Source organism: Rhizobacter sp. (assembly GCF_046595475.1).
In the GTDB taxonomy this organism is placed as follows: Bacteria; Pseudomonadota; Gammaproteobacteria; order Burkholderiales; family Burkholderiaceae_C; genus Rhizobacter.
This window is the reverse complement of record NZ_JBKJOQ010000093.1, coordinates 1-57,073: the sequence shown is the minus strand read 5'-3', so window position 1 is coordinate 57,073 and position 57,073 is coordinate 1. Positions and strand designations below refer to the sequence as shown.

Here is a 57,073-nt window from a genome sequence, read left to right as displayed (position 1 = left end):
GCCACGCAGGTCGCGCTCGTACGAGGTGGGCTTGTGCTCGGTCAACACGTAGTCGACATAGGGCTGGATGACGTCGGCCGCGTCTTTGCCGATGATCTCGGCAAAGGTGCGGCCCAGCACCGAGTGCTCGTCGAAGCCAAAGGTCTGGGCGTAGCGCTTGTTGGCAAACAGACAACGAAAGCCGCTCGCCTCGAACGAGGAGATCAGCACCGGCACGTTGTCGGCGAGCAGCTGGAACTGGTCGGCACGGGCACGGGCCGAAAGCTCGGCGAGTCGCGAGGCCGTTACGTCATGCACAGCGCACAGGTAGCACGCCGACACGGCCAGCCAGCGTGCGCTGCAATCGAGCCAGGCATCGGCCCACGACGCATTGCGCGAGCGCGGCAGGCGCAGGTTGAGCGTGAAATCACTGCGGGTCGCCAGCGCTTCTGTGAGCGCCGAGGCCGAGTCGGCACTCAGCAAGGCAGGCAGGGCGAGCGTTACGCCGGGCGCGGGCGCGACGCCGCTGAACTCGGTGAAGGCGCGGTTGGCGCGCAGCACTTCGCCCTCGGCAGACAACCAGACCAGCATGCATGGCAGCGTGTCTGCATCCGGCAGATCACTGGCGCGCAAGAGGGGGTTCTGGGTCATGAACGGCGGTGCGTGCTTGTGAAAGCGGCGTGGGGGGAGGTGCGCAGCCATGATAGCTGGCGCCTTGCGCCACCTCAGGGGGCGGGGGCCTGCAGCACCTCGCGCGCCAGGCAGAGGTCGTCCCAGGAGCGGGCTTTGTCTTCCGGGTTGCGCAGCAGGTAGGCGGGGTGATAAGTGACGACCAGTGGAACGCCCTGGTACTGGTGCACGCGGCCGCGCAAACGCCCGATGGGCTCGGTACTGCGCAGCAGGCTTTGCACAGCGAAGCGCCCCATCGCCAGGATGATGCGCGGCTGCACCAGCGCGATCTGGCGGACGAGAAAGGGCTCGCATTGCGCGAGCTCGGCCGGCTCGGGGTTGCGGTTGCCGGGCGGGCGGCACTTCACGGTGTTCGCGATGTAGACCTGCTGTTCGGCCGGCGCATCGCTGCGCGTGAGGCCCAAGGCGCGCAGCATGTTGTCGAGCAACTGGCCGGACTTGCCGACGAAGGGCTCGCCTTGCTGGTCTTCTTGCTCGCCGGGCGCCTCGCCCACGATCATCCAGTGCGCGCGCTCGTGGCCCACACCAAACACGGTCTGCGTGCGGCCGGTGCACAGCTTGCAGGCGGTGCAGCCAGCCACAATCTCGCGCAAGGCAGGCCAAGCCATGGTCTCGACACCGACGAGGCGTGAACCGGTCTCGGCTTGCAGGAGCGCAACGGGAGTCTCGCGGGCTGCAGGCTGCGCCGGCGCGGCACGGGCTTGCGTGACAGGCTCTGCAGTCGGCGCAGCGGAACCCGCGGCGGGCTCGGGCGTGCGCCAGACGCGTATCCCCATCTCGTCGAGCATGGCCACCTGGCGATCACTCCAGCCCATCGCGCGCTCCCTTCAGCACGAAGCTCATCACGACGGCATCTTCGCGGCCGCTGGCATGCGTGCTGCGAGCGGCCGGGTAGTAGCCGCGGCGCAAGCCGACATGGGTGAAACCATAGCGCTCGTAGATGGCGCGAGCGCGCAGGTTGCTCTCGCGCACTTCGAGCCAGATCTGCTGCGCGCGCCTGGTGCGGCTGAGGGTGCACAGCTCGTCGAGCATGAAACGCGCGTGGCCCTGGCCTTGCACAGCAGGCGCCACGGTGATGTTGAGCAGGTGCAGCTCGTCCACACCTTCCATGCCGATGAAATAACCGAGCAGCTCGCCTTGCGCGCCGTAGAGCACCTGCGCGGGGTAGCCCGCGGCGAGCGAGTCGATGAAGTTGCCGCGCGTCCAGGGGAAGGGGTAGGCCGCGAGCTCGATCGCGAGCACGGCATCAATCTGCTTGACCGTCAGTGGCAGAAGCAGACGCTCGTCGCGCAGCACGGCACTCACAAGGCACCCTCTTTCGCAAGCCGAATGACTTCGCGCTCGGCGGTGGTCTGGGCCACCTTGTCGCGCAGGTAGACGGGCAAGGCCTGTGCAGCATCCACCGCAGCACCGTCGGCCCACAGCTGCTGGGCCAACTGGGCCAGGGCTTGCGCGCGCGACCGAGGCTGGGGCAAGCGCGTGGCAGAGTGGGTGTTCAGGCGGTCGCCGAATGCATCGAGTGCCGAGCCGGCCACCGCTTCTGGCGGTGCAGCTCGCCAACGCTCGTTGAGCGCATCCACCGCATACAGCGCGGGTGCAATCTGCACCAACCAGCGATCACCCTGAAGGCGGTAAGCGCCGGCGTAGATCTCGTCCATGCGCGCATCCATGGCGACCCAGACTTCGCGGGTCTCGCTGTCTGCCTGCTGGCTGCGGGCGTCTTCGGCCACCAGCATCAGGCTGTCTACGGGCAGCACGGGCTTGCCGGCCCCGAAGGCCAGGCCTTGCGCCACCGAGCATGCCGTGCGCAGGCCTGTGAAAGCGCCCGGGCCTCGGCCGAACGCAATGGCATCGAGCTGGGCCAGCGTGCAGCCAGCCTCTGCAAGCAAGGCCAGGAGGTCGGGAATCAATCGCGCCGAAGCCTGAGCGCCGCCCACCGACTCGCGCACGCGCACGCCCTGCGGCGAGCACAGCGCGATGCTCATCGATTCGGTGGAGGTGTCGAATGCCAGCAGGTGGGCCATGGGCGAAGTCTACCGGGCAGGTTTGCGCGCCCGACGTGCATGCGATCATTCCCGCATGCTCATTCGCCCTCTTTTGCGCGGCCTCGCGGCCGCCTTGTTCGTGCTCGCCGCGCAAGCGGGTGCAGGCCCCCTGCCACCGGAAGTCGAAGCCGCTCTGCAACGCGCGAATGTGCCGCGCGAATCGCTGGTGGTGGTGGCGCAAGAAGTGGGGGCCGCCAGGCCACGCCTGAGCTGGCAAGCGCAGACGCCGGTCAACCCCGCGTCGCTGATGAAGCTGCTCACCACCACCGCGGCACTCGACTTGCTCGGCCCGGCCTGGAGCTGGACCACCTCGGTGTGGATTCAAGGCCCCGCACTCAATGGCGTGCTCGACGGCAACCTGGTCATCAAGGGCAACGGCGACCCCAAGCTCGTGCAAGAGCGGCTGTGGCAGCTGCTGCGCCGCGTGCAGCAGCTGGGCGTGCGTGAGATCCGCGGCGACATCGTGCTCGACCGCAGCGCCTTCACCCTGCCGCCGCACAACCCGGCCGAGTTCGACAACGAGCCCTACCGCCCGTCGAACGTGGGCCCCGATGCCTTGCTGATCAACTACAAATCGGTGCTGCTGACCTTCACGCCCGATGCGGCGCGGGGCATCGCCATCGTGTCCAGCGAGCCACCGCTGGCGGGCGTGCGCATCGACGTGAGCGTGCCGCTCTCCAATGGTGTGTGTGACGACTGGCGCGGCGCCCTCAAGCCCGACTTCAACGACCCGCTGCGCATGCGCTTTCTGGGCAGCTACAGCGCCAGTTGTGGCGAGAAGCAATGGCCCGCCGCCTACGCCGACCCCAAGAGCTTCAACGCGCGTGCGCTGGCTGGCCTGTGGCGTGAGATGGGCGGCAAGCTGATGGGCCGTGTGCGCGATGGCGCAGCGCCTGGCGAGCCGCCGAGCTTCGAGCTGAGCTCGCCGCCGCTGGCCGAGGTGATCCGCGACATCAACAAGTACAGCAACAACGTGATGGCGCAGCAGCTGTTCCTGACACTGGCCTACACGCAGCGCGGCGTGGGCACGCCCGAGCAGGCGCGCGACGTGCTGCGCGCTTGGGTGGCAGAGCGCTACGGCGACCCCGGCCGCGGGCTGGTGGTCGACAACGGCTCGGGGCTGTCGCGCGACGCACGCGTCACGGCCCAGCTGCTGGTGCGGGTGCTGCAAGCCACCTACGCGGGCCCGTCCATGCCCGAGATGATGAGCTCACTGCCGGTGACCGGCATCGACGGCACCCTGCGCCGCTCACGCAACAGCGCCACCGGACGCGCCCATCTGAAAACCGGCTCTCTGCGCGACGTGGTGGGCGTGGCAGGCTATGTGCTGAGTACCGGTGGGCGGCGTTACGTGCTGGTGGCAATCGTCAACCACCCGAACGCCAACGCGGCACGGCCGGCCCTGGAAGCGCTGGTGCAGTGGACGGCGGGTGATTTCAGCCCATTGCCGGAGCCTTTGCCTTTGCCCTTGCCTTTGCCAATACTGCCGGTGCCGCCATCCACGCTGGCGCCAGTGTCAGCGCCCGCACCGACACCCGTGCCGCCACCCGTTTCAAGCCCCACCGCGGGGCAAGACTGATTTCATGATCACCAACACCGAATGGCTGGGCTACGCAGCCGCCTCACTCACCACCGGGTCGTTCGCGCTGCAGGCCTGGCACACCTTCCGCACGCGCGACGTGAGCGGCATTTCGCTCGGCATGTACAGCGCCTTCACGCTGGGCGTGGCGCTGTGGCTGGTCTACGGGATGGTGCTGCGCTCATGGCCGATCACGCTGGCCAACATCATCACCTTGATGCTCGCGTTGAGCATCCTCGCCATGAAGCTGGTGATCGACACCCGGCGGCGCAAGCGCGCCGCCTGAGGGCGGTCAAAACGGGTTGCTGCGCGCCCGGCTCACGGCCAACCCGCCAAGACGGCTCTGAGCACTGGCTCCCAGATGCAGCGCGTCAGCCCACAGCCAGTCGGCCCCGTAAGAAGTGGCCACGGCTGTACTGTCAAGGGTGATCACAGTGCAGTCGGTGATGGCAGCCGTGGCGCAGACCGGCTTGTCAATGACATTGAACCCAAACGCGATTGGGTTGCGCACCATCGACAGCACCATTTCGTCGGCCAGTACCAAGCCCACGGCACGACCGCCGTCGCGCACATCCTGGAGCTTCAGCCGCAGTGCCGTATTGAAGAGCCTAGAAAGGTTCGACAGCTGCGCCACAGTTCCAGGTGCCCCCGCTTCTCTGCTGATCGCATAGGGCGTGAAACCCACGTCAGGGATGGTCGACACGATGACCTTCGCGCCCAGGTTGGTGATGCGCACCACCGCATCGCCGACCTGCCGACCTGCCAGTTCTGCTGCGGCACCCGGGTCAGCCGCGCCCTGAGCGGCATCGAGAATGTCTTTGGTACCGACCAGCACCGTTACGAGATCGGTGCTGGCAAAGGGACCGGCCGCCCCGAGAAAATTGTCTATCTGTCCATTGAGCGACGCAGCTTTGGCATCAACCACTGCCTGCATCGTCTGGTTGAGGGTTGCGAAGCCAGCCACAGGGCACTCCGCGAACGCAAACCTATACGAGTTTGCCAGCTGCTGTACCCAAATCAGGTTGCTATTGCATTCGAAAACGGGAGGCTGTCGCGGCGCGCTCACAGGCGGTGTCACGGTGCTGTCAGTGTCGAACACCAGACCATTGACTGTGTACTTTTTGCTGGACTGGATAAGACTGGACTCATCGCCAAACGCAATCACCCGCCGCGGCGCAAAAGATTCGATTTGCGTGCCGCCACCGCAAGACGCCAACAACACCGCCGCCAAACCGGCCATCACGGTGCTACGCACCACTTCCATCTTGAACTTCATGAACACTCCAAAAACCGGTTGAGTTGGGGTCAGGCCGCTGCGGCGCGCTGCAGCCGGTCGCGCACGCCGTCCCACTCGGGGGTGGCGGGCGGCTCTTCCACCCAGATGAGATGCGTACCCTGGTCATCCAGTTCACGCAAGGCTGAAAACAATTCGTGGGCCGCGGGCGCGGGCTCGGCGGGCATGGCGCGATAGAGGGCACCGCTCGCCGCGCTTCGTGGCACGGTGCGGCAATATACCGCCAGCTTCAAGGGCGAGGGTTGGGCGGAGCTCTGCAACACCTGCAAAGCGGTGCGCAGCGTGGCCGCCGGCATCAGGCGCAGCTTGGCGCGCGGGGCGTAATGCGCCTCCAGGGTGCCGGACGCACGCGGAGCGGCATCGTCGCGGGCTAGCAGTGGCTCGCCCGCCACCGCCTCCAGCCGGGTGCGGCTGAGCACGCCGGGGCGCAACAACACCGGGTGACCTCGGGTGCAGTCAACGATGCTCGACTCGATGCCGCCCTGACAGGCGCCACCGTCTAGCACCAGCAGCGCGTCGCCCAGCTCGTCGACCACATGGCGCGCCTGGGTGGGGCTGAGGCGGCCAAACCGGTTGGCACTCGGTGCTGCCACCCCTTTCACACCCAACGCACTGGCGGCCTTCAGCAAGGCATTGGCGACAGGGTGGCTGGGGCAGCGCAAGCCTATGCTGCCCTGCCCCCCCGCCGCGGCGCCCGCCAAGGTGGCCCGCCGAGGCACGATCACTGTCAAAGGCCCAGGCCACAAGGCTTCGGTGAGTCGGCGCGCCACGGTTGGCCAGCCAGCGGCAAACGCCTGCGCGTCTTCCAAAGAAGCCACGTGGACGATCAAGGGATGGTCGGCTGGCCGGCCCTTGGCGGCAAAGATCTTGGCCACGGCAGCATCGTCATCGGCCCGCGCGCCGAGCCCGTAGACAGTCTCAGTGGGAAAGCCCACCAGCTCGCCTGCCGCGAGGGCCTGGGCGGCGCGCGCAATGGCAGAGGCATCTAGTCCGTCCAGCAGCATGGGCGTCGGGGCGATCAACTCACCAAGCGGCCAGGCCCAACACCTCGGCCGCCCGCAAGGCAGCGGCGCGCGCCTCAGGCGGCGTGGCGGCGGTGAAGGTCAGGTGGCCCATCTTGCGGCCCCTGCGCGCACTGGCCTTGCCGTAAAGATGCAAATGAGCCCCTGGTAAGGCGAGGATTTGATCCCACGGAGGTGTGGCCTCGGTTTCGCCCTGGGCAAACCACAGGTCGCCGAGCAGGTTGAGCATCACGGCGCTGGAGTGCAGGCGCGGCGCAAGCAAAGGCGCGCCGGTGAGCGTGCGCACCTGCAGGTCGAACTGCGACAGGTCACAGGCATCGATCGTGTAATGACCCGAGTTGTGCGGGCGCGGTGCCATTTCGTTGGCGACCAAGCTGCCGTCTTGCAACACGAAGAACTCGACGCACAGCACGCCTACATAGCCCAGGGTGGCGGCGATCTTCTCGGCTGCCGCAATCGCCTGCTGCTGCACAGCGGGCGTTACATCGGGCGCTGGCACTTGCGTGACGGCGAGCACGCCGTCACGGTGCAGGTTTTGTTGCAGCGGGTAGTGCACCACCTCGCCATCGGCACCGCGGGCGACGATCACGCTCACTTCGTAGGCCAACGGCAGCATCTTCTCCAGCACGCAGGGCACCCGCTTCAGCTCGGCCCAGGCCGCGGCCAGCTCGCCCCGGTCGGCCACCCGCACCTGGCCCTTGCCGTCATAGCCCAAGCGAGCCGTCTTCAGCACGCCAGGCAGCAAGCTCTCGTGGACGGCCACCAGCTGCGCAGCCGTCTCAATCAACGCATGCGGGGCACAAGGCACGCCGCAGGTCACGAAATGGGCCTTTTCCAGCGCACGGTCCTGGCAGGTGGCGACTGCGTCACCGGAGGGCGCAACGGGGCGCTTTTTTCCCAACTGGCGCAGCGCCGCAGCAGGCACGTTCTCGAACTCGGTGGTGATGGCCGCGGCCACTTGCGACAGCTGCGACAGGCCCGCCTCGCTCAGGTAGTCGGCTTGCACGTGGTGGTGCGACACCAGGCCCGCCGGGCTGGTCGCGTCGGGGTCTAGCACCGCCGTGGCATAGCCCATTTGCTGCGCGGCGTGCACAAACATGCGGCCCAACTGGCCACCGCCCATCACGCCGAGGGTGGCGCCGGGAGCGATAAACCCGATGGTCATTTCAATTCAGCAGTCATCGCCCGCGCAGCTTCGGTCTGCTTGGCCCGGTAAGCCTCAAGCTGAGCACGCAAGGCCGGCTGATCGTGCGCCAGCATGGCCACGGCAAACAAGGCCGCGTTGGCCGCGCCGGCGTTGCCGATGGCAAAGGTGGCAACCGGGATGCCCTTGGGCATCTGCACGATGGAATGCAGTGAATCGACCCCTTGCAGATGGCGGCTCGCCACTGGCACACCCAGCACCGGCACAGTGGTTTTCGCGGCGAGCATGCCGGGCAGGTGGGCCGCACCACTAGCGCCGGCGATGATGGCGCGCAGGCCACGCGCTGCGGCGCTCTCGGCGTAAGCGAACATGTCGTCGGGCATGCGATGTGCCGAGACGACCCGGGCCTCGAAGGGGACACCGAACTCGGCGAGAATCTCGGTCGCGAGGCGCAAGGTTTCCCAGTCGCTGCTGGACCCCATCACCACGCCAACCACGGGGGCGCTGCTCAAGGCTCGCTCCAAGTGCTGAAGAACCTTGAATTGTAGGCGGGGCGGCGTCAACGCCCCGCTTTCACGCCCCAACCCACACCGCCGGAACACGATGGACATCACGATTCAAAACTTCGAGGCCGACCTGATCAAAGGGTCGATGCAGCAACCGGTGTTGCTCGACATCTGGGCGCCCTGGTGCGGCCCCTGCAAGGCGCTCACCCCGGTGCTCGAAAAGCTGGAAGCCGCCTACGCAGGCCGCTTCAAGCTGGCCAAGCTCAACGCTGACGAGCAGCCCGAGATTTCGAGCCAGCTGTCGCAGATGTTCGGTGTGCGCAGCATTCCGTTTTGCGTGATCTTCAAAGAAGGCCAGCCGGTCGACGGCTTCGTGGGTGCCTTGCCCGAAGCGCAGCTGCGTGAGTTCCTAGACCGCCATGTGCCCAGCGCCGATGAAGCGGCGGCCGAAGAAGACGTAGCGCTGGCCGAAGAGCTGCTGGCCGAGGGCGACCCCGAAAGCGCACTTGAAAAGCTGCAGGAAGCCGTGGCCATAGACCCCGCCAACGACACCGCGCGCTACGACTACCTGCGCTCCTTGCTGATGGCAGGCCGGGTGGCAGATGCACGCCGCGCCTTCGAGCCTGTGGCCAGCAAGGTGATGCTCGACAGCCGCTTGTCTGCCGCCGGCCACTGGATCGCCGCCTGCGAAAAGGCCGAGTCCGCGCGCGATACGCAAGCCCTGGGCGCCGCCATCACCGCAAACCGCCGCGACTTCGACGCACGCTTCGAGCTCGCGCAAACCCATTTCGCCGCCCAGCGCTACACACAGGCCATGGACGAGCTGTTAGAGATCGTGATGCGCGACAAGGCCTGGAACGGCGAGTTGGCCCGCAAAACCTATGTCGCCATCCTGGAGCTGATGGGCAAGCCCGCACCCGCCAAGTCCGAGGCCGCTGCGCCCAAGGGCACGCTGGAAGTGGCCGGCAAGATGGCCACCACGCCCACCGACCCGGTGGTCGATCAGTACCGGCGCAAGCTGAGCATGGCGCTGTTCTGAGCAGGGCTCAGGTGCGCAACTTGGCGGTCAGCTTGTCCATCAAGGACACCGCCAGCGCCTGATCTCGCTCATGGGCGCGCCAGTCGATCGCGGCCTGGTCGCGGTGGCGGGCGGCTGTGTCGGCCTGCCCCACCTGCGCAAACACCTGCGCCAGGCGGCTGTGCGCCGCGGCGCGGTCGTCGGCATCGCGGTCATGCCCAGCGGCCATCTGGGCCGCGATCGCATCTTTGAGCGCTTGCTCTGTCTGTCCGAGTTGCAAACGGCACCACGCCAGGTCTGCCCCCAGAAATGCGCGCATGCGGTCCAGGCCCTGCAACAGGCCATCGCTGAAATGCGCTTCATACAAGGCCACCGCCTCGGCCCAGCGGCCTTGCAGGGATCTGACTTGCGCACGCAGCAGAGGCACCAGCGCGTTGAGCGAGATGGCGCCCAGCAAGGCATCGTAGTTGCCGGTGGAATCGATGCCCAGCATCGCGCGGCGCGTGACCTCGGGATCTTGTGCACCACACAGCAGCGCCTGGCGTGACTGGTTGGCCAGCAGGCCGGCCATGTTGTGCATCACCGCGCTCAGCATGGCCCCGTCCCCTTCGGCATTGGCATGCTGGCGCGTCTTGGCGTACCACGGCTGCGCGCTGTCGAAACGACCCCCGAAGTGATAAGCCTGCGCCACCACCAAGCAAGCGCGCGCACGAGCACCGTGGTGTTCGGGCTCGGCGCACAGCAGCGCCTCGCCCACATGGCGCGCCATGGCATCGAGGTCGTGGTTCACATAGTCCAGCTGCGCCAGCCAGGCCGCTGACAGCGCATGCAGCCGCTTCTCGCGCGCCGCAGCGCTCAGCGCATAGGCACGGCTCATTTTGTCCCGCGCCCCGCGGTTGAGATCGCTGAAATAGCTCACCAGACCCTCGGCCAGGCTGAGCCACGCGTTCACGGCTGGGTGAGGCCGCACGGCGTATTGCGCTTGCAACGCCGACACGATGGTCTTCGCCTCTGCGAGTTGGCCCTCGCGCGCCAGCACGCCAGCCCGCTCGGCGCGCAGACAGTCGGCCTGCACCACCGAATCTGCTGCGGAAATGGCCGCATCCAGCTGGCTCAACAGACGCGATTTCATGGCAGCTTCAGGCCGTGAGCCGTTGCAGGGCTTCGCGGTACTTGGCCGCCGTATTGGCCACCACCTCGGCCGGCAGGGCGGGCGCGGGCGCCTGCTTGTTCCAGGGCTGGTCGTTCACACGCGCTTGCTCCAGCCAGTCGCGCACGAACTGCTTGTCGTAGCTGGGGGGGTTGCGGCCTTGTTGGTACGCCGCCTCATAGCCTTCCACCGGCCAGAAGCGTGACGAATCAGGCGTCAGCACCTCGTCCATCAGCGTGAGCGTGCCGTCAGCGTCGAGGCCGAACTCGAACTTGGTGTGGGCAATGATGATGCCCTTGGCCAGCGCGATTTCAGCCGCCGTGGTGTAGAGCTTGATCGCCGTGCTGCGCACCCGCTCGGCGAGGTCGGCGCCTATGGCCTGCTGCATGCGCTCGAATGAAATGTTTTCGTCGTGATCACCCATCTCGGCCTTGGTGGCCGGGGTAAAGATGGGCTCGGGCAGCTTGCTCGCGTTCTTCAAGCCGGCGGGCAGCTTCACGCCGCAAACCGATTGGCTCACCTGGTACTCGGCCCAACCGCTGCCAGCGAGATAGCCGCGCACCACAGCCTCGATGGGCAAAGGCTTGAGGCGCTTCACGAGCATGGAGCGACCACGCACCTGCTCGCGCTCGGTGGCGCTGACCACAGAGGTGGGGTCGTCGCCGGTCAAGTGGTTGGGCACGATGCCTTGCAGATGCGCAAACCAGAACAAGGCCATCTCGGTCAGCAAGGCGCCCTTGCCCGGGATGGGCTCGCCCATGATCACGTCGAAGGCGCTGAGCCGGTCGCTCGCCACCATCAGGATGCGGTCATCGCCCACCGCGTAGTTGTCGCGCACCTTGCCGCGCGCGAGCAGCGGCAGGGAGGTCAAAGAGGAGTTGAGTAGTTCGTTCATGGTGGTCAATCAGCCCGGTGCCCAGCCGCCCGAAGCCGGGCTGCGCCCCCTCGGGGGCAGGAGCGAAGCGACGTGGGGCTTGTCATCCTTAGACGACAGTCTGCGCGAGCTCACCCTTTGCGTAACGCTGCGCCACCTGCACCAGGCTTTGTGCCTTGATCTTGCTGGCCTGGCCTTCGCAGTTGAACTCGATGTAGCGCTGCTTGCAGACGGCCTTGGCGGCTTCGCGGGCGGGCTTGAGCCACTCGCGCGCGTCGAACTTGTCGGGGTTCTCGGCCAGGAACTTGCGCACCGCGCCGGTCATCGCGAGGCGAATATCGGTGTCGATGTTGATCTTGCGCACACCGAACTTGATGGCTTCCTGTATCTCTTCGATCGGCACGCCGTAAGTCTCTTTGATCTTGCCGCCGTACTGGTTGATGATGGCCAGCAGCTCAGCAGGCACCGATGACGAGCCGTGCATCACCAGATGTGTGTTGGGAATGCGCTTGTGGATTTCTTTCACACGCGAGATCGCCAAAATGTCGCCCGTGGGCTTGCGCGAAAACTTGTAGGCGCCGTGGCTGGTGCCGATGGCGATGGCCAGCGCGTCGAGCTGGGTCTCGCGCACGAACACCGCAGCTTCTTCGGGGTCGGTCAGCATCTGGCTGTGGTCCAGCTTGCCTTCAGCGCCGATGCCGTCTTCTTCACCAGCTTCGCCGGTTTCCAGGTTGCCCAGGCAGCCGAGCTCGCCTTCCACGGTCACGCCGACCTTGTGTGCCAGCTGCACCACCTTGCGGGTGACCTCAACGTTGTAGGCGAAGTCGGCGGGCGTCTTACCGTCTTCCCTCAGCGAGCCGTCCATCATCACCGAGCCAAAGCCCAGGTCGATGGCGCCCTGGCAGATGGCGGGCGTCTGGCCGTGGTCTTGGTGCATGACCAGCGGAATGTGCGGGTAGGCCTCGACGGCGGCCTGGATCAGGTGCTTGATGAACGCCTCGCCCGCGTATTTGCGTGCGCCGGCGCTGGCCTGCAGGATCACCGGGGCGCCGGCTTCATCGGCGGCCTGCATCACGGCTTGCACCTGCTCCAGGTTGTTGACGTTGAAGGCGGGGATGCCGTAGCCATTTTCAGCGGCGTGGTCGAGCAGCTGGCGCATTGAGACGAGAGGCATGGTCGAGTCCGGGAAGTGATGAAACGGGTGCGCCGGGCGGTGCGCTTGCACGCCGGCCAGGGCGGCATGAAACCGCGCTGAAACTGTTGCGATTGTAGCGACGACGCCCCGTGAAAACCCTCCTACAGCCAGCGTCTCCCGCGTCTGGGGGGCAGGTTCGTCCCTCTGGGGGTCAGCTCAATTGGGCGGTGAAAGCATCGCTTATCGGCCTCCAGTCAAGCACCCTCCGGCCGACACTGAATGCCTACCTGACGACCGGGCAACCGCCATGGCACGACTCGACTTCAACGCGCTGACCCTGCACATCACCACTGCCGCCGTGCAGCACCCGCTAACCCTGGCCCAGCATCTGGCGGAATCGGCTGGCGTGAGCCGCGGCACGGCCCAGAAAGCCTTGCATCGCCTGGTGCAACTGGGCTGGCTGCAGCGCGACGGCTCGGTGCGCCGCCCGCAGTACCGCCCCGGCCTTTTGCGCCAGGTGGTCAAGCGCTACACCCTGGCAGGCCTGCAAGAAGACCTGCCCTGGTTGCGTGATTTCGCCCCTTACTTTGCCCTGCCCAACGAAGTGCAGCGCATGACGCAGCACGCCTTCGGCGAGCTGCTCAACAACGCCATCGACCACAGCGGCGGCACCAGTGTCACCGTGTCGCTGCGCCAGACGCCCAGCCATGTGCAGTTGCTGGTCTCGGACGACGGCTGCGGCATGTTTGACCAGCTCTCGCGCTCCTTCGCGCTAGCCGACCCGACGCTTGCCATGCTGGAGCTGAGCAAAGGCAAGCTCACCAGCCAGCCCACACGCCACGCCGGGCGCGGCCTTTTCTTCACCTCGCGCCTGGCCGATGTATTCGACCTGCACGCCAATGACACAGCCTTTCAGCACCGCCACTGGGAAGGCAATGGCTGGCGGCCCGGCCGCGCGTTGAAGCACCAGGGCACCTCGGTCTACGCCGCCATCTCGCTGGACACCCCTCGCACGCTGGAGTCGGTGCTGCACGCCCACAGCCTGAGCGGTGAGGGCTACGGTTTCGAGCGCACCGTGGTGCCGCTGCGCTTGATGGCTTCGCCGTTGGCGGGCCTCGATTCACGGGCCCAGGCGCGGCGTGCAGCCGCTCGCCTGAATGCCTTCCGCCGCGCGGAGATGGATTTCGACGGCATAGACGCCATCGGCCACAGCTTTGCCGACGAGCTGTTCCGCGTGATGTCACCGGAGCTGGGTGATCTTGACCTGGTGCCGATGAACATGTCGCCGGCTGTCGCGGCCATGGTCAAGAGCGTGCGCAACGAGGTCTGAGCAAGCGCGCGGGGTTCACCACCAGCGCCGGGCCGCTCTCAAGCCGGCTCGCATCCAATTGGGGATCGGTTGGCGTACCCGCCAACCGACGGGTTGTCATCAGCCTATGCGTTCGGCGTGATACCCGGCCGCGCGCATGGAGACAAGAATCTCCTCGATGTGCTCCACGCCCCGCGTGTGCACCACCACTTCAATTTGAACCCGCTCCACCGACACCGAACTGAAAGCGCGCTGGTGCTGCACCTCGTCGATGTTGGCGCCCAGCTTGCCCAGCCGCGTGGCCACATCGGCCAGCGCGCCGGGCACGTCACGCACGTCCAGCCGCAGCCGGGCCAGGCGGCCTGACTTGACCATGCCACGCTCGATGATCTCGGCCAGCACCAGCGGGTCGATGTTGCCGCCGCACAAGATGAGCCCCACCTTGCGGCCCTTGAAGCGATCGCGGTGCTTCACCAGCGCCGCCAAGCCCACCGCGCCCGCGCCCTCGACCACCGTCTTCTCGATCTCCAACAACATGACGATGGCCTGCTCGATGTCGTCTTCGCCAACCAGCACCACGTCGTCCACACGCTGGTGGATCAAGGGCAACGTGAACGCGCCAGGCGCCTTCACCCCAATGCCGTCAGCGATGGTCGCCTGCTGCACCTCCAGGCTCCCGCCATGCTTGGCATTCCAGGCGGCGGGAAAGCGCTCGGTCTGCACGCCAATCACCTGTATGCCTGGCTTGAGCGCACGCGCCGCGGTGGCCACGCCACCGATCAGGCCCCCGCCGCCAATCGCCACCACCAGCGTGTCGAGCGAGGGCTGCTGCGCCAGCATCTCCAGGCCGATGGTGCCCTGCCCCGCCACCACGGCAGGGTCGTCGAAGGGGTGGATCATCGTGAGGTTGCGCTCGCGGGCGAGCAGCAAACCCTGTGCCCGCGCGTCGTCGAAGGTGTCGCCGTGCAACACCACCTCGGCACCGAAGCCGCGCGTGTTGGCCACCTTGACCGACGACGCAAAACGCGGCATCACGATGGTCGCCGGAATGCCCAGCCGCTGCGCGTGGTAGGCCACGCCTTGCGCATGGTTGCCGGCCGAGACGGCGAGCACGCCGCGCTTGCGCTCTTCGTCGGTCAGCTGCGCGATCTTGTTGAGCGCGCCCCGCTCTTTGAACGAAGCAGTGAACTGCAGGTTCTCGAACTTGAGAAAGACCTCGCAGCCGACCAACGCACTCAGGGTGCGCGAAGGCAGGCATGGGGTTTCGAGCACATGGCCGTGCAGCCGTTGTGCGGCCGCGCGTATGTCGTCAAGGGTGAAGGAGGTGTCCATGCGCAGATTGTGGCCTCGCCCACGAAACCTTTGGCGCTCGTGGTGCCGGCCGATGTGGCCGGCGAGATGCGCATGCGCTACGGGCGCACAGAAGGGGTGGTGAGCGAAAGCTCCAACCACAAGCTCACGCCCAACACCACGCTGCGCCAGAAGCTCTCTTTCTCGGCGACCTCTGCGTTCTTGGCGCCTCCGGGGTAAAACCTGTTCGCGTCGAACCGATCTGGTTCACCCCACCAAACAGACTTTGAGCATGTTGGTGCCGCCTGGGTATCCCATGGGCTCGCCGCAGGTGATGGCGTAGGTGTCGCCGGGCTTCAAGATGCCGTTGCTCACCAGCAGCGCTTCGGCATGCTTGAGCGCTTCGTCGCGGTCGCTGAAGTTGGGCATCAAGAGCGGGCGCACATTGCGGTACAGCGCCATGCGCCGTTGGCTGGCAACCTGCGAAGTCAAGCCGAAGATCGGCACGTGGATCCTGTGCCGGCTCATCCACAGTGCGGTCGAGCCCGATTCGGTGAGCGCGAGGATGGCCTTGCAGCCCAGGTGATAGGCGGTGAACAGCGCACCCATCGCGATCGACTGGTCGATGCGGCCGAACTTCTTGTTGGTGAAGGTCGCATCCAGTGCGATCTCTTCGGCCGCCTCGGCTTCAACGCAGATGCTGGCCATCATCTCCACCGTCTCGATCGGGTACTTGCCAGCGGCAGTTTCAGCGCTGAGCATCACGGCATCGGTGCCATCGAGCACTGCATTGGCCACGTCGCTCACCTCGGCGCGCGTGGGCACCGGGTTGACGATCATCGACTCCATCATCTGAGTGGCCGTAATGACCACGCGGTCCATCTCGCGTGCCATCTTGATCATGCGTTTTTGCAACGCCGGCACGGCCGCGTTGCCCACTTCTACCGCCAGGTCACCGCGCGCCACCATGATGCCGTCGCTGGCGCGGATGATGGATTCGAGCGCAGGAATCGCCTCGCTGCGCTCGATCTTGGCGATCAGCGCCGGCTTGTGCCGCCAGGGCTCGCCGGCCACGTTGGCCAGCTGGCGCGCCATTTCCATGTCGGTCGAGTTTTTGGGGAAGCTCACCGCCAGGTACTCGCACTGAAAGCTCATGGCGGTCTTGATGTCCTCCATGTCTTTGGCGGTGAGTGCCGGTGCAGTGAGCCCGCCACCGGCCTTGTTGATGCCCTTGTTGTTGGACAGCTCGCCGCCGATCACGACGGTGGTGTGCACCTCTGCACCCTTGACCGCGTCGACGGTGAGCTTGAGCAGGCCATCGTTCAACAGCAGTGTGTCGCCGGGTCGCACGTCGCGCGGCAGCTCTTTGTAGTCGAGGCCCACGCGCTCGTTGGTGCCCAGCTCTTTGGTGGCGCCATCGAGGATGAATTTTTGCCCGGCTTCGATGATGGTCTTGCCGCCTTCAAACTTGCCGACGCGAATTTTCGGGCCTTGCAGGTCGGCCATGATGGCCACCTCATGACCCACCGATTTGGCCACTTCACGCACCAGCAGTGCACGGTCGATGTGGTCTTGCGCTGTGCCATGAGAGAAGTTGAGCCGCACCACATCAACCCCCGCGCGGATCATCTTCGCGAGCACCTCCGGTGAGCTGGAGGCGGGGCCGAGGGTGGCAACGATCTTGGTGGCGCGGGGCATGGTGAATCTCCGTTCTGGTCTTGTTGTGAGGCGAGGGTATCAGCCGTTGGCGCGCTTTTGCAGGATCTCGAAGGCCGGCAGGGTCTTGCCTTCCAGCACCTCAAGAAACGCCCCGCCGCCGGTGGAGATGTAGCCCACCTTTTTCTCGATTCCGTACTTGGCAATCGCCGCGAGCGTGTCACCGCCGCCGGCGATGCTGAAGGCGCTCGACTCGGCGATGGCGCGCGCCAGGGTTTCGGTGCCGTGGGCGAACGCATCGAACTCAAACACACCGACCGGGCCGTTCCAGACGATGGTGCCGGCCTTCTTCAGCTGCTCGGCCAGCATGGCGGCGGTCTTGGGGCCGATGTCGAGAATGAGGTCGTCTTCGGTCACATCGGCCGAGGCCTTGACGGTGGCAGGCGCATCGGCCGCAAACTTCTTGGCCGTGACCACGTCAACCGGAATCGGCACCGCGGCGCCGCGCGCCTTCATGGCCTCGATCACGGCCTTGGCCTGGTCCACCAGGTCGGCTTCGGCCAGCGACTTGCCAATAGGCAGGCCCGCGGCCAGCAAGAAGGTGTTGGCAATGCCGCCACCGACGATGAGCTGGTCGACGTTCTTCGCCAGCGATTGCAAGATGGTCAGCTTGGTGCTGACCTTGCTGCCCGCCACGATGGCGACCAGCGGGCGCTTGGGGTTGGCCAGCGCCTTGGTGATCGCGTCGATCTCGGCGGCCAGCAGCGGGCCGGCACAGGCGATCTTGGCGAACTGGGCGATGCCGTAAGTAGAGGCTTCGGCGCGGTGCGCGGTGCCGAAGGCGTCGTGCACGAAGATGTCGCACAGCGCGGCCATCTTCTTGGCCAGTTCTTCGTTGTTCTTCTTCTCGCCCTTGTTGACGCGGCAGTTTTCCAGCATCACGAGCGAGCCCGGTGCGACCGTCACGCCATCGACCCAGTTGGCAATGACCGGGATCTCTCGCCCCATCAGCTCGCCCATGCGCTTGGCCACAGGGGCCAGCGAATCTTCAGGCTTGAACTCGCCCTCGGTCGGGCGGCCCAGGTGCGAGGTGACCATCACGGCGGCGCCGGCGTTCAAAGCCAACTCGATGCAGGGAATGGAGGCGCGAATGCGCGTGTCTTCGGTGATCTGGCCGGCGTCGGTGAGCGGCACGTTGAGGTCGGCGCGTATGAACACGCGTTGGCCCTTTGCCTTGCCTTGCGCGGCGATGTCTTCAAAACGGATGACGTTCATGGTGAGCAACAAGTGAAGAGAAATCTGAGCCTGCTATTGGACACCAGCCGGACACCCGCCGACCGCTACCAGCCCAGGCCGAGCTTGAGCGGAATGAGCACAACCATGCCGCTGACGATGGTGCCCAGAATGCCGCCGCGCCAGAAATAGTAGGCCGTGGCCACCGCTACCGCGTAGAGCCGCGCGTCTTGCCAGGTGGCGATGAGCTGGCCTTGCGCCATCACGACTTCGGGCACCACCACCGCAGCCAGCGCGGCCAACGGCGCGTAGCGCAGGCCACGCTTGAGCCAATCGGGCAAGGCCACCTCGCGCTCGGGGATCAGGAAGAAGGCGCGCGTCATTACCGTGATGACCGCCAGGCCCGAGATGACGATGAAGGCGTAAAGGTTGCTCATGCGACACCTCGCAAGCGCCGGCCTGCGCCGCCAGTGCCATCCATCAACAAGCCGATGCAAACCGCCGCCGCGATCGCCACCACGATGTGCAGACGCAGCGGCAGCGCAAAGGCGGCCACCGCCGCGGCACCGGCCACGATGGCCGCGGTCGCCGTGGCGCGGTCGGAAACCAGCGAGTAGGTGAGGCCGAGCAGCGCCAACACGCCGGCAAAGCCCAGGCCCCAGTGGGTGGGGATCACGTCGGCCAGCACGATGCCCAGCACCGCCGGCAGCTGCCAGCTCAACCAATTGGCACTCGACGCACCGACGAAGTATTCGACCTGGCCGTCGTCATCGCGCGGCTCGGGAAAGCGCCGCATGAAGAGCACGTAGGTGAGGTCGCCGCTGACGTAGCCCAGCAGCATGCGCTGGCGCCGCGGGTAGCGCATGAAGTACGGCCGCCACTGGGCGCTGAAGATCACGAAGCGCAGGTTGATGCACAGCGCCGTGGCCCAGATCACCCACGCCGGTGTGCCCACCGTCATCAGCGGAATGGCGGCGAGCTGCGCGCTGCCGGCGAACACGGTGAAGGTCATCAGCAACGCGAACGGCACCGACAAGCCACCCTTGACCATCGCCACCCCGGTGACGAGGCCCCAGGCCGCAATGCCCAGGCTGACCGAGCTCATCTCGCGCGCGCCCACGCGGAATTGCGGGTGGTGCAGCGTGTCTCTAAGGGTCAACATGGGCGCATTCTCGCGCCCCCGAGTTACCACGCAGTTTCAGGGGGCGAACTCGACGCTCACGTCGCGCGTGTCGCTCACGCCCTGTGCGTCGACCACGCTCAAAACATAGCGGCCCGCGGCGGGTGGCGACCAGCTCAAGTCATGGCCGGCCCGGGCCTCGCCGACAAAGGCCGCATCGGCAAACCAATAGAGCGGCCCGGTTTGCGCAGCATTGGCGCGCAGGCTCACCGGCGTGGGCTTGGCGATGCGCATCACGTAATTCGCGCCGCGCAGGGGCGCCACGATCTGCGGGCCGTCACCTGTTGCTGCAGCGTCGGTACGCGCCGCACCGCAGCGCGCCACCGGCGGAATGCGCCGCGGCAAACCGGCTTGGGCAAAGAGCTGCAACATGTCGGTTCCCCAGAACTCGTACACCTCGCTGCGCACGCCGGGCCCTGGTACACAGACTGCACGGCCGGTGCCTTGCTCGATGAAGACCTCGCGGTGCAGGGTGCTCACCTTGATGGGCGACTTGCCGGGGATGAACCAGGTGCTCGCCAGGTCTTTGCAAAGCGCGTTGGGCAGGTCACCGCTGGCCGCGCAGACCTGCACGCGCGACACATTGGCGGGCGTGGGGCGCGCCATCGCGCCAGGGTCCAAGCCTTGGCTGCGCAGGCTGTCGACGATGTTGAAGAACAGCGGTGCGGCGGTCTGCACGCCAACGAAAGCGGCGTTGGACGTGCCGTCGAAGTTGCCCACCCACACCACGAGCGCATAGCGGCCGAAGACACCGGCTGTCCAGGCATCGCGAAAGCCCCAGGAGGTGCCGGTCTTCCACGCGACGGCCGGGAACGCGGGCAGGCCGGTGTCGGGGCGTGGGTTGCGGGTAAGCATGTCCAGGGTGATGAAGGCGGCTTCTTCGCTGAGCAGGCGCGGGCGGGCCGAAGCCGTTCGCCCCGAGGTATCGAAGGGCCTTGCGCTGCCCTTCGATACCTCAGGGCGAACGGTGGTTTGCTCAGCGCGAAGGGTGGTTTGCTCAGGGCGAGCGGTGGTTTGCTCAAGGCTAGCGGTGGTTTGCTCAAGGCTGACGGTGGACTCCTGAGCGCGAACATTGACTTGCGGGTCACGCGCCGTGTACACCAGCGGCGACAGCTCACCCCCATTGGCCAGCATCGCGTACAGCGCGACCAGCTCTTCCATGCTCAGCTCGCCGCCGCCCAGCGTGAGCGCCAGGCCGTAGTGCTGCTCGCTTGCAAGCTTGCTCACACCGGCCTGCTTCAAGAAGCCGTAAAGCGAGGGCTGCGTGAGCCGCGCCGAAACCGACACCGCCGGGATGTTGCGGCTCTTGATCAGCGCCTCTTGCGCGGTGATCGGGCCTTCGAAGCGTCCGTCGAAGTTCTCGGGGCTGTAGGTGCCGAAAGCCGTGGGCGCGTCTTTCAAGATGCTGTGCGGGTGCAGCACGCCCTGGTCCAACCCCAAGCCGTAGATGAAGGGCTTGAGCGTGGAGCCGGGCGAGCGCTTGGCGGTGGTGGCGTTCACCTGGCCGTCGATGGCGTCGTTGAAGTAGTCGGCCGAACCCACCCAGGCCTTGACCTGCATCGTCGACGTGTCGACCAGCAAGGCCGCCGCATTGCGCACGCCCACAGCTTGGCGCCGCTCGATGAACTGCTGAATGGCGCGCTCCACTGCCGCCTGCGTGGGGCCGTGCAGCGACACGGTGGTTTGCGGCTGCGCGGGCAGTTGCGTCAACAGCGTCTGCACCGCATGCGGCGCGGCAAAGGGCAGCTGCTTCACCGAGCGCAGCCGCAGCGGCAAGTCCATCTCGGCCTCGCGTGCCATCGAGGCACTGTGCTGTGCCTGCCAGCGTTGCCACAGCCGCTCGCGCGCGGCTTTCAGCGCCACCGGCCAATCGGTCTCTTTCGCGCCGCGCCGGTTGGGGTTTTGCGGAATGACCGCCAGCGCCAGCGATTCAGGCAGCGTGAGGTGCGCCGCACGCTTGCCGAAGTAGACGAGGCTGGCCGCGCCCACGCCCTCGATGTTGCCGCCGTAGGGCGCGAGGTTGAGATAGGCCTCGAGGATGTCGCGCTTGGGGTAGCGCGACTCCAGCCACAGCGCCGCCGCAATCTGCTTCAGCTTGCCTTGGGGCGTGCCACTGTCGATGCGATAGAGCCGCCGTGCGAGCTGCATGGTCAGCGTAGAGGCGCCGCGCCGCGTGCCGCCGCTGTAGCTCGTCCACGCGCCACGCGCCAGGCTCACCGGGTTGACGCCGGGGTGCCAGTGGAACCAGCGGTCTTCGTACAGCTGCACCGCCTCGACCAGGCGCGGCTCAATTTCGTTGAGCGGCGTCCACACGCGGTACTGCTCGTCGGCCGCCAGCGTCACGCGCAGCAGCGCGCCCTCGCTGCTGTAGAAGGCGCGCGAAGTTGGCGCCTGCTGCGAGAGCGGCGCGGCAGGCCACAGGCGCAGTGCGAGCAGGCACAGCACCACAGCCCCCACGACAATGCCGACGACCTTGAGCTTCACTTCGCGGTGGCTCCCGTGACGCTGATGCGGCCCGCCAGCGAACGCGCCTGCTTGTCACGCTCATACATGGACTCGGCATAGGCCGGCGGCACCGTGAACTCGCCGGTGTTGGTGGCGCGCAGCTTGTAGCTGTAGGCCTGCACGCTGGTCGTAGCGCTGCTGTAGATCACCACGCGCTCTTCGCGCACGTCGGCGTATTCGAGCGAAGGGCCATTCACCGTGCTGGCGGAGCCATTGGCGTCGCGGCTCTGCACCACCTCGAAGCCGCCGGGCAGCAGGTCGGTCAAGGCCACGCTGCCCACACTACCGCCGATGGCGCGCAAGCTCAGGCGCACCGTCACTTCGTCGCCCAGCTTGACGGAGGTGACGGGCTTGCCATCGACGCCCATGTACTCGCGCAGCACCTCCAGGCCCGCCTTCAGCTCCTGCGTGGGCGGCGTGCGGTCGAAGCCGCTTTGCGCGGCGCTGTAGTAGGTGGTGTTACGCGCTTCGTTGGCGAGCTTGAGCTTGACCGTGCCCGGCTGGATGGCCGCACGCGGCAACAGGTTGGCCGGCAGCGCGAGCTCGGTGGGCTTGCCCTTCGCATCGAGCTGCGTCACCGACAGCTTGCCCAGCGCATCAGCCCCCAGCGTGCGGGCCATCGCCTCGAAGGCCAGGATGGTGTAGGCCGACGACAGCGTGTTGAACGAGCCGTTGGCCAGCGGCGCCACGAAGCGGTTCATGGTCTGCGGCGAGAGCGCCTTCAGCCGCGCGGGGAAGTGGCGTGCGATGAGGTACAGCGTTTGCGCATCGCGCACCACCGGGTCGTAGTAAGGCCACCAGCGGTAGGGCGCGTTGTCTTTCTCGGTGGCGCGGGCCAGGCCATCCATCAGCTCGGCAGCGGGCTTGTCTTGCTTGAGCAGCTGGTAGGTGGCGGCGAGGTAGGCCGCGGTTGAGTCGGCCTGCCATTCCTTGGCGTGCTTGGCCTCCAGCGTTTCGCGCAGGCTGGCCACCAGCGGCGTGGTGACAGCGCCGTTTCGGGTGAGCAGGTAGATGGCGTAGGCACGCGTGCGGGCCGCGCCCAGGTCGCTCGGGTTGCTGGCGGCGAGCGCTTGCGCGTAGTCAAGCCCGCGGCGCAATACGTCGGGCGGCACGCTCACGCCAGGGATCTCCAGCTCGCGAGCTTCGAGCAGCATGTGCACGGCGTAGATGGACGCGAACTCGTCGGCTTGCACTGAGGCGCTCCACAAACCGAAGCCGCCTTGCGCGTTTTGCCGCGAGCGCAACACGCGCATCGCTTCATCAAAACCCTTGGCGGCCGACTGCGGCGTGCTGACACCGAACTCCGGCCGCTTGGCCAGCACCAGGCCCGGCAGCACGCGGCTCACCAGCTGCTCGGTGCATTGGTGCGGGAAGTTGTCGAGGTAGCTCATCAGGCCTGGCGCCAGCGCGAGCGGCAGGGCCGAGACAGCAATCTCTTGCTTGCGGAACTCGGGCAGCAGGTCACGCGGCACCGCCACTTCGGTGGAGCCGGTGAAGCTGCCGAGTGCGAGCGTGGTGGCGCGCGGCGTGGCGGGGCGCACGCTGATGTCCATGCGGCGCGTGGCCGCTTTCGTTCCTGTGGCAGCGCTCATCGAGCTCGTGAACTCCAGCGTCGCCGAGCCCAGGCTGGCGGTCTGCGCGTCTTTCACCTTCAGGCGGAAGCTGGCCACGGCCTCACGCATGGGGCTGATCTTGAGCGTCTGGCTCGCCGGCCCGACGATCTCGAAGGTGGAAGCGGGCTTCAACACCAGTTGCACCGGCGAATCCTTGGCCGAGCCCTCCACGTTGTTGGCCACGCCCACCGACACGTCGAACTGGTCGCCCGGTGAAACGGCCAAAGGAAGGTTGGGCGAGAGCACGAAGTCGCCGCGCACCAGCGCCTTGTCTTGCGCCACACCGACCGCGCCTTCGTTCACCGCCACGGCCATCACGCGTAAGGTGCCGTTGAAATGGTCGGGCACGGTGTAGCTGAATTCCTTGTCGCCATTCACCTCGACGATGCCCGACCAGTACACGGCCGGCGCCTCGCTCTTGCGCTTGAAGGGGTTGAGGAAGCGCCCATTCGCGCTGCCTTCGTCACCACCGGGTGCCGACTGCGCCATCAGGCGCTTGAACTCGGGCAGCAGCAGGTCGAGGATCTGCGAGGTGCGCACTTCCAGCGCGCGCTTCTGGAAGAAGTGGCCCAGCGGGTCGGCCGTCTGGTAGCGCGCCACTTGCAAGATGCCTTCGTCGATGGCAAACACCACCGCCCGCGTGGGCTGCGTGGCGCTGAGCTTCATCTTCAGCACCTGGCCGGGCTTGGTGAGCTCGGGCACGGTGAGCTTGAGCGTTTGCGTGCGCTGGGCGAGGCTGGTGGCGAAGGGTGCCACGCCATAGCTCAACGGGCTCATAAAGATTTCATCCGACGACGGGTCGCGCACAAATTGCACGCTCACATAGCCGTTGCCCTCGAAGTCTTTCGGCAGGCGGATCTTCTGCACCGAGGCGGTGGTCGTCGTCTTGAACCAGGCCTGCGCGTACACCTTGTCGCGCTCGATGGTGATGAGGCCGGCGCCCACGTATGGCGCGCGAATGCTCAGCTCGATCTCTTCGCCCGCCGCGTAGTCCTTCTTGTTGAGCGTGAGTTGCAGCTCGGCGTTGCGCTCCAGCGAGCGCGTCACGTTGCCAGTGCCGGCCACGCTGTAGTCGATGCGGTTCAGCTCCAGGCCACTCGCATCGCGCAACACATAGCTGTAGTTGCCAGCCTTTTTCGTGTCGAGCGTCAGTGCAAAGCCACCGGCCGACAGTGCGAGCGGTTGCTCAGACAGCGTGCTTTCTTTCTTGCGCGACTCATAGCGGTAGGTGTCGTTGGCCTGACGCATCAGCACCGAGACCGTCTTGCGCTCGATCAATTGCAGCGTCAGCTCGGGCGCGGCGATCTTCTTCGCCTGCGGGTCGATGGCAATGAGTTGGCTCACGCGTTTGCTGCCCAGCGACACGAAGCCCAGGTCGCCGTCGTGCTTCACACCCACCATGAAGGGCCGCTCAGACACCAGCGCACTGGTCTCGGCCGACACGCTGCGCCCGCCTTCGGGCTCGAACACTTTCGCCAGCAGGCTCAGGCGATAGGTCGCCTTCTCAAAGCGATTGAGCTTGAGGTCGAACTCGGCGTCGCCGTTCGCATCGGTCTTGCCTTCGGGCAGGTTGTCGTTGGCGCCATCCTTGGCCCGCAGCGGATCGTAGAAGCGGTAGTCGGCGTAGCCGCGGAAGGCCGGCCACACGGGGCTCAGCGACAGCGCCACCTCCACGCGCCGGTTCTCGGCCGGCGTGCCGAAGAGGTTTTGCGCGTTGATGCGGCCCTTCAGGTCTTTCGGGTGCACCCAGCCTTCGCTCGTCGGCGCCGAGAGCTGCGCCGTGACCTTCATGCGGTCGGGCAAGAACTCTTGCACCTTGACGGTGGTCGAGCCGATTTGGCGCTCCACCTTGCCGTCTTTCACGATGTTGAGGTTGACGGTGTAGTTGCCGGTCGGCGAAGTGGCCAGCGTGGCATGGCTCAGCTCGGCAAAGCCGCCAGCGACCAGGCGCAGGCGCTCGCGCTTGACGGTGAGTCCGCGTGCATCTAGCACCTCGGCTTCCAGCGGCAGGCCGGCCAGCGTTTTCGTCCAGTCGGCCGCTTTCACGATCATGCCGATGTGCATGGACTCGCCGGGGCGGTAGATGCCGCGGTCGGAGAAGAGGTAGGCACTCAACTGGTCGCTGGTGCGCGCGTTTTGCAGGCCGCCCACGTCGAAGCGCGACAGGTCGAGGTTGCGGTCGCTGCGGTTGAGCGGCATGAAACTCATGTCGCCGCCCTTGCGCACCATCAGCAGCAGCGGCGCACGCTCGCGCACCAGGCCTTCGAGCTTCTCGAAGTGGGCGCGGCCGTTGGCGTCCGTCGCCTGGTTGAACAGCGTGCTGCCATTCTTGGCGACAACCTCAACGTTGGCACCCGCGACAGGCAGGCCGGTGTAGAGCGACTGCACGAAGACATCGCGCGAGCCATCGGTGGACTGCTTGACGACGATGCCCAGGTCGGTCACCAGCACCAGGCGGCGCTGCTGCAGGCTGCCGGGGTCGACGTTGGACCCGAGCTCGCTGTCGTGGTCGCGCTCGGTGCTGTTTTCGTTGTCACTTGGGTTGTTGCCTTCGTTGTTCTGGGTGTCGGTGCTTTCGGGGACCGGCGCCTCGGCCTTCTTCGGATCGAAGCCCGCGATCTTCAGCAGGAACAAGCCCTTGCGTTGCTCACCGTCTTTGGCCAGGTACTCGGCCAGATCGATGGCTTCGTAATGCGCCTTGCCCGGCGGCAGGTTGCCCAGCTTCACCGTGCGCTCGAAACGGTCGCTCAGGTTGTCGGGGCCGAAGCTGCCCAGAAAGTCGGGGTTGGCGTAATTGCCTTGCGACTGCGACACCAGGTGCTGCAGCTGGTTGGGCTGCACGCGGCCCACTTCGATCTTCAGGCCGGGCAGGTCGCGCACCATCACCGCAAGCTTCTTCTCGCCGCTCATGGGCAGCAGCGCGCCTTCGCTCAAGATACGCAGCTCGGGCGGGTAAGGCGGCATGGTGATGAGGCGCTGCTCGCGGTCGCGCATCAGGTAGCCGCCGAAAGACTTGAACTTCGGCTCGATCTGCACGTAAACCACGCGGCCCACGTCGGCGCGCAGCTTGAAGCTGTGGGCATTGGCGTGGTCGCGCTCGCCGGGCACCAGCGCCAGGGGCAGCTTGGTCGCCGCGGCGAGCACGGTCTCGGTAACTTCTTTGGTGTCAGACCACGGGTAAGGCTCTTCCGTCTGGTCTTCTTTCTTGAGGTTCGGGTTCTGCAGCGGCAGCACCCAGGCCGACACGTTCTTGGCCAGCTCGCGCTCGTGCACCAGCTGCGAGGTATTGATGACCAGCACGTGCTCGGGCTCGAAGCGCTCGTTGGTCACCACCAACGGCTGCACATCTTGAATGCTCAGGCCGTACTGGCCGGGCACGGTGATGGCGCGGGTGAGCTTGGCGTCGCTGCCCTTGCCACCGGCTTGCGCGGCCACGCCCTTGTCGACTGCCATCGTCAACTGCGTGGCCTCTTTCGGCACGGCTAGCTGGGCCGAGTGCACGTAGGCGTTGAGTTTGAGCTTGTCGTAGGTGACCGCAAAGGGCGTGGTTTCACGGCCCACGCCGAGCACGCCTTCTGCCTGAGTGGACAGGCGCAGCTCGACGCGCTTTTCCAGCTCGGCCGGGTTCACCGGGTGGCTGAAGTGCAACTCGAACACGCCTTTCTTGACGGCGGGCGTGAGCGGGTCTTGGTAGAACTCGGCCTTGCGGATCTTGGTGGCGAAGGGCGCGCTGCTGAAGCTGAAGTCGTAAGTTTCAAGCCGCATCTGCGGGGCAAACAGATCACGCGCCAAGCTGCCCTTGAACTCCACGCCCACCGGCCACTCGGCCTTGGGCTCGAAGGCCAGGTGGCGGTCGTCCAGCCACTTCCAGCTGCCGTCCACCGTGGGCGTCAGCGTGATGCCGGTGTCTACGGTTTTCCCCACCGCCGACAGCGGTGCAACGGATTCGTTAAAGCTGACGGTCACCCCTTGCGGCGTGCCGTTGTTGGCGAAATCTGTGAGCGTGGGGCCGCTCACCGAGAGGCTGATCTCTACCGGCTGCGGGCGTGCTTTCCACCAGGCATAGCCGTGGTAGCCGGCCACGCCTGCCGCGATCACGCCGGCGGCGATGGCAGCGCTGAAGCGCGGGTTCCGTTTGACGACGGCCGTGGTGGCGGTCGCCGCTTGCGTGGTGCGCTCACGGCACCAGCGCAGCCAGGGCGGCGCATTCCACACGCCCACCAACATGCCCAGCCACGTGCCCACTTGGCCCCAAACGAGCTTGATCGCTCCCATGTCCGCTCCCTGATGTTGTGCTGGAAATCAGTGGCCCATGCCACGTCAACCGGCGTGCATCTTGCCGGACAAAAAAGCAGCGCTCAGGAAGGCTGTGTGAAGCCGATGTGAAAAGGTGCGCCGTGCAGCGCGCCTCGGATGATCAGGTCAGTCGTGACCCTTGGGCTCGCGGGCCTTGCCGCCCGCACCCGTCTTGGCGGGCCGCTTCTCTGCGCCTTCGGCAGCCAGCTCGGCAGCGAGCTTGCCTTCGGGCTTGGGCTCGGCCGACTTCGGCTCGCCCTTCGCCGCCACCACTTGGGGCGCCACAGCGTCGATCTTGTTCTCGCGCATGTAGTCGTTCATGTCGCGCCAGCCGGCGAACACCGCGGCCTTGTCGGCCTTGCGGTTGAGCGAATAGCAGTCTTCGATCGCGCGGCCGGCGTGGCGACAGGCGCCACCGACCGCCTTGCCTTCGGCCTCTTTGGCAGCAGCGAGTTTCTCAGCGGATTCGCCGAACAGGTCGCAACCCGACAGCGCGGTGGCGGCCAACAGGAGGGAGATGAAGGTGGTGCTTCGCATGACGGGCAGGGCGGAGTTCTCTGGTTTCATTCTCCACAAACCCTGGCAGGGGTCTGGCCCGCAAAAGCGGGCGATTGACCCCGCTTTTCTCAGCTTATCAAGCCATGGCCAGCAGGCGCGCCACCCGTTCTTCAGTCGACGGGTGGGTGGAGAACAGGCCGCGCAGGCCCCCGGCCGACAGCGGGTTCATGATCATCATCTGCGCCGTCTCGGGGTGGCGCTCGGCCGCTTCCATCGGCATGCCCTGGGCGAAACGATGGATCTTCTGCAGCGCACTGGCCAGGGCCTGCGGGTCACCCGAGATCTCGGCGCCGCCGCGGTCGGCCTCGAACTCGCGGGCACGGCTGATCGCCATCTGGATCAGGCTGGCCGCGAGTGGCGCGAGGATCATCACCAGCAGGCCGACGATCGGGTTGTGCGAGCGGCCTTCGCTGTCTCGCCCACCGAAAAACATGGCGAAGTTGGCCAGCATCGAGATGGCACCCGCCATGGTGGCGCTGACGGTGCTGATGAGAATGTCGCGGTGGCGCACATGGGCCAGCTCATGCGCCATCACGCCACGCAGCTCGGCTGCGCTCAAGACCCGCAAGATGCCAGTGGTGGCTGCGACCGCGGCGTGCTCTGGGTTGCGACCGGTAGCAAAGGCATTGGGCGCATCTTCGTTGATGAGATACACGCGCGGCATGGGCAGCTGGGCGCGCTGCGCGAGCTCTTGCACCATGCGGTAGAACTGCGGCGCGCTGGTCTCGTCGACCTCTTGCGCGTTGTACATCTTCAGCACCAACTTGTCGGAAAACCAGTAGCTGAAGAAGTTCATGCCCAGCGCAATGACGAGCGCCACCATCATGCCGGCTCGCCCCCCGATGAACGCGCCTATGGCCATGAACAAGGCCGTGATGGCGGCCATCAGGACGGCGGTTTTCAACAGATTGAACATGAAACGGGCTCCTTGAGGGCTGCAGCCGGAACAGATGCGGGCGCTAGCCTGGAGTTCAACCAACCAAGGCTTGGCCAGGGTGCAAGGGCTTGCCCTGCAGGAACTGCTTGGCCACTAAACGCTTGCCACCGGGGCGCTGCAGCTCGGTGAGCAACAAGGCGGCCTCGCCGCAAGCGACGGTGATGCCGTCGTCAGTAATCGCCAACACCGCGCCGGGGGTACCGGCGGCGGAAACCACCTGCGCGCGCCAGAGCTTGATGGTTTCGCCATCGGCTTGCATCGTGGCGCCCGGGAAGGGGTCGAAGGCGCGGATGCGTCGCTCAAGGGTGGCCGCCGGGAGCGACCAATCGATTGCCGCTTCGGCCTTGTCGATTTTGTGGGCGTAGCTCACGCCATCGGTCGGCTGGGGGATGGGTTTCAAGCCACCGCACACCGCCAGTTCCAGCGCCTCAACGATGAGGCGGCCGCCCAAAGCGGCGAGGCGGTCATGCAGCTTGGCCGTGGTGTCGTCGGGCGCAATGTCTATCGCTTCTATCAGCAGCATGTTGCCAGTGTCGAGCCCGGCGTCCATTTGCATGATGGTGATGCCGGTGCGCGCATCACCCGCCTCGATGGCACGGTGGATGGGCGCCGCACCGCGCCAGCGCGGCAGCAGCGAGCCGTGAATGTTGAGGCAACCGCGCGGCGGCAAGTCGAGCACCCATTGAGGCAGGATGAGGCCGTAGGCGGCTACCACCATCACGTCGACCTTGGCCGCGAGCAGCGCTTCGCGAGCCTGAGCCGCGTCGTCGGGGTATTTGCCATCGAGCCGCAGGCTGCGGGGCTGGGCGACGGCGATGCCGTGCGCCTCGGCGAAAGCCTTCACGGCCGACGGGTTCAGCTTGAGCCCGCGCCCGGCGGGCCGGTTGGGCTGGGTCAGCACCAGCGCCACCTCAAAGCCGGCGGCGTGCAGCCGAGCCAACGCAGTGGCAGCAAACTCGGGCGTGCCGGCGAATGCCAGCTTCATGGGCGCTGCTCGTCGCGCGTTTTCTTCAGCATCTTCGTCTTGATGCGGTCGCGCTTGAGCGCGCTGAGGTATTCGACGAACACCTTGCCCATCAGGTGGTCCATCTCGTGCTGGACGCACACCGACAGCAAGCCCTCGGCCTCGAACTCATGGATTTGGCCGTCGCGGCCTAGCGCCCGCACGGTGACCCGGGCGTGGCGCGGCACCTTGTCGTAAATGGCCGGGACCGACAGGCAGCCTTCGTCGCCGAAGACCATCTCCTCGCTCTGGACGATCAACTCGGGATTGATCAGCACGTGCGGCTCATCGCGGCCGTCAGAGGTGTCGATCACGATCACCCGCTCGTGAACGTCGACCTGGGTGGCCGCCAGGCCCACGCCGTCGGCGGTGTACATGGTCTCCAGCATGTCGTCCACCAGCTGGCGGATGCGGGCATCCACTTGCGCCACAGGCTTGGCAACCGTGTGCAGGCGGGGGTCGGGGTAACGAAGAATGTCGAGCTTGGTCATGGAAATCAGGAATGGAGAGCCTGTGGGCAGCACGCAACGCCGGCCGGTGTGACAGGCCACACAACAAAGGTATCGGCGGGTGACTTTCGTTGCGATATCAAGGGTTTAGAGGCAGAATCTGCGAAACTGAATGAAGATTTTCGCCGAACTGCGGGCACCTTGCCGCGGCCGGCTCAGTAAACCGCACAGCCCAGCATTGTGCTGTCTGCGCGTCCGGAGACTTACCTTCATGACCCGAAGCACCCGTCCTGCCCTGTTGTCTTTCTTCCGGGCCTCTGCGATCACCCTGGCGCTGGGCGTCGGCTTCGGTACCGCGATGGCCGAGCCCAATTTCCCCATCACGGGAAAGCAGCGCGATACCGCAAAGCAGGTTGCTGAAACCGGTGTGCCATTGTCTGAATTGGCAGAAAACGCGCCCGACAGCTACACCGTCAAGTCAGGTGACACGTTGTGGGCCATCTCGCGCATGTACCTGAAGAGCCCGTGGCGTTGGCCCGAGCTGTGGGGCATGAACATGGAGCAGATCCGTAACCCGCACCTGATTTTTCCCGGTCAAACCCTCTATCTCGTCAAATCCAATGGTCGCGCCACGCTGCAGACCCGCGAAGGCGACCCTGGCGCTTCGGGCCGGTTGTCACCGCGCATCCGCAGCAGCGACCTCAACCGCGACGGCATCCCTGCCATCGCATTGCACCTGATCGAGCCCTTCCTCAACGAAGCGGTGATCTTTGATGACAACCAGCTCGCTTCTGCGCCGCGCATCGTGGGCGCGCAAGAGGGCCGAGTGCTGCTGACACGCGGTGATTTGGCCTATACGCGTGGCGAGTTGGGTAGCAACCGCAACTTCCGCGTGTTCCGCGAGCCACGTCCTTTGAAAGATCCCGCCACAGGCGAGGTGCTGGGTTATGAAGCGGTCTTCCTCGGCACGGCCGAGTACACCCGCAAGGGTGGCGACATCAAGGGCGAGATCGTCCCCGACACCTTCACCCTGGCCAGTGCCCGGCAAGAGATGCGCGTAGGCGACAGGCTCTCGCCGGTGCCGCCGCGCGAGTTCACCAACTACGTACCGCACGCCCCGGGCAAAGAGATCGCGGGCCAAATCGCCTCGGTTTATGGCGACAGTGTCAACGCCGGGCAAAACCAAATCGTCTCACTCAACCGCGGAAGCCGCGACGGCATTGAAAGTGGGCACGTGCTTGCGCTGTGGCGCGATGGTGAGCATATTGTTGACAAGACCGACGGCAACACCAAGATCAAGCTTCCCGACGAACGCCATGGCAACCTGTTTGTCTTCCGCGTCTTCAACCGCATGTCGTACGCCTTGATCCTCTCGGTCAAGGAGCCGGTCAGCGTCGGCGACCGCTTCACGCAGCCCTGACACCAGACCCTGAGCGCCCGTCGTGGCGCTCTTCGTCACATGGATCGCGCCGAACTTGCCGCGTGGCTGCGGCTCCTCGAAACGCCGAAGGTCGGGCGCGAATCTGCACGCAAGCTGCTCGCAGCGTTCGGCTCCGCCGATGCCGCCCTGTCAGCACCGACAGCGGCACGCCGGGAGGTAGTGCCTGCGGAGGCGGCCACGGCGCTTGCCGAGACACCCGATGCGCTACTGGCGCTCGTCGACACCACGGTTCAATGGCTTGCATCGAGCACAGATGAAGCGCCCCGCCAGATCCTCACCCTCGGCGACCCGGCCTACCCGACGGAACTGCTCGAAACCGCAGATCCACCGCTGCTGCTGTACTTGCTGGGCAATGCAAGCATGCTCGGGAAACCGGGCATCGCCGTCGTCGGAAGCCGCAACCCGACGCCTCAGGGCAAAGAGAACGCCCGCTCGTTTTCCGCCCAATTGAGCCAGGCGGGCTTGACCATCGTTTCAGGGCTGGCTCTCGGTGTCGACGGCGCTGCACATGAAGGCGGGCTGGCCGGCACCGGCAGCACAGTTGCAGTGGTCGGCACGGGACTGGACCGCGTCTACCCGCGCCGGCATCTCGAGCTGGCCCGTCGCATCTCCCGCGAAGGGCTCATCGTCAGCGAGTTTTCGCTCGGCACGCCGCCACTGCCGTCTCATTTCCCGCTTCGCAACCGCATCATTGCCGGCCTGACACGTGGCACGCTGGTGATCGAAGCTGCTCTGCAATCGGGTTCGCTGATCACGGCCCGTTTGGCCAGCGAGGCGGGTCGCGATGTGTTTGCGATTCCAGGCTCCATCCATTCACCCCAGTCACGTGGCTGCCATGCCCTCATCAAGCAAGGTGCGAAGCTGGTCGACAGCGCGCAGGACGTTCTGGACGAACTGCCTTGGGGCATGCCGGTAGCACCATCACTTGCAATGGCAGATCCTGAAAGCGATGACCCTTTGCTTGAAGCATTGGGTTTCGACCCAGTCAATCTTGATGCGCTCGTGGCCCGCACAGGATGGTCAGCACCCCAGCTCAATGCCCGCCTTCTTGAGCTGGAATTGACAGGTGACGTCGCTCGCCTCCCCGGCCAGCTCTTCCAGCGTGTAAGCGCCGGCTGACCTCTCAGGCGGATTTATTGCGGGTTGCCGCCGGTGAGCCTGGGGTATAGTGAATTCATGTTTGACGTGCTCGTGTACCTGTACGAAAACTACTGGCGGCCCGATGCCTGCCCTGACCACGCCCAGCTCGCACGCAAGCTGTCGGCGATGGGGTTCGAGTCAGACGAAATCCAGGAAGCCCTTTCGTGGCTCGACGGCTTGGCCAGCGCGGCAGAGTCGTATTCGGGGGAGCAAAGCGAAGACGCCCTGCGCGTTTATTCCCCTGCCGAGCAAGAACACCTGGGCGAGCACTCCATCGGTTTCGTGAGCTTCCTCGAATCAGCCGGCGTGCTGCCGCCCCCAATGCGCGAAATGGTCATTGACCGTGCCACGGCCATCCCCGGTGGGCCGGTTGATTTGGAAGACCTGAAAATCATCGTACTGATGGTCTTTTGGAGCCTGGGCGAAGAGCCCGACGCGCTGATACTCGACGAGCTATTTGTGGACGAAGAAGACCGGTTGATTCACTGATTAGCCCCATCGCCAAAGAAAAAGCCGCCTTCGAGGCGGCTTTTTCTTTGGCGAGGCGATGGCTCTCAGTTGAGCAAGCGAGTCGGATCAACGTCAAGCTTCGCCAGCGCACTGCGGGTAGCGCGCACCGTCAGCGACTCGTCTTGCGCCGGCACCAACAAGCCCGCCTGCAGGAACGCCGCGAGGCGATTCTGCTGGAACAAGATGCCTCGCCCATGCGGCGACACGAACAGCGTCAACTGGCGCCGCATGCCCTGCCACACCAGTTGCACGGCTTCGTTGCGGCTGCGGTAGTCCAGCATGTACCAACCACCCACCTGGAGTTCGCGTGCCCAAGCCAGCATGGCGGGCGTCGGCATCGAACCACCCTCGCCCACCACTTCCAGCTCGGAGCTTTCATGCCCGGACAGGTCGAGCACGAGCGACTCGTCGATCTCCATGTCTTCAGGGTTCTCGGGCAGCAGCTCTTCAAGCGTTTCGAGCCGCCCCATCAGCTCTTCCAGTCGCTCGGGTGCGATGGCAGCCGTCTTGGCGGTGAACGCGGCCGCCAATGAGTTGTTGAGCTTCTGGATGTGCTCGTCTTGCTTCTCAGCCGGAATACCGGCGTGGTCCATGCCTTCGCGCAAGGTCTTCAACAAGGGTGGCAAGCGGCGGATCACCTCTGCACGCTCTTCTCGCGACACCTTGGCGCTGGCCGACCAGATCAGATCGGCCGCAACTCGCTTCATCGCCTTCGTCTCCACCCCTTGCGCGCTGTGCTTCACGGCGGTCATGGCCATCACGTCGGCCCACACATGAAACAGGAATTCGCGCACACCTTCTTGCACCGGTACCTCGTTCAGCATCTTGCGAAGCTCGATGGTGTACTGGATGGCGAGCGTCTCGCGCTGTTCGACCTGCTGCGCGAGCGACACGCCCTTGCGCGTGGTCTCGTTCTCGTTCTTGAAGTAGTGCTCCAAAAATTTCTCGAACTCGGTAAGCACGGTCTGAAAGACGCGCCGGCCGGTGTCTGGATACGCCTCGACGACCTGCACTACACGCTTGATTTCCTTCTCAAGCGTGTCGGCCACGGCACGACTGGTGGCATCGAAGCCCATGACGCAGGCGCCCATGCGGTCGATCAGGCGACGTGCCGGGTGGTCAACGGTGGCGAAGAAATCGGGCTCGCTCACAGCGACCCGCAGCACCGGCATTTGCAGGCGCGCAAACCATACTCGCACCACGGCCGGAATGCGCTCTTCCATCAGGATGCTCTGGAACAGCAAGGCCACGATCTCAATCGTCGCGCGCTCCACCGGCGTGGTCGCAGCCCTCTTCAGCTCCTGCTTGCGCTGGTGCAGCTCTTCCAGAAGGGCGGGCGTGCTGACCTGCCCTTCGGTTGGGCGACTCGCAGCACCACCACTTGTCGTGGTCGGCGTGAGGCGGCGCTGAATGCTCTGCTGCGCTTCATTGATGGCCGCCTTCAGGCCCACGGACGCAGCGGGCATCGGCGCCGTGCCGGCGAAGTCGGGAATCTGACGGCCGATCAGGCGATTGAGGCGCCCGAGCACCGCTTCGGCATGGTCCGAGCCGCGTGCGAAGCCCCCGGCACGGGTCATCATGCGGGTCTCTTCACCCACCGTGCCCATGCGGCCGAAGCCACTGTTGCTGGCGGGGGCCGGCGCGCTGGGCGTGCCGGCGGCAACCGGCAGCACATAAGAGTTGCGGGTGCGCCGAATGAAGGGGCGCAGGTCAATCTCGGGGAGCACGCGTTGCTGGATCAGCCAGCGATTCGTCTCGTGATACGCCTCTTCGGCGAAATGCGCGAACTCTTCGTGCAGCACGGCTTGGAGCGTGCGCCATGCATCTTGGGTCAGCGTTGACCCGCGCCAAGTGCTGGTAACGATGCGCGCCAAGACATGGGGGCGCAACACATCGTTGGTGTCAAGCTCGTCGCGCTTCTCGAGCGATGACATGCGCGAGCGCAGGTCGGTGAACTCCCACGAGGCCCGATCCATCATCGCGAGCGCCAGGCGCGAGCTCAGAATTTCGGTCTCGATGGTGTCATCGTCGACAAGGGACATGCCGGGGGCAGTGCGCCCAGGCGGCGGCAAATCGCCAGGCCGCGAAGCCGACACCATGCCGCTCACCAGCGCGCCGCGCAGAGCCGAGATGATGCCGTTGATCCAGGTGGGGGCCGCCTTGCGCAGGTCGGTGGCGACATCGCGCCGCTTGTACTGAAGGCCGTGCTCGGCCGACTGTGTAGAGAGAAGCCTCGCGCCTTCTTCGACCGCGTGAACCACCGTCGGCACGCCACTCAACAAACGCTCCACGTAGGAGCGACGAGCCTGGGCGGCCAGGGCCAACGAATCGGCGGCGGTCGCCATGGGACGGTTGGTCGATGCTTCTCTGGAAGGGATGCCCTTACTCTACACCACCGCCCCTGTGTTGGGGTCGTTCGGGTCCCCGTCCTTGGATGGCCCCGACTTCATCAGGTCTTCGCGCTTGACACCCAGCCACATGGCAATGGCCGCCGCCACGAAAACCGACGAGTAAATGCCGAACAGAATGCCGATGGTCAACGCCACGGCGAAGTAATGCAGCGTCGGCCCGCCGAAGATCAGCATCGACAACACCATCATCTGAGTACAGCCGTGGGTGATGATGGTGCGGCTCATCGTGCTGGTGATCGCGTGGTCGATCACTTCGTGCGTGTTCATTTTGCGAAACTTGCGAAATGCTTCACGGATCCGGTCGAAGATCACGACCGATTCGTTCACCGAATAGCCCAGCACCGCCAGCACCGCCGCCAGCACCGAGAGCGAAAACTCCCACTGGAAGAAAGCGAAGAAGCCCAGGATGATGACCACGTCGTGCAAGTTGGCCACGATGGCGGCCACCGAAAACTTCCACTCGAAGCGAAACGCCAAGTAAATCATGATGCCAAGCACGACGAAGGCGAGAGCCTTTGCCCCGTCTTCGGCCAGCTCCTTGCCAACCTGCGGGCCGACAAATTCACTGCGCTGCAGCGTCACGGGTTCGGCCCCACCCGCTTCGCACACGGGTTTGTCGATCAGTTCACCCTGATCGGTCTTGACCTGCTTTTTGCTGACCGTGCCCGACTCAGCCTTGCACAGCTCGCCGAACACGCGGTCAACCACGTCGCCTAGCTTGCCGTCGCTCCCCACCGGCAAACGGATCAACACATTGCGCGTGTTGCCGAAAGCCTGCACCTGCACTTCGCCGACCTTGAGGCCCTCGACCGTACTGCGCACCTTGCCGATGTCGGCCGCTTGCGCGTAGTTGGCCTCGATCAAGGTGCCGCCCTTGAACTCGATCGACAGGTGCAAGCCGCGCGTGACCAAGAAGAACACTGCGATGAGAAAGGTCAGCAGCGAAATGACGTTGAACACCAGCGCATGCCGCATGAACGGAATGTCGCGTCGGATTCTGAAGAACTCCATGTTGTGGGATCCCGGTTGAGTTCTTGTTGGAGTCAGGTGTTGGCGGCAACGTCTGTGCCAGCCGCTTGGGGCTTCCAGACCTGGCCGATCGACACACCCTTGAGCTTCTTCTGCCGGCCGTACCAGAGGTTCACCAAACCACGCGAGAACACGATGGACGAGAACATCGACGTCAGGATGCCCAGGCAGTGCACCACCGCAAAGCCCTTGATCGGGCCGGAGCCAAAGGCGAACAGGGCAATGCCCGCGATCAGCGTCGTCACGTTCGAATCAAGAATCGTCGCAAACGCGCGCTCATAGCCGGTGTTGATCGCCGCCTGCGGCGAAGCGCCACCCCGCAGCTCTTCGCGCACTCGCTCGTTGATCAGCACGTTGGAGTCGATCGCCATGCCCAGCGTGAGCGCAATGGCGGCAATACCCGGCAGCGACAGCGTCGCCTGCAGCATCGACAGCAAAGCCACCAGCAGCAGCAGGTTGAACGCCAGTGCTGTGGTGGAGAACACGCCGAACAGCAGGTAGTACGCACACATGAACGCAGCGATGGCCAAGAAGCCATAGATCACGCTCTTGAAGCCCTTGTCAATGTTGTCTTTACCCAGCGTAGGGCCGACGGTGCTTTCTTGAATGAACTCCATAGGCGCGGCCAGCGAGCCTGAGCGCAACAGCAGCGCCAGATCGTTCGCGGCTTCGGTGGTGCCCATGCCGGTGATCTGAAATTCGTTGCCGAACTCGCCCTGAATACGCGCAACGGTTAGCACCTCGCCCTTGCCCTTTTCGAACAGGATCGCCGCCATGTGGTTGCCGATGTTGACGCGCGTCATGTCGCGCATCAGCCGGCCACCTTTGGCGTCGAGGCTCACCGACACCGCCGGCCCGTTGTTCTGGTCAGGCCGGGGTTGCGCGTTGGTCAGCATTTCGCCGGTGGCCACGGCTTCCTTGTGCGTGACCACCGGCGCACCGCGGCCGATGGTGAAGCGCTCGCGCCCAAACGGCACAGGGCCCGTGCCTTCAGTTGCGGCACGTGCCTCGGCCGACATGTCAGCCAGGCGGAATTCGAGGTTGGCCGTGCGGCCAATGATGCTCTTGGCCTTGGCCGTGTCTTGCACGCCCGGCAGCTCGATGACGATGCGGTCAGTGCCTTGCTGCTGGATCACCGGCTCGGCCACGCCGAGTTCGTTGACGCGGTTGTGCAGGGTGGTGATGTTCTGCTTCAGCGCGGCTTCTTGCACCTTGCGCGCTACCTCGAGCTTGAGCGTGCCGCTCAGTTTAAAATCGGTGCCGTCGGCGGCCTGCGTCCATAGCAGGTCGGTCATCTGCTCATTCAAGAGCGCGGCGGCCGCATTCAGCGTCTCGCGGTCACGAAAGCGCACGTCGACGTTGTTGCCGTCGCGGCTGATACCGGCATGGCGCAAGTTCTTGTCGCGCAGCAGGCTGCGGATGTCGCCGGCCAGCGCCTCGGCCTTCTTGGTCAGCGCCGTCTTCATGTCGACCTGCATCAGGAAGTGCACACCGCCGCGCAAGTCGAGCCCGAGGTACATCGGCAGGGCATGCACGGCCGTCAGCCAGTGCGGCGAGCGCGACACCAGGTTCAGCGCCACGGTGTAGCTGGGGTCGCTGGCTTCGGGGTTGAGCGCCTTGTCGAGCGCGTCCTTGGCCTTGAGCTGCGCGTCGCCATCGGCAAAGCGGGCCTTGATCGAGTTGCCTTCGAACTGCACGAAGTCGGGTTTGAGGTCAGCCTTCTTGAGCACCTGCTCGACCTGCTCCATGGTGGCGCGGCTCAACTTCACCGTCACCTTGGCGCTGCTGACTTGAACAGCCGGCGCCTCGCCAAAGAAATTGGGCAATGTGAAGACCAGGCCGACCAGCAAGGCGATCCCAAGGATCGTGTATTTCCACCACGGGTAGCGATTCATGAAGCCTCTTTCGCGGGGCTGCGCCCGCTGTGCAATGCTGGCTCAGGCCCCGTATGGGCCGGCCCCGTTTGTCTTGTTATTTGTAGCTGCCCTTGGGCAGCACTTGAACCACGGCGCCACGCTGCACCTGGATCTCGACACCATTGGCGATCTCCACATGCAGGAAGGTCTCGCCCAGCTTGGACACCTTGCCCAACACGCCGCCCGCGACCACCACTTCGTCACCCTTGGCCAGCGCTTCGATCATGGCCTTCTGTTCTTTCTGGCGCTTCATCTGCGGGCGAATCATCACGAAGTACAGCACCACGAACATCAAGATGATGGGCAACATGTTCTGCAGGCCACCGAATATGGAATCGGACCCTGCAGCGGCCGCAGGAGCCGCCTGCGCAAAAGCTTCAGAAATGAACACGTGAAAGTCCTCGTTAAGGCCCGTCGGGCCGAGCGGCGCCAGGCCGGAGTGAAAGCGTGGAATTGTAAGCCGCCGCTCCTGGGACGCTCACGCAGCCCGATGCCCTTGTCGCCCTGCCCTGTTACGCCACGACGGCCACCGCCAACGCCGTGCGCGGCGACCCGCACTTCAAGGCACGCTGAAGCGAGCGATGCTGCCCTGCGTCAGCACGTACAGCGCACCGTCTAGCCCCGTCAGCATGCCAACAGGTGAGCCGGACACGCGACCGAAGGCATAGGCCGCATTGCCATTGACCAAATCCACGCGCCCGATCACCGGGTTGCAATAGTCGGTGAAGTAGTAGCTGCCGCGGTAGGCCGCGGGGAAGTTTCCGCCGCTGGGGTAGAACGCCCCGCCCGTGATCGCACAACCCTGGAAGAAGCCCCCCACCCCTGCGGCGGACCGCGCATCATGGTCGTAGGCGAACAGCGGGCCCGTGACGCCCGCGGCACTGGTCGGGCCTTCTGTCGCCGGCCACCCATAGTTGGCGCCGGGCACGCCCAGGTTGATTTCTTCCCAGGTGCCCTGGCCCACATCGTTGATGTGGATGCGCCCGTCGCTCTCGCGCACGGCAAAGGTGAAGGGGTTGCGCAAGCCACTCGCCCAGACCGCGTCCACAAGTGTTGCCGGTGCGCTGTAGAACGGGTTGTCGGTAGGGATGCTGCCGTCGTCGTTGAAGCGCAGCATCTTGCCGAACGGGTCGTTCAGGTCAGGGGCCTTCGAGCCGTCAGCGTTGTCACCCACTGCCACATACAGCTTGCCGTCGTTGCCGAAGTGCATCGCACCGCCGTTGTGGTTGGTCGCGCTTGAGAGGTTGGGCAGGTCGGCGATGCGCAGCTCGCTGCCCACCGAGAAGATGTTGGGGTTGGACGTGTTCGCCGTGTAGCGGCTGACGCGGTTGTGCGCACCGCCCTCGGGCGTGGTGTAGTAAACGTAGACGTAGCGGTTGTTAGTGAAATCGGGGTGCAGCGCCACGCCGAGCAGGCCGCGCTCGCCGGCGGAATCGACCGTCAAGTTGATGAAGGAGGTGGCCAGCAGCACGCCGGCGGCTGTCACCACGCGCAGTTGCCCGCCTTGCTGCGCAACGAACATGCGCCCATCGGGCGCTTGTGTGAATGCTGTCGCACTGGCGAGGTTCGTGATCCAGCTGTCGTTGCGCGTGAAGCCCGCAGGCTGGTTGCGCCCGCCGCCAAACTCCACGGTCGAGATGGCCCAGGCCGAGAGATTGCCGGCGGCGTCGCGTGCGCGGGCGCGCACGATGTGCTGGCCAGACGCATAGGCTGTGGAGTCGAGTGGAAGGGTGTAGGGCGCGGTGGTCAGGGTGCTGCCGATCTGCACGCCGTCGACCTGAAACTCGACGCCAGTCACACCTACGTTGTCGGTCGCGGTAGCGCTGAGCGTGAGGGTGCCCATCAGCCCGTTGGCCAGGTTGGCCGGAGCAGTCAGCGCGGCCACCGGGGCCTGGGTGTCGCTACCACCGCCACCTCCGCCGCCGCCTCCACCGCCGCCGCCCCCGCCTCCCCCACCACCACCAATCGGCGTGCTCCCATCGCCGTCATCGCCGCCGCCGCAAGATGTCGCCAAGACCCCCATGGCGCACAGCGCGAGCACTCTGCAGAATTTGGTGAAAGTCATGGCCACGTCTCCGCGTCGCCGCGACGCTGCGGCTGCGCAGGGATTCTGTCGTGCCTTCTACGGCCCTGTGTAACGGGGGGTTTAGATCATGGCCGCCGGGTCGACTAGCTCGGTCTGCGCACCGCTCGAACCAGCCAAGAAGCGCGTGATGCGGCGAGGCTTCAGGTAAACCTTGCTGCCCGTGCCCAGGCCCAGCCGGTCGCGCAGCAGTGAGTAGTCGCTGCGCGCCATCTCGACGTCAACATAGCTGCCGTCGTCCAGGCGCTTGAACTCGATGCGCGTCTGCGGGCCTACCGTCAGTGCTTGCGACAGCGTCACCGCGAGCGTGCCGTCTGAGGGCTCGGCGACGATCTCCAGCTCGTGCGGCCGCACATAACTCACGTCGGACGGGTCGGTGTTACCGCCCGGCGAGTGGCCGAAGCGGCCGTGAAACAGGTTCACGTCACCGAGAAATTGCAGCACGAAGGGCGTGGCCGGGCGGTCATACACCTCGTCGGGCGAACCGTCTTGCTCGATGCGGCCGAGGTTCATCACCACCACGCGGTCGGCCACTTCCATCGCTTCGTCTTGATCGTGGGTGACGAACACGCTGGTGACGTGCATCTCGTCGTGCAGGCGGCGCAGCCAGCGGCGCAGCTCCTTGCGCACCTTGGCATCGAGCGCACCGAAGGGCTCATCGAGCAGCAGCACTTTCGGCTCCACCGCCAGCGCACGTGCGAGTGCGATGCGCTGGCGCTGCCCACCCGACAGCTGGTGCGGGAAGCGGTCGGCCAACCAGTCGAGCTGCACCAGCTTCAAGAGCTCCATCACCTTCTCTTTGATTTTGGCTTCGGTCGGCCGAATGGCCCGCGGCCGCACGCGCAAGCCAAAGGCCACGTTCTCGAAGATGCTCATGTGGCCAAAGAGCGCGTAATGCTGGAAAACGAAACCCACGTTGCGGTCGCGCACGTCGTCGAACGTGGCGTCGGCGCCGTGAAACGACACCGAGCCTGAATCGGGCCGCTCCAGCCCCGCGATGATGCGCAACAGAGAGGTCTTGCCTGAGCCTGAGGGGCCCAGCAGCGCCACCAGCTCGCCCGATGGGATGTCGAGGTTGAGGTTGTCGCAAACGACGGTCTTGCCGAAGCGCTTGTTGAGGTTGCGTACTTCTATGCTCATGTTTGTGTGCCCATACGCGCCATCATTCGTTTCTCCCACCTGCGTCGCGCTTCTGCGCCTTCACGCGCTGTTCGACCAGGTACTTCAGCGCCAGCGTCACCAGCGCCAAGCCAGCGAGCAGCGAGGCCACTGCGAAGGCGGCCGCAAACTGGTATTCGTTGTACAAAATCTCGATGTGCAGCGGCATGGTGTTGGTCTGCCCGCGAATGTGGCCCGACACCACCGACACGGCGCCGAACTCACCCATGGCACGCGCGTTGCACAGAATCACACCGTAGAGCAACGCCCACTTCACGTTGGGCAAGGTCACTCGCCAGAAGATTTGCCAGCCCGAGGCACCCAGCACGCGCGCGGCTTCTTCTTGCTCTATGCCTTGCGCTTGCATCAGCGGGATCAGCTCGCGCGCGACGAACGGGAAGGTGATGAACACAGTGGCCAGCACGATGCCGGGCAGCGCAAAGATGATCTTCAGATCGTGGTCACGCAGCCACTCGCCCCACCAACCTTGCAGGCCGAAGATCAGCACGAAGATCAGGCCCGAGATCACCGGCGACACCGAAAAGGGCAGGTCGATCAGCGTGAGCAGCACGTTCTTGCCGCGGAAGTCGAACTTGGCAATGCACCACGACGCCGCGAGGCCAAAAACCAGATTCATGGGCACCGAAATGCCGGCCGCCAGCAGCGTGAGCCAGATGGCCGAGCGGGCATCGGGCTCGGTGACGGCGGCAAGGTAGGTCTCGAAGCCCTTCTTGAAGGCCTCGAAGAACACCGAGACCAGCGGCACAAACAAGAACAGCGTGAGAAAGATGAGCGCGATGGCAATCAACGTACGGCGCAGCCACACCGGCTCGGCAGTGGCGGCGGTCACGCTGTGCGGGGGTTCGCGGCGAGCGATGTCGGCAGGCAACTGTGCAGGCACGGCGCTCATGTTCAGCGCCCCTGGCGCTTGCGCGCCCAGGCCTGCAGCAGGTTGATGGTCAGCAGCATCACGAAGGCCGACAACAGCATCACCACGGCAATCGCGGTGGCGCCGGTGTAGTCGTACTGCTCCAGCTTGGTGATGATGAGCAGCGGTGTGATCTCGCTCACCATGGGCATGTTGCCGGCAATGAAGATGACCGAGCCGTACTCCCCCAGCGCACGCGCAAAGGCGAGCGCAAAACCGGTCAGCAAGGCCGGCGACACGATGGGAAAGATGACGCGGGTGAAGGTCTGCCAGCGGTTGGCGCCTAGCGTGGCCGCAGCTTCTTCCTGCTCTTTCTGCATGTCTTCGAGCACCGGCTGTACGGTGCGCACCACGAAAGGCAGGCCGATGAAGGTGAGCGCGACGAACACGCCCAGCGGCGTAAAGCTCACCTTGAACGGCAGGAACTGGCCGATCCAGCCGTTGCCTGAATAGAGCGCCGTCAGCGCAATGCCGGCCACGGCCGTGGGCAAAGCGAACGGCAGGTCCACCAGCGCATCGATCACGCGCTTGAACGGAAACTCATAGCGCACCAGCACCCAGGCGATGACCAGGCCGAACACGGCGTTGAGCAGTGCGGCGGCGAACGAAGCGCCGAAGGTCAACCGGTACGAGGCCACCACACGCGGCGTGGCCACAGCCTGCCAAAAGGCTGGCCACGTCATCGTGAAAGTCTTGAGGAAGGCCGCCGACAGCGGGATCAACACAATGAAGCTCAAGTAGAGCAGCGTGAAGCCCAAGGCCAGGTCGAAGCCGGGCAGCACGCTGTGCCGCCGCAGCAAGAAACGCGAGAGGAGCACGGACGCTGCCTATTTTTTGCCGGCGGCGAGGATCTGGTCGTAGATGGCGCCGTCGTTGAAGTGCTCCTGCTGCGCCTTGGTCCAACCGCCGAAGGCTTCGTCGATGGTGAAGGTGTTGACCTTGGGGAAATCTTTCGCGTACTTGGCGAGGATTTTTTCCGAGCGGGGGCGGATCTGGTGCTTGGCCGCGATCTCCTGTGCTTCGTCGGACCACAGAAAGTTGAGGTAAGCCTCGGCCTGCTTGCGGGTGCCCTTTTTGTCGACCACCTTGTCGATCACCGTCACCGGGTTCTCGGCCAGGATGCTCCACTTGGGGTAGACCACCTCGAAGTTGTCGCCGAACTCGGCCTTGATGAGGTTGATCTCGCTCTCGAAGGTGCACAGCGCGTCACCGATGTTGCGCTGCGCAAAGGTGGTGGTGGCGGCACGGCCGCCGCCGTCGAACACCGGCACGTTGCCGAAGATCTTCTGCACTGTGTCGCGCGCCTGAGCCGCCGTGGCGCCGCCCTTTACCAGGCCACCCCACGCCGCCACATAGGTGTAACGGCCGTTGCCGGTGATCTTGGGGTTGGGGATGACGACGCTCACACCGGGCTTGGCCAGGTCGGCCCAATCCTTGATGCCCTTGGGGTTGCCCTTGCGCACCAGGATCACGGTGGTCGACGTGGTGGGCGCGCTGTTGTTGGGCAGGCGCTTGGCCCAGTCTTCGGGGATCAGCTTGCCGCGAGTCGCGATGGCATCGATATCGCTCGACTGGTTCATGGTCACCACGTCGGCTTCGAGCCCGTCAATCACTGCGCGAGCCTGCTTGCTGGAGCCCCCGTGCGACTGGTTCACGGTGATGTCTTCACCGGCCGTGACCTTCCAGTGTTTGATGAAGGCGGGGTTGATTTCCTTGTACAGCTCACGCGCCACGTCGTAGCTGACGTTGAGCAAGGCGGCGCCGGCCGCGTGGGCCCAGGGGGCAGCCAGCGAGGCGGCAGAAGCAGCTGCAAGACTCAGGACGGAACGGCGGGAAAGGGCGTGGGGCAGGCGCATGGCGGGCTCGCAAAATGACAAAGGGCGATGCTACGGCCTCTCGCAAGCTCGGGGAAAGCGTGGGGCCTGATTTGCTCGACCATGCCGGGGAACGTTCGGCACCTAGCCGCCTCCAATGTAAAGACGTCAACGGTGCCCCCGGGGCAATCGTTGTGCCTGAATCCCCTATCGAGGTTAACGCGATGAGTGCTTCATTCGAGTGGAAGACAGCGGGTGCCGCAGTGCTCGGCTTGCTGGCCCTCGCGGGCTGCGCCCAGATGCCCACAGGCCCCACCGTGACGGTGATGCCCGGCCCCAACAAACCCTTTGAAGTCTTCGTGGCCGATGACCGCCTGTGTCGCGACTGGGCGGTCAGCTCGTCCGGTTCGGGCAACACCGAGGCCTCGGCGCAAGGTGCTGCCGGCGGGGCCGTCGCGGGTGCTCTGTTTGGTGCCGCGGTCGGCGCCATGGCCGGCGGGCACAGCGCGGCTGGTGTGGGCGCTGCCTTCGGCGGCGTCACCGGTGCAGCCATCGGCTCTGACAACGGAAACCGCAGCTCCTACAGCACCCAACGCCGCTACGACATCGCCTACCAGCAATGCATGTACGCCAAGGGCAACCAGGTGCCCGGCACCCAATACGCCGGCTACCGCACGGCACCTGCTCCAGTGCCTCCCGCACCGCCCCGCCCGCCGGCGGGCATACAGCCGCCGCCGCCAGCGCGCTGAACCTTCTTGAGGAGATGAACATGAACAAGCGCATCAGAGCCGGCCTGCACATTCTGGGCATCGCGGCGGTGCTTACCTTGGGCCTCGCCGCCACGGCAGCGGCAGATGCCCACCCGCGTGGCCGCGTGCATTTCGGCCTGTGGGTGGGCGGCCCGCTGTGGTGGGGTGGCATGCCATATGGCTACGGCTATGGCTACCCCTATGTGGTCGAGCGGCCCATCATCGTGCAAGAGGCCCCGGCCGAGCCTTTGGTGGTGCAACCCAGCGTGACGCAACAAGCGAATACCTGGTATTACTGCCGCGAGGCGCAGATGTACTACCCCTACGTCAGCTCGTGCGCATCGCCCTGGCAAGAGGTGCCGGCCACGCCGACACCCGCAGCACCCGCTCCCGACACCGCACCAGCGCCGGCCACGCGGCGCACCGGCACACCCGTCCCGGCGCGGTAGCAATGCCGCCTGGCGCACGCGCCACGCGTGACTTCCGCGGCGTTCTGCACAGCGGATAGGCCCGGGCTCTGCACTGCTGGCGAATCGCCAGCAGAATGTTCGCTTTGGCACTGCGCTCGCAGGCCTTCCCCGCGTTCAGCAAGGACCCCTCATGTACACAGATGTCTCCCTCTTCATCGACGGCGTATGGACAGCCGGCAGCAGCGGCAAGAGCGAGCCCATCATCAACCCTGCCACCGGCAAGGCCCTGGCCCGCTTGGCGCACGCCAGCACCGCCGACCTCGACCGCGCACTCGCCGCGGCTGACAAGGGCTTCAGACAATGGCGCGCCGTCTCGGCATTCGAGCGCTACAAGGTCTTGCGCCGCGCAGCCGACCTGATGCGCGAACGTGCCGGCGAGATCGCCGAGCTGATGACGCTGGAGCAAGGCAAGCCGCTTGCAGAAGCCAAAGGCGAAGCGCTTTCGGCCGGCGACCTGATCGACTGGTTTGCCGAAGAGGCGCGCCGCACTTACGGCCAGATCGTGCCGCCGCGTGTAGACGGCGTGAGCCAACTGGTAATCAAGGAACCCGTAGGCGTGGTGGCGGCGTTCACCCCTTGGAACTTCCCAATCAATCAGGCGGTGCGCAAGGTCTCGGCCGCGCTCGCCGCGGGTTGCGCAGTGATTCTGAAGGGGCCTGAGGAAACACCGGCCAGCTGCGCCGCGCTGATCCGCGCGTATGCCGATGCCGGTGTGCCGGCCGGCGTGATCAACCTGGTGTTTGGCGTGCCTTCAGAGATTTCCGAGTATTTGATCCCGCACCCCATCGTGCGCAAAATCACTTTCACGGGCTCCACGCCGGTGGGCAAGAAGCTGGCGGCACTCGCCGGCCAGCACATGAAGCGCATCACCATGGAGCTGGGCGGCCACGCACCGGCCATCGTGTTCGAAGACGCCGACGTGGCAGTGGCCGCCAAGATGCTCGCCAGCGCCAAGTTTCGCAACGCCGGCCAGGTGTGCGTATCGCCCACACGCTTTCTGGTGCATGAATCGGTTTACGACAAGTTCGTCGACGGCTTCATCGCCGCTGCATCGAGCATCAAGGTGGGTGACGGCCTGCAAAAGGAAACCCGCATGGGCCCACTGGCCAACAGCCGCCGTGTGGAAGCGATGCAGATGTTTGTCGACGACGCCGTGGGCAAGGGCGCCAAGCTCGCACTCGGGGGCAAGCGCATAGGCACTGAGGGCTATTTCTTCGAGCCCACGGTGCTGACCGACCTGCCGGCAAGCGCGCGCATTCTCAACGAAGAGCCCTTCGGCCCCATCGCACCGCTGATGAAGTTTTCGAGCTTCGATGAAGTGGTGGCCGAATCAAACCGCCTGCCCTTCGGGCTGGCGGCCTACGCCTTCACCAAGTCGCTCAAGACCGCCTCGGCCATCGGTGCTGCCATCGAGAGCGGCATGGTGTCGATCAACCACTTCGGCCTGGCCTTGCCCGAAGTGCCGTTCGGTGGCATCAAAGATTCAGGCTACGGCACCGAAGGCGGCAGCGACGCCATCAACGCCTACCTCAACAGCAAGTTCATCACGCAGACGGGCGTGTGATGTAGCGAAGGGCCAGTCGGCGTGGCCAGAGCCCCACGCCGCAGACCCTCCTTCGGGTGTCACCCCTTTGGCTGATTTCCAATTGCAACGCTTTGCGAGACAGTGCCGCCTCTGCCAGCCGACATGGAGCATCACATGCACTTCGACCAGCGCGATGAAGGCGACTTCACGATATACGCACAAGCCATCGAAACCTCCGAGGGCGACTACACCGCCGCGGCGGTGGTGATGCAGGTGCGGGGGGTAGATGAGGCGGTCGAGGTGTTTCGCGACCTCAACATGTCGGGCGGCTACGCCTGGGACGACCCCGACCGCGCCCTGCACTTCGCGATCCATGTGGCCACCGAGGTGCTGCGCGAGCGCACACAACTGAGCGCCGCTGCCCTGCTGCTGAAGGCCGCCTGAGCCCCTCAAGGGTTGGCCCGCACAAGCCACCAGCAGCACCCGCGCCACAGCGCCTTTCCCGGGCGCTACAGTGCCCGCAATGACCGAAGAAGAAGCCCGTCGCGTGGTGCTGGTGCGTGCGCATGAAAGTGGCGTTGCCACGGCCGTCTGGACAGACGACGACCGCGCGTGGGCCACGCGCGCGGCGCGCCAGGATGTTGGCGACAAAGCGACCTTCGAGCGCTTCATCGCCACCCGCGCGCGCCACGCGATCGAGCGCCTGGGGCCGCGCGACGTGTCGGCCCGCCGTTGGCTCGACCGTCGCGCCTGGCGCCTGGCCTGGCCGCTGCTGGCCGGGCTCGTTGCATTCACGTTTGGCCTCGCCGCCGACCACATCGGGGCGCCGGGTCGGGTCGATCTGCTCGCCCCGCCCGTGTGGGCGGTGCTGGCGTGGAACCTAGCGGTCTACCTGAGCCTGCTTGTGCCCTGGCGCACGGGTCGCCTGCGGCGCTGGGTGGCGCATTGCTGGGAAGGCGGGGCGGCCGATGTGCGTGCGCTGTGGGCGCCACCCAGTCTGCGCCTCGCGCTGGCACGGGCAGCGCTGCTGCTGCACCTCGCTGCCGCCGCACTCGCCCTCGGCCTGATTGCAGGCATGTACATGCGCGGACTGGTGCTTGACTACCGCGCAGGGTGGCAAAGCACTTTTCTTGACGCGCCGACCGTGCAAATGGTGCTGAATTTCGCGCTCGCCCCTGCCGCGGCCACCACCGGCATCGCAGTGCCCGACATCACACCGCTTCGCCTGGGCTCGAGCACAGCCGCAACGGCGAGTGCAGCCCCATGGATTCATCTCTACGCCGCCACGTTGATGTTGTTCGTGGTGCTGCCGCGCCTGCTGCTCGCAGCGCTGGCCGCCGCCCAGGCTTGGCGGCTCGCACGGCGCTTCCCTCTGCCACTGGACGGCGCCTACTTCGACCGCCTGCGGCTGCAGCACACCGGCGGGCACCCGTTGTTCGACGTTCGCCCACATGGCGCAGCGCTTACAGGCAACGCGGCACTGGGCCTGCGAACGTTGCTGGTGACCCATTGGGGCAACGAGATCGACGTGCGCATCGCGCAGCCTGTGGCCTACGGCGATGAAGAATCGGCAGCAACCCAGCCAGCCGCTGCGGGTACAACGGTGCGCCTGGCACTGTTCGATATGGGCGCCACGCCAGAAGGCGAGGCGCAGGGGCGGCTACTCGACGCGCTGGCCGGGCCCTTGCCGGTGCTCGCCATCGTCGATGAGGCAGCGTTCAGCAGCCGCTTCGCCTCAACACCCGAGCGCTTGCAAGAGCGCCGCGCGGCCTGGCAGCGCCTCGCGCAAGCGCATGGCGCGGGCATCGTCTGCGCCGACCTGGCCGCGCCCAACCTTGAGGCAGGCGCGCGCCTGCTCAGGGCCGCGATGGCATGAAAGAGTGTTGGTGAGCGCCACCCCTCCGATTCGCCTTTCGCTCGTGTCGCACACGAACGTGGGCAAGACCACACTGGCGCGCACGCTGCTCGGGCGTGACATCGGCGAAGTGCGCGACGCACCGCACGTGACCGAGTTCGCCGAGATGCATGTGCTGCTGAAAACCGCCGAGGGCGACGAGCTGCAGCTGTGGGACACGCCCGGTTTCGGCGACAGCGTGCGCCTGGTGCGCCGGCTCAAGCTGCAGTCGATACCGATGATGTGGTTTTTGACCCAGGTGTGGGACCGCTGGCGAGACCGGCCGTTCTGGTCGAACCAGCAGGCCTTGCGTCACGTGCGCGACGAAAGCGATGTCGTGCTCTACCTCGTCAACGCCGCAGAGTCCCCGGTGAGCGCGGGCTACGTTGCGTCGGAAATGACGCTGCTCGAATGGATAGGCAAGCCAGTGCTGGTGCTCGTCAACCAGATGGGTCCGCCCCGCGAGGCCGCGCAAGAGGCCGCCGACGTAACGCAGTGGCGCACGCACGCGGCGCCGTTCACTCTGGTGCGCGAGGTGTTGCCTATGGACGCCTTCGCACGCTGCTGGGTACAGGAAGGCAGCTTGTTCCGCGCGATCGAAGCCGCACTGGCCGGCGATGCCCGCATGCAACGCCTGCGTGTCGCGTGGGCGCACCAGCGGCTGGCCACATTCGACGCCGCAATGCATGAGCTGGCCACGAGCCTCGGGCGCATCGTGGCCGCCCGCATTCCCCTGCCGGACGGCGGTGCAGGCCTCATGGAGCGCCTGCGCAAGCTGCGCCGCCGCGACCTGGCAGCACCGGAACGCGCTCTCATCGAAGCACTGGATGGCGAGGTGCAGACCAGCACGTCGCGCTTGCTCGCGCTGCACGGCCTGGAAGGCCGCGTCCAGAGCGCCATCCTGGAGCGGGTGGCTGCGCTGGTGGAGGTGCGCGCACCGGTAGCCGAAGGCCACGCATCGGTGCTGGGTGGTGTGGTGAGCGGTGCGCTGAGCGGGCTGGTGGCCGACCTGATGGCCGGTGGCCTTACGCTGGGCGCCGGCATGCTGGCAGGGGGCGTGTTGGGCGCCCTGGGCGGTGCCAGCGTGGCGCGTGCACTCAACGTGGTGCGAGGCACCGGTGCCGGGTTTGCATCATGGAGTGACGCCGCCATGGCGCCCCTCGTGCAGGCCACGCTGCTACGCTACCTGGCGGTTGCGCACTTCGGCCGTGGGCGCGGGCAGTGGGTGCAGGGCGAGGCACCTGGGCATTGGGTCAGCGTGGTCGACGATGTGCTCGCCGGCGAGCGGCAGGCCCTGGCCGCGATCTGGGCCCAGCGCTCCACTTCATTCGACAACGCCGAAGACGCCCAGCGCATCGGTACCGCGCTAGCGCCCGTGCTGGCTCGGGCGGCGCAGGCCGCGCTCGAAAGGCTCTACCCCGGGGCGTGGCCTATGCACCCAAGAGGCTCTGTCACGGGCCGGTGATTTGCCCACGTCGGCAGTCGCTGACTTTTCAGGCCAGCGAAGGCGACGCGTCGCCAAAGGCTTCCTGCCAGCGCAGCGATGGGTCCAGGGACAGCGCTCGCGTGACGGCATGCTGATCGCGCGGGCTCAGCGTCACCAGCAGCTCCACCTGCCCGGCCACGCTGGTGGCAATCGGCAGGCCGCCGCGGTAGAGCACGCGCGCGCCCGCTACACGCGGCACCTTGGTGCCGGGAAGCACAGTGCCCAGCAGGTTGGCGGGGTCTGTGGCGGCCAGGCACACCAGGCCGTCGTCGCCAGGCTGGCGGCGCACTTGTCGCATCAGAACGATGGCGTCGGGCAACGCAAACTGCTCGCCCGACAGACCGGCGATGAAGCGGCCCCCGCGGATCTCGCCGCGCGCTTCGAGGCGCCGGTACACGCGCACCAACTCACGCCACGGCGGCAACCAGGCAGCCTCGCGCTCCAGCAGCCGCCACGACACCACACCGTAGCGGCGCAGCAAGGTGCGGGCGACGTGTTCGAGCGCCTCGCTGGTGTTCTCTTCGCCAGCAGTCTGCACGGTTTGGCGGATCAGCGACCAGCGGCCCGCGTCTTCGATGCCAAACAAGGCCACGCGACGCCGCTGTCGCGAATGGTTGCTTGCGCGCTTGGCCGCCGGCACGAGCAGTGCGCGCAAGCCGGCGTAGCTGTCGCAGTTGACGCGACCGCGCACCACCAACTCGCTCAGGGCTTCTTCGAGCTCGGTGCGCAGCAGGCGCGTGCCCTGCGCGATTTCGTCGAAGAACGATGCCCCGCGCTCGGCCAGGAAGGCCGCTGCGCGCTGGGCCCGGGAGCCGAGGCCAGCGTCTTCCGCCGGTGGTGGCGCAAGCTGAGACCACAGGGCTGCGCTGCGCCGCGGCAGCAGCAAGATGGGCGTGGCTCGCAGCGACGCGCCACTCGCGCGGCCTTCGGTGGCAAGCGGGCGCAGGCGCGTCCACAGCGTGCGGCCGGCGGTGCACAGGTCGTCCAGCCAGGCACTGGAATAGTCTTTCACGCGCGCAGGCAGCAGCTCGGCCTCCCACATCGCGGCGGGCGCCTCAAAGCCTTCGAGCTGCGACAGCAAACCAGCCAGGGCCTCGGGGCCGCTCACGCGACAGTCCGCGCTCACGTGCTGCCAGTCGAAAAGAAAGCGCACGAAATCGCGCGGCTCGACTGGCTCGATCTCGCGGCGCAAGCGCTTGAGCGTGTAGCGGTGTATGCGCGCGAGCAGGTGGCGCTCGCACCACTCGGTGCCGGTGGCCGTGGGCGTGAAGCGCCCCTGCATCACCGTGCCTTCGCTTTGCAGCGCGAGCAAGGCCATGTCGATCTCGGGCACGGGCAGCTGGAGCTGGAGCGCAAGCTCGCCGACGGTGACGGGCCCCAGCCCGCTCATGCGAGCGCGCAGCAGCTCACGCATGGCATCGTCACGGCTTGGCACGTGCGTGTACTCGGCGGGGGCTTGGATGGTCGGCTGCATTGAAGCGTTCGGGTACAGCACCCGCATTTGCATCAACCGCTCGGCAACGACCCACAGGTCGCCCTTCTCCGTTCGGGCTGAGCTTCTCGAAGCCCCCTCGGGCACTTCGACAGGCTCGGTGCGAATAGAAGTTAAACGTGTGATGCGGCCCACTCGCGCCAACTCATCGAGCCACCGCAACCAATCGTCATTGCTTGTGGCCTCGTCTTGCGTGATGACCCCCAGCCCGCTCAGCGCTTCGTGCATCTCATCGGCACTGCGCACACGCGGCCAGGCCTCTTCGCGCACGCCGGCAATCGCGTCGGCATCGAGCTTGCCCAGGTCGTCAGCGCTTTCGGGGTCGGTGTAACGGCGGTTCTGCACAGCCTGCGTGCGGCGCTCTTCGATGGGGGCGTCATCGAGGTAGGCATAGGGCCGCGCGTTGAGTGCCTCGGCAGCCAATGGCGACGGGGCCGGCAGGTCGCGTGCGAGCACGGTCACCTCGCCCGACTCCATGCGGCGCAGCAGCTGCAACCAGCCGTCGGCATCCATGGCGTCGTAGAGGCAGTCGTACATGGTCTGAGCGATCAGCGGGTGCTCGGGCACTTCGCGCTCACCCACGATGTTTTCGGCACACGCCACTTGGTCGGGAAAGACCGAGGCCAACAGGTCTTCAGACTTCATGCGCTGCAGTTGCGGTGCGACCTTGCGCCCGCCGGTGAAGCGCGGCAGAGCCAGCGAGGTGGTGGCGTTCCAGCGCCAGCGCACACCGAACAGGGGTGCATCGAGCAGGGCCTGCACCAACACGCCGAGCGCAGTGTTGCTGTGCAGGTAGCGCGCCACCTCGGCTAGCGGAAAACTGTGGCTGGTGGACAGCGACAGCACGATGGCATCTTCGGTTGCCGCCGCCTGCAGCTCGAAGTTGAACTGTCGGCAAAAGCGCTTGCGCAAAGCCAAGCCCCACGCGCGGTTAAGCCGGCTGCCGTGCGGCGAGTGAACCACCAGCTGCATGCCGCCCGATTCGTCGAAGAAGCGTTCCATCACGATGCACTGCTGCGTGGGCAGCGCGCCCAACGCCTGCAGCGTGCGGGCGAGGTAGTCGACCAGCTGTCGCGCAGCCTCGCCCTCCAGGCTGATGTGGCGAACGAGCCAGGCTACAGCTGCGTCGGCGCCTTGCGAGGCGATGAGCTCGCCCAACTCGCGGCGCAGGCGCGAGACACCGACCGAGAGCTCGTCGCTGCGGCCCGGCGCTTCGCCTATCCAAAACGGGATGCTGGGTGCTGCGCCGCGCGCGTCTTCCACCCGCACGCGGCCGGGCTCGATGCGCAGGATGCGGTAGCTGGTGTTGCCGAGCTGGAACACATCACCGGCAAGGCTCTCGACGGCGAAGTCTTCGTGCACGGTACCGATCTTCTCGGCCTGCGGCTCAAGCAGCACGGTGTAGTCGGCCGTCTCGGGAATGGCCCCGCCCGAGGTCAGCGCGGTGAGGCGCGCGCCTTTGCGCTCGCGCAGGCGGTGGTGCACGGCGTCACGATGCACGTAGGCGCCACGCTGGCCGTTGCGAGTGCTGAAGCCATCGGCCAGCATGCGCAGCACGGCGTTGAAGTCTTCGCGCTTGAGCTGCGCATACGGCCAGGCACGGCGCACCAGCGCGAAGAGCTCGTCTTCGCCCCACTCGCGTGTGGCGACCTCGGCCACGATTTGCTGGGCCAGCACGTCTAGCGGTGCAGGCAGCACCTGCAGGGCGTCGAGCTCGCCGCGGCGCACGCAGTCGAGCACGGCAGCGCACTCCACTAGTTCGTCACGCGACTGCGGAAACAAACGTGCCTTTGGCACGCCACCCACCGCATGGCCCGATCGCCCAGCGCGCTGCAGGAAAGTGGCAATGCCGCGTGGCGAACCGAGCTGGCACACGAGGTCGACATCGCCTATGTCCAAGCCCAACTCAAGCGAGGCGGTAGCCACCAGCACCTTGAGCTCGCCACGCTTCAGGCGCTGCTCGGCTTCAAGCCGCGCTTCCTTGGCCAGGCTGCCGTGATGGGTCGCCACAAATTCCTTGCCCAGCAGCTCAGCCAGATGGCGCGCGGCGCGCTCGGCCATGCGACGTGTGTTGACGAAGACCAGCGTGGTGCGGTGCGTACTCACCAGCTCGGTGATTTGCGCGTAGACCTGCGCCCACTGATCGTTCGACATCACCGTGCCCAGCGGTGTAGGCGGCACGCTCAGCGCCAAATCGCGCTGCTTGGCGTAGCCGATGTCGATGATTTCGCAATCGGCGCGGCCGTTGTCGGCGATGGCCGCACTGCCCACGAGAAGGCGCGCCATTTCTTGGATCGGCTTTTGGGTAGCCGACAAACCGATGCGCGTCAGCTTGTGGGCGCTCAGGTTTTGCAGCCGCTCCAGCGTGAGAGAGAGGTGGCTGCCACGCTTGCTGGCCGCAATGGCATGGATCTCGTCGACGATGACCGCGCGCACCGTGCTCAGCATGTTGCGACCCGACGCGGAGCCCAGCAAGATGTAGAGCGACTCAGGCGTCGTCACCAAAATGTGCGGTGGTTTGCGCAGCGCCTGTTGGCGCTCTTTTTGCGGTGTATCACCGGTGCGCACCGCGCTGCGTATATCGACCTCGGGCAGGCCCAACGCTGCGAGCTGGGCGCGGATGCCAGCCAGCGGTGCTTCGAGGTTGAGGCGTATGTCGTTGGAGAGCGCCTTCAGCGGCGAGACATACACCACCACCGTTTCGTCAGGCAGGCCCTCCGGCCGCAAACCCTGGCGCACCAAGCCGTCGAGCGCTGCGAGAAAGGCTGTCAGTGTCTTGCCAGAACCCGTCGGCGCCGCCACGAGCGTGTGCCGTCCAGCGCGGATGGCGGGCCAAGCGGCGGCCTGCGCCTGCGTGGGCGCGGGGAAGGTTTGCCGGAACCAGTTACCGACGGCAGGGTGGAAGTCTTGAAGAGGCATGAGCGGCTGGCACAGGGGGCGGGGCCGATGGCTTGATCCAGCATATCCCCAGGCGCCAACACGCAGCAAGGTCTACACAAATCGGGGTGATGACACCCGTTCAAGGCGCAATGTGCCAATGGCCCGCGGGGCACACCGATTGCTGGCAATTCGCGCACGTTGCAAATGAAGGAGTCACGATGGGCAAATCCCCCGGGCATCAAAAATTCCCCGACCATGAAGTGCGAGAACAGCAGGTGGGGCAGCCCATGCAAGTCACGATCAATGGCAAGGTGGTGGCCTCGTCGATTGACGTCATACGCGTAACAGAAGACATGAACCCCGTGCGCTACTACTTCCCGCGTGCCGATGTCTCGATGAATCTTTTGGAGCGCTCCAGCACCACGAGCGAATGCCCCTTCAAAGGCACGGCGCACTACTACTCGCTGAAGCTCGACGCGACCAAGCTGACCGATGTGGTGTGGAGCTACGAAGACCCGTATGACGAGCACCGCGACCTGAACGGTCGCCTGTCGTTTTACGAAGAGAAAATCCCAGGCATTCTGATCCAGTCGAGCGCCGCAGCGCTGAGGTAAAGCCTCCAATCTGGTCAGACAGCGGCGGCGCTCGGGCGAGCGATGCGCAGATCGCCGGCACCCGGCAAGGCTTGCCGAGGTTTGAGATGATCAGCCGCTATGGTCAAGCCCCAAATGCACCCCCCGCTGCTCGTGGCCTGCCTGTGTGCCCAGTGGTGCGGCAGCTGTCGCGAATACCGCACCACCTTCGATCAGATCGCTGAGAGTTTTCCCGACCTGCGGTTCATTTGGGTCGACATCGAAGACGAAGCTGAGCGCGTGGACCCAATCGAGGTGGAAAACTTTCCGACCCTGTTGATTGCGGCAGGCCATGAAGCGCGCTTTTTCGGGCCACTCACGCCGCACAAGGAAACACTGATGCGCTTGGTGAAGGCACAAATCGATGCCACCACAAGCCCAGTGCTGGAGGACCCGGAGTTGCGCGCTTTGGTGGCACGGTTGCAGCAGAGTTGATGCGGTGCCACCAAAGCAAAACGCCCGCTGGAGAGCGGGCGTTTTGCTTGTATTTTGGTTGCGGGGGCTGGATTTGAACCAACGACCTTTGGGTTATGAGCCCAACGAGCTACCAGACTGCTCCACCCCGCGACTGAGCCTTAGAGTATAGCAGAGAAGGTCGCTCGCGTCACTTGATAGGCAACGCTGGCGTGGGGGCAAGGGCCATGCAAGTCCATGAACTCTTCGCATCGCCAGCTGCAACTGGTCCCGAGCACAAAAGCAAAAGGCCAGCTCTCGCCGACCTCTGTGCAGAAAGCCTCGTGAGGCTCTGTCTTACTCAGCCTTGTCGGCAGCGGCTTCTTCAGCCACTTCAGGGCGGTCCACCAATTCGACAAACGCCATCGGCGCGTTGTCGCCCACGCGGTAACCCATTTTCAGGATGCGGGTGTAGCCGCCCGGGCGCGCCTTGTAACGAGGGCCGAGTTCATTGAAGAGCTTGGTGACGATGTCGCGATCGCGGGTGCGGTCGAAGGCGAGGCGGCGGTTCGCCAGCGTCGCTTCTTTCGCGAGCGTGATCAGCGGCTCGACGACGCGACGCAGTTCCTTGGCCTTCGGGACCGTGGTCTTGATCGC

Annotated in this window: 49 protein-coding genes and 1 tRNA gene (1 of these 50 cut by a window edge); 16 read left to right on the top strand and 34 right to left on the bottom strand. The window is 65.6% G+C overall.

The genetic code is table 11. The features are described 5' to 3' along the window. The 4 genes from AC30QB_RS16915 to tsaB all read right to left on the bottom strand — a co-directional run. Positions 1-630: the 5' end (the start) of an EAL domain-containing protein gene (locus AC30QB_RS16915; protein ID WP_489547418.1), read on the bottom strand. 1,791 nt of this gene lie to the left of the window's left edge; 630 of the gene's 2,421 nt are visible here — the first part of the coding sequence; the start codon lies at positions 628-630; its stop codon lies off the left edge, out of view. Positions 631-704: 74 nt separating this feature from the next. Beyond that, the gene (locus AC30QB_RS16910; protein WP_489547417.1) at positions 705-1,484 is read right to left on the bottom strand and encodes a uracil-DNA glycosylase; all 780 of its coding nucleotides are present in this window, start codon (positions 1,482-1,484) and stop codon (positions 705-707) included. Continuing rightward, positions 1,471-1,974 (bottom strand): ribosomal protein S18-alanine N-acetyltransferase, encoded by a 504-nt coding sequence (gene rimI / locus AC30QB_RS16905; protein WP_489547416.1) that lies wholly within the window; start codon positions 1,972-1,974, stop codon positions 1,471-1,473. The genes AC30QB_RS16910 and rimI overlap by 14 nt, the downstream gene beginning before the upstream one ends. Continuing rightward, on the bottom strand, positions 1,971-2,693 hold the full coding sequence (gene tsaB / locus AC30QB_RS16900) for a tRNA (adenosine(37)-N6)-threonylcarbamoyltransferase complex dimerization subunit type 1 TsaB (protein WP_489547415.1): 723 nt from the start codon (positions 2,691-2,693) through the stop codon (positions 1,971-1,973). The genes rimI and tsaB overlap by 4 nt, the downstream gene beginning before the upstream one ends. A gap of 55 nt (positions 2,694-2,748) precedes the next feature. Between tsaB and dacB the strand changes: the two genes are divergently transcribed. Continuing rightward, positions 2,749-4,293: a D-alanyl-D-alanine carboxypeptidase/D-alanyl-D-alanine endopeptidase gene (dacB, locus tag AC30QB_RS16895; RefSeq protein ID WP_489547414.1), complete on the top strand. Its 1,545-nt coding sequence runs from the start codon at positions 2,749-2,751 to the stop codon at positions 4,291-4,293. Between the two features lie 4 nt (positions 4,294-4,297). Continuing rightward, positions 4,298-4,579 carry a SemiSWEET transporter gene (locus AC30QB_RS16890; protein ID WP_489547413.1) on the top strand — a complete coding sequence of 94 codons (282 nt, stop codon included), beginning with the start codon at positions 4,298-4,300 and terminating at the stop codon, positions 4,577-4,579. A 6-nt stretch (positions 4,580-4,585) separates the two neighbouring features. Here the strand turns inward: AC30QB_RS16890 and AC30QB_RS16885 are convergent, their stop codons facing one another. Genes AC30QB_RS16885 through purE form a run of 4 tightly spaced genes read right to left on the bottom strand, consistent with a single transcriptional unit; the run spans position 4,586 to position 8,235 of the window. Continuing rightward, on the bottom strand, positions 4,586-5,569 hold the full coding sequence (locus AC30QB_RS16885; RefSeq protein WP_489547412.1) for a hypothetical protein: 984 nt from the start codon (positions 5,567-5,569) through the stop codon (positions 4,586-4,588). Between the two features lie 29 nt (positions 5,570-5,598). Continuing rightward, complete coding sequence (locus tag AC30QB_RS16880) at positions 5,599-6,591, bottom strand: L-threonylcarbamoyladenylate synthase (protein ID WP_489547411.1); 993 nt, start codon at positions 6,589-6,591, stop codon at positions 5,599-5,601. Positions 6,592-6,610: 19 nt separating this feature from the next. Then, entirely contained in the window at positions 6,611-7,774 is a 1,164-nt protein-coding gene (locus AC30QB_RS16875) for a 5-(carboxyamino)imidazole ribonucleotide synthase (protein ID WP_489547410.1), read from the bottom strand. Further along, a complete protein-coding gene (purE, locus tag AC30QB_RS16870; RefSeq protein WP_489547563.1) occupies positions 7,771-8,235 on the bottom strand; it encodes a 5-(carboxyamino)imidazole ribonucleotide mutase in 465 nt (154 codons plus the stop codon). Before purE ends, AC30QB_RS16875 begins: the two co-directional genes overlap by 4 nt. A 121-nt stretch (positions 8,236-8,356) precedes the next feature. On the opposite strand from purE, the gene AC30QB_RS16865 reads away from it, so the two are divergent. After that, complete coding sequence (locus AC30QB_RS16865) at positions 8,357-9,298, top strand: tetratricopeptide repeat protein (RefSeq protein ID WP_489547409.1); 942 nt, start codon at positions 8,357-8,359, stop codon at positions 9,296-9,298. Between the two features lie 7 nt (positions 9,299-9,305). On the opposite strand, the gene AC30QB_RS16860 is transcribed toward AC30QB_RS16865, so the two are convergent. The 3 genes from AC30QB_RS16860 to fba form a co-directional block, all read right to left on the bottom strand. Then, positions 9,306-10,409, bottom strand: a complete 1,104-nt coding sequence (locus AC30QB_RS16860) for a hypothetical protein (protein ID WP_489547408.1) — start codon at positions 10,407-10,409, stop codon at positions 9,306-9,308. Between the two features lie 7 nt (positions 10,410-10,416). After that, entirely contained in the window at positions 10,417-11,322 is a 906-nt protein-coding gene (locus AC30QB_RS16855; protein WP_489547407.1) for a phosphoribosylaminoimidazolesuccinocarboxamide synthase, read from the bottom strand. 88 nt (positions 11,323-11,410) lie between these two features. Next, a complete protein-coding gene (fba, locus tag AC30QB_RS16850) occupies positions 11,411-12,475 on the bottom strand; it encodes a class II fructose-bisphosphate aldolase (protein ID WP_489547406.1) in 1,065 nt (354 codons plus the stop codon). A gap of 268 nt (positions 12,476-12,743) precedes the next feature. Here fba and AC30QB_RS16845 point away from each other — a divergent pair, with 268 nt between their 5' ends. Further along, a complete protein-coding gene (locus tag AC30QB_RS16845; RefSeq protein WP_489547405.1) occupies positions 12,744-13,766 on the top strand; it encodes an ATP-binding protein in 1,023 nt (340 codons plus the stop codon). A 99-nt stretch (positions 13,767-13,865) separates the two neighbouring features. On the opposite strand, the gene AC30QB_RS16840 is transcribed toward AC30QB_RS16845, so the two are convergent. After that, the gene (locus AC30QB_RS16840; protein ID WP_489547404.1) at positions 13,866-15,077 is read right to left on the bottom strand and encodes a threonine ammonia-lyase; all 1,212 of its coding nucleotides are present in this window, start codon (positions 15,075-15,077) and stop codon (positions 13,866-13,868) included. A 9-nt stretch (positions 15,078-15,086) separates the two neighbouring features. Between AC30QB_RS16840 and AC30QB_RS16835 the strand changes: the two genes are divergently transcribed. Continuing rightward, complete coding sequence (locus tag AC30QB_RS16835) at positions 15,087-15,275, top strand: hypothetical protein (protein WP_489547403.1); 189 nt, start codon at positions 15,087-15,089, stop codon at positions 15,273-15,275. Positions 15,276-15,302: 27 nt separating this feature from the next. Here the strand turns inward: AC30QB_RS16835 and pyk are convergent, their stop codons facing one another. The 10 genes from pyk to def form a co-directional block, all read right to left on the bottom strand. Beyond that, complete coding sequence (gene pyk, locus AC30QB_RS16830; RefSeq protein WP_489547402.1) at positions 15,303-16,733, bottom strand: pyruvate kinase; 1,431 nt, start codon at positions 16,731-16,733, stop codon at positions 15,303-15,305. 39 nt (positions 16,734-16,772) lie between these two features. Next, positions 16,773-17,966, bottom strand: coding sequence for a phosphoglycerate kinase (locus AC30QB_RS16825; protein WP_489547401.1), 1,194 nt, complete (start codon positions 17,964-17,966; stop codon positions 16,773-16,775). A gap of 65 nt (positions 17,967-18,031) precedes the next feature. After that, positions 18,032-18,361, bottom strand: a complete 330-nt coding sequence (locus AC30QB_RS16820) for an AzlD domain-containing protein (RefSeq protein ID WP_489547400.1) — start codon at positions 18,359-18,361, stop codon at positions 18,032-18,034. Beyond that, positions 18,358-19,086 carry an AzlC family ABC transporter permease gene (locus AC30QB_RS16815; protein ID WP_489547399.1) on the bottom strand — a complete coding sequence of 243 codons (729 nt, stop codon included), beginning with the start codon at positions 19,084-19,086 and terminating at the stop codon, positions 18,358-18,360. Before AC30QB_RS16815 ends, AC30QB_RS16820 begins: the two co-directional genes overlap by 4 nt. A gap of 36 nt (positions 19,087-19,122) precedes the next feature. Further along, positions 19,123-21,588, bottom strand: coding sequence for a penicillin-binding protein 1C (gene pbpC / locus AC30QB_RS16810; RefSeq protein WP_489547398.1), 2,466 nt, complete (start codon positions 21,586-21,588; stop codon positions 19,123-19,125). After that, entirely contained in the window at positions 21,585-27,497 is a 5,913-nt protein-coding gene (locus AC30QB_RS16805; RefSeq protein WP_489547397.1) for an alpha-2-macroglobulin, read from the bottom strand. The genes pbpC and AC30QB_RS16805 overlap by 4 nt, the downstream gene beginning before the upstream one ends. Before the next feature lie 147 nt (positions 27,498-27,644). Next, on the bottom strand, positions 27,645-28,055 hold the full coding sequence (locus AC30QB_RS16800) for a hypothetical protein (RefSeq protein ID WP_489547396.1): 411 nt from the start codon (positions 28,053-28,055) through the stop codon (positions 27,645-27,647). 97 nt (positions 28,056-28,152) lie between these two features. Beyond that, a complete protein-coding gene (htpX, locus tag AC30QB_RS16795) occupies positions 28,153-28,992 on the bottom strand; it encodes a zinc metalloprotease HtpX (RefSeq protein WP_489547395.1) in 840 nt (279 codons plus the stop codon). Positions 28,993-29,047: 55 nt separating this feature from the next. Next, positions 29,048-29,998 (bottom strand): methionyl-tRNA formyltransferase, encoded by a 951-nt coding sequence (gene fmt / locus AC30QB_RS16790; RefSeq protein ID WP_489547394.1) that lies wholly within the window; start codon positions 29,996-29,998, stop codon positions 29,048-29,050. After that, a complete protein-coding gene (gene def / locus AC30QB_RS16785; protein ID WP_489547393.1) occupies positions 29,995-30,507 on the bottom strand; it encodes a peptide deformylase in 513 nt (170 codons plus the stop codon). The genes fmt and def overlap by 4 nt, the downstream gene beginning before the upstream one ends. Positions 30,508-30,736: 229 nt before the next feature. On the opposite strand from def, the gene AC30QB_RS16780 reads away from it, so the two are divergent. Genes AC30QB_RS16780 through AC30QB_RS16770 form a run of 3 tightly spaced genes read left to right on the top strand, consistent with a single transcriptional unit; the run spans position 30,737 to position 33,535 of the window. Further along, positions 30,737-31,885 (top strand): LysM peptidoglycan-binding domain-containing protein, encoded by a 1,149-nt coding sequence (locus tag AC30QB_RS16780; protein ID WP_489547392.1) that lies wholly within the window; start codon positions 30,737-30,739, stop codon positions 31,883-31,885. A 39-nt stretch (positions 31,886-31,924) separates the two neighbouring features. Beyond that, on the top strand, positions 31,925-33,025 hold the full coding sequence (gene dprA / locus AC30QB_RS16775) for a DNA-processing protein DprA (RefSeq protein ID WP_489547391.1): 1,101 nt from the start codon (positions 31,925-31,927) through the stop codon (positions 33,023-33,025). 57 nt (positions 33,026-33,082) lie between these two features. Continuing rightward, complete coding sequence (locus AC30QB_RS16770; protein ID WP_489547390.1) at positions 33,083-33,535, top strand: Smg family protein; 453 nt, start codon at positions 33,083-33,085, stop codon at positions 33,533-33,535. Positions 33,536-33,600: 65 nt separating this feature from the next. Here the strand turns inward: AC30QB_RS16770 and AC30QB_RS16765 are convergent, their stop codons facing one another. The 9 genes from AC30QB_RS16765 to AC30QB_RS16725 form a co-directional block, all read right to left on the bottom strand. After that, entirely contained in the window at positions 33,601-35,901 is a 2,301-nt protein-coding gene (locus tag AC30QB_RS16765; RefSeq protein ID WP_489547389.1) for a DUF1631 family protein, read from the bottom strand. A 42-nt stretch (positions 35,902-35,943) separates the two neighbouring features. Further along, complete coding sequence (gene secF, locus AC30QB_RS16760) at positions 35,944-36,978, bottom strand: protein translocase subunit SecF (RefSeq protein ID WP_489547388.1); 1,035 nt, start codon at positions 36,976-36,978, stop codon at positions 35,944-35,946. A gap of 32 nt (positions 36,979-37,010) precedes the next feature. Then, positions 37,011-38,891, bottom strand: coding sequence for a protein translocase subunit SecD (gene secD, locus AC30QB_RS16755; RefSeq protein ID WP_489547387.1), 1,881 nt, complete (start codon positions 38,889-38,891; stop codon positions 37,011-37,013). Between the two features lie 76 nt (positions 38,892-38,967). Further along, on the bottom strand, positions 38,968-39,303 hold the full coding sequence (gene yajC / locus AC30QB_RS16750; RefSeq protein ID WP_489547386.1) for a preprotein translocase subunit YajC: 336 nt from the start codon (positions 39,301-39,303) through the stop codon (positions 38,968-38,970). 168 nt (positions 39,304-39,471) lie between these two features. Further along, on the bottom strand, positions 39,472-40,977 hold the full coding sequence (locus AC30QB_RS16745) for a PQQ-dependent sugar dehydrogenase (protein WP_489547385.1): 1,506 nt from the start codon (positions 40,975-40,977) through the stop codon (positions 39,472-39,474). 81 nt (positions 40,978-41,058) lie between these two features. Then, complete coding sequence (locus AC30QB_RS16740) at positions 41,059-42,135, bottom strand: sulfate/molybdate ABC transporter ATP-binding protein (RefSeq protein ID WP_489547384.1); 1,077 nt, start codon at positions 42,133-42,135, stop codon at positions 41,059-41,061. 22 nt (positions 42,136-42,157) lie between these two features. After that, positions 42,158-43,063: a sulfate ABC transporter permease subunit CysW gene (gene cysW / locus AC30QB_RS16735; RefSeq protein WP_489547383.1), complete on the bottom strand. Its 906-nt coding sequence runs from the start codon at positions 43,061-43,063 to the stop codon at positions 42,158-42,160. A 2-nt stretch (positions 43,064-43,065) separates the two neighbouring features. Then, positions 43,066-43,899: a sulfate ABC transporter permease subunit CysT gene (gene cysT / locus AC30QB_RS16730; RefSeq protein WP_489547382.1), complete on the bottom strand. Its 834-nt coding sequence runs from the start codon at positions 43,897-43,899 to the stop codon at positions 43,066-43,068. A gap of 9 nt (positions 43,900-43,908) precedes the next feature. Continuing rightward, complete coding sequence (locus AC30QB_RS16725) at positions 43,909-44,937, bottom strand: sulfate ABC transporter substrate-binding protein (RefSeq protein WP_489547381.1); 1,029 nt, start codon at positions 44,935-44,937, stop codon at positions 43,909-43,911. A 182-nt stretch (positions 44,938-45,119) separates the two neighbouring features. Here AC30QB_RS16725 and AC30QB_RS16720 point away from each other — a divergent pair, with 182 nt between their 5' ends. From AC30QB_RS16720 to AC30QB_RS16695, 6 genes are all read left to right on the top strand, one after another. After that, the gene (locus tag AC30QB_RS16720) at positions 45,120-45,644 is read left to right on the top strand and encodes a YMGG-like glycine zipper-containing protein (RefSeq protein WP_489547380.1); all 525 of its coding nucleotides are present in this window, start codon (positions 45,120-45,122) and stop codon (positions 45,642-45,644) included. Positions 45,645-45,664: 20 nt separating this feature from the next. Beyond that, complete coding sequence (locus AC30QB_RS16715) at positions 45,665-46,093, top strand: hypothetical protein (RefSeq protein WP_489547379.1); 429 nt, start codon at positions 45,665-45,667, stop codon at positions 46,091-46,093. 151 nt (positions 46,094-46,244) lie between these two features. Then, on the top strand, positions 46,245-47,678 hold the full coding sequence (locus tag AC30QB_RS16710; protein ID WP_489547378.1) for an NAD-dependent succinate-semialdehyde dehydrogenase: 1,434 nt from the start codon (positions 46,245-46,247) through the stop codon (positions 47,676-47,678). 135 nt (positions 47,679-47,813) lie between these two features. Next, positions 47,814-48,083: a hypothetical protein gene (locus tag AC30QB_RS16705; RefSeq protein ID WP_489547377.1), complete on the top strand. Its 270-nt coding sequence runs from the start codon at positions 47,814-47,816 to the stop codon at positions 48,081-48,083. Between the two features lie 79 nt (positions 48,084-48,162). After that, entirely contained in the window at positions 48,163-49,515 is a 1,353-nt protein-coding gene (locus AC30QB_RS16700; RefSeq protein ID WP_489547376.1) for a DUF2868 domain-containing protein, read from the top strand. A 10-nt stretch (positions 49,516-49,525) separates the two neighbouring features. Further along, complete coding sequence (locus AC30QB_RS16695) at positions 49,526-50,998, top strand: GTPase domain-containing protein (RefSeq protein ID WP_489547375.1); 1,473 nt, start codon at positions 49,526-49,528, stop codon at positions 50,996-50,998. A gap of 28 nt (positions 50,999-51,026) precedes the next feature. Here the strand turns inward: AC30QB_RS16695 and AC30QB_RS16690 are convergent, their stop codons facing one another. Next, positions 51,027-55,430, bottom strand: a complete 4,404-nt coding sequence (locus tag AC30QB_RS16690; RefSeq protein ID WP_489547374.1) for a DEAD/DEAH box helicase — start codon at positions 55,428-55,430, stop codon at positions 51,027-51,029. Between the two features lie 179 nt (positions 55,431-55,609). Here AC30QB_RS16690 and AC30QB_RS16685 point away from each other — a divergent pair, with 179 nt between their 5' ends. Beyond that, positions 55,610-56,005, top strand: a complete 396-nt coding sequence (locus AC30QB_RS16685; RefSeq protein WP_489547373.1) for a DUF427 domain-containing protein — start codon at positions 55,610-55,612, stop codon at positions 56,003-56,005. A gap of 114 nt (positions 56,006-56,119) precedes the next feature. Next, positions 56,120-56,458, top strand: coding sequence for a thioredoxin family protein (locus tag AC30QB_RS16680; RefSeq protein ID WP_489547372.1), 339 nt, complete (start codon positions 56,120-56,122; stop codon positions 56,456-56,458). A 55-nt stretch (positions 56,459-56,513) separates the two neighbouring features. Here AC30QB_RS16680 and AC30QB_RS16675 read toward each other — a convergent pair. Continuing rightward, a tRNA-Met gene (locus tag AC30QB_RS16675) sits at positions 56,514-56,590 on the bottom strand. 183 nt (positions 56,591-56,773) lie between these two features. After that, positions 56,774-57,073, bottom strand: a 300-nt coding sequence (gene rplQ / locus AC30QB_RS16670) for a 50S ribosomal protein L17 (RefSeq protein WP_489547371.1), incomplete at its 5' end; no start/stop codon positions are given.

Excerpts from the sequence above, each read along its gene's own strand:
- AC30QB_RS16800 (WP_489547396.1), bottom strand. The coding sequence starts at position 28,055 with ATGCGAAGCACCACCTTCATCTCCCTCCTGTTGGCCGCCACCGCGCTG.
- AC30QB_RS16865 (WP_489547409.1), top strand. The coding sequence starts at position 8,357 with ATGGACATCACGATTCAAAACTTCGAGGCCGACCTGATCAAAGGGTCG.
- purE (WP_489547563.1), bottom strand. The coding sequence starts at position 8,235 with ATGGGGTCCAGCAGCGACTGGGAAACCTTGCGCCTCGCGACCGAGATT.
- AC30QB_RS16875 (WP_489547410.1), bottom strand. The coding sequence starts at position 7,774 with ATGACCATCGGGTTTATCGCTCCCGGCGCCACCCTCGGCGTGATGGGC.
- AC30QB_RS16825 (WP_489547401.1), bottom strand. The coding sequence starts at position 17,966 with ATGAACGTCATCCGTTTTGAAGACATCGCCGCGCAAGGCAAGGCAAAG.
- AC30QB_RS16710 (WP_489547378.1), top strand. The coding sequence starts at position 46,245 with ATGTACACAGATGTCTCCCTCTTCATCGACGGCGTATGGACAGCCGGC.
- tsaB (WP_489547415.1), bottom strand. The coding sequence starts at position 2,693 with ATGGCCCACCTGCTGGCATTCGACACCTCCACCGAATCGATGAGCATC.
- secF (WP_489547388.1), bottom strand. The coding sequence starts at position 36,978 with ATGGAGTTCTTCAGAATCCGACGCGACATTCCGTTCATGCGGCATGCG.
- AC30QB_RS16740 (WP_489547384.1), bottom strand. The coding sequence starts at position 42,135 with ATGAGCATAGAAGTACGCAACCTCAACAAGCGCTTCGGCAAGACCGTC.
- AC30QB_RS16705 (WP_489547377.1), top strand. The coding sequence starts at position 47,814 with ATGCACTTCGACCAGCGCGATGAAGGCGACTTCACGATATACGCACAA.
- def (WP_489547393.1), bottom strand. The coding sequence starts at position 30,507 with ATGACCAAGCTCGACATTCTTCGTTACCCCGACCCCCGCCTGCACACG.
- AC30QB_RS16780 (WP_489547392.1), top strand. The coding sequence starts at position 30,737 with ATGACCCGAAGCACCCGTCCTGCCCTGTTGTCTTTCTTCCGGGCCTCT.
- AC30QB_RS16715 (WP_489547379.1), top strand. The coding sequence starts at position 45,665 with ATGAACAAGCGCATCAGAGCCGGCCTGCACATTCTGGGCATCGCGGCG.
- fmt (WP_489547394.1), bottom strand. The coding sequence starts at position 29,998 with ATGAAGCTGGCATTCGCCGGCACGCCCGAGTTTGCTGCCACTGCGTTG.
- AC30QB_RS16690 (WP_489547374.1), bottom strand. The coding sequence starts at position 55,430 with ATGCCTCTTCAAGACTTCCACCCTGCCGTCGGTAACTGGTTCCGGCAA.
- cysW (WP_489547383.1), bottom strand. The coding sequence starts at position 43,063 with ATGAGCGCCGTGCCTGCACAGTTGCCTGCCGACATCGCTCGCCGCGAA.
- AC30QB_RS16765 (WP_489547389.1), bottom strand. The coding sequence starts at position 35,901 with ATGGCGACCGCCGCCGATTCGTTGGCCCTGGCCGCCCAGGCTCGTCGC.
- AC30QB_RS16805 (WP_489547397.1), bottom strand. The coding sequence starts at position 27,497 with ATGGGAGCGATCAAGCTCGTTTGGGGCCAAGTGGGCACGTGGCTGGGC.
- fba (WP_489547406.1), bottom strand. The coding sequence starts at position 12,475 with ATGCCTCTCGTCTCAATGCGCCAGCTGCTCGACCACGCCGCTGAAAAT.
- AC30QB_RS16680 (WP_489547372.1), top strand. The coding sequence starts at position 56,120 with ATGCACCCCCCGCTGCTCGTGGCCTGCCTGTGTGCCCAGTGGTGCGGC.
- AC30QB_RS16910 (WP_489547417.1), bottom strand. The coding sequence starts at position 1,484 with ATGGGCTGGAGTGATCGCCAGGTGGCCATGCTCGACGAGATGGGGATA.
- AC30QB_RS16885 (WP_489547412.1), bottom strand. The coding sequence starts at position 5,569 with ATGAAGTTCAAGATGGAAGTGGTGCGTAGCACCGTGATGGCCGGTTTG.
- AC30QB_RS16685 (WP_489547373.1), top strand. The coding sequence starts at position 55,610 with ATGGGCAAATCCCCCGGGCATCAAAAATTCCCCGACCATGAAGTGCGA.
- AC30QB_RS16700 (WP_489547376.1), top strand. The coding sequence starts at position 48,163 with ATGACCGAAGAAGAAGCCCGTCGCGTGGTGCTGGTGCGTGCGCATGAA.
- AC30QB_RS16720 (WP_489547380.1), top strand. The coding sequence starts at position 45,120 with ATGAGTGCTTCATTCGAGTGGAAGACAGCGGGTGCCGCAGTGCTCGGC.
- AC30QB_RS16860 (WP_489547408.1), bottom strand. The coding sequence starts at position 10,409 with ATGAAATCGCGTCTGTTGAGCCAGCTGGATGCGGCCATTTCCGCAGCA.
- AC30QB_RS16890 (WP_489547413.1), top strand. The coding sequence starts at position 4,298 with ATGATCACCAACACCGAATGGCTGGGCTACGCAGCCGCCTCACTCACC.
- dprA (WP_489547391.1), top strand. The coding sequence starts at position 31,925 with ATGGATCGCGCCGAACTTGCCGCGTGGCTGCGGCTCCTCGAAACGCCG.
- htpX (WP_489547395.1), bottom strand. The coding sequence starts at position 28,992 with ATGTTCAATCTGTTGAAAACCGCCGTCCTGATGGCCGCCATCACGGCC.
- AC30QB_RS16725 (WP_489547381.1), bottom strand. The coding sequence starts at position 44,937 with ATGCGCCTGCCCCACGCCCTTTCCCGCCGTTCCGTCCTGAGTCTTGCA.
- AC30QB_RS16880 (WP_489547411.1), bottom strand. The coding sequence starts at position 6,591 with ATGCTGCTGGACGGACTAGATGCCTCTGCCATTGCGCGCGCCGCCCAG.
- pyk (WP_489547402.1), bottom strand. The coding sequence starts at position 16,733 with ATGCCCCGCGCCACCAAGATCGTTGCCACCCTCGGCCCCGCCTCCAGC.
- AC30QB_RS16815 (WP_489547399.1), bottom strand. The coding sequence starts at position 19,086 with ATGTTGACCCTTAGAGACACGCTGCACCACCCGCAATTCCGCGTGGGC.
- secD (WP_489547387.1), bottom strand. The coding sequence starts at position 38,891 with ATGAATCGCTACCCGTGGTGGAAATACACGATCCTTGGGATCGCCTTG.
- AC30QB_RS16845 (WP_489547405.1), top strand. The coding sequence starts at position 12,744 with ATGGCACGACTCGACTTCAACGCGCTGACCCTGCACATCACCACTGCC.
- AC30QB_RS16820 (WP_489547400.1), bottom strand. The coding sequence starts at position 18,361 with ATGAGCAACCTTTACGCCTTCATCGTCATCTCGGGCCTGGCGGTCATC.
- AC30QB_RS16840 (WP_489547404.1), bottom strand. The coding sequence starts at position 15,077 with ATGGACACCTCCTTCACCCTTGACGACATACGCGCGGCCGCACAACGG.
- AC30QB_RS16855 (WP_489547407.1), bottom strand. The coding sequence starts at position 11,322 with ATGAACGAACTACTCAACTCCTCTTTGACCTCCCTGCCGCTGCTCGCG.
- AC30QB_RS16745 (WP_489547385.1), bottom strand. The coding sequence starts at position 40,977 with ATGACTTTCACCAAATTCTGCAGAGTGCTCGCGCTGTGCGCCATGGGG.
- dacB (WP_489547414.1), top strand. The coding sequence starts at position 2,749 with ATGCTCATTCGCCCTCTTTTGCGCGGCCTCGCGGCCGCCTTGTTCGTG.
- AC30QB_RS16770 (WP_489547390.1), top strand. The coding sequence starts at position 33,083 with ATGTTTGACGTGCTCGTGTACCTGTACGAAAACTACTGGCGGCCCGAT.